This is a genomic window from Enterococcus sp. DIV1375a, from assembly GCF_051712205.1.
In the GTDB taxonomy this organism is placed as follows: Bacteria; Bacillota; Bacilli; order Lactobacillales; family Enterococcaceae; genus Enterococcus; species Enterococcus faecalis.
The window spans coordinates 440,687-498,357 of record NZ_JBIOOM010000001.1 but is presented as its reverse complement, the minus strand read 5'-3'; the positions used below and the strand labels follow the sequence as shown (position 1 = coordinate 498,357).

48 protein-coding genes and 3 pseudogenes (2 of these 51 running past the window's edge) are annotated in these 57,671 nt (G+C 37.3%); 9 read left to right on the top strand and 42 right to left on the bottom strand.

What is annotated here, in order from left to right:
* From rapZ to uvrB, 4 genes are all read right to left on the bottom strand, one after another.
* A protein-coding gene (rapZ, locus tag IGJ63_RS02465) for an RNase adapter RapZ (RefSeq protein WP_002355625.1) crosses the window boundary here: on the bottom strand, positions 1-809 show its 5' portion. 79 nt of this gene lie to the left of the window's left edge; 809 of the gene's 888 nt are visible here — the first part of the coding sequence; the start codon lies at positions 807-809; its stop codon lies beyond the left edge, outside the window.
* Between the two features lie 165 nt (positions 810-974).
* Positions 975-1,769 (bottom strand): YusW family protein, encoded by a 795-nt coding sequence (locus IGJ63_RS02460; protein ID WP_101731869.1) that lies wholly within the window; start codon positions 1,767-1,769, stop codon positions 975-977.
* A gap of 171 nt (positions 1,770-1,940) precedes the next feature.
* The gene (uvrA, locus tag IGJ63_RS02455) at positions 1,941-4,760 is read right to left on the bottom strand and encodes an excinuclease ABC subunit UvrA (RefSeq protein ID WP_002361280.1); all 2,820 of its coding nucleotides are present in this window, start codon (positions 4,758-4,760) and stop codon (positions 1,941-1,943) included.
* 117 nt (positions 4,761-4,877) lie between these two features.
* Entirely contained in the window at positions 4,878-6,875 is a 1,998-nt protein-coding gene (uvrB, locus tag IGJ63_RS02450) for an excinuclease ABC subunit UvrB (protein ID WP_002355618.1), read from the bottom strand.
* A 278-nt stretch (positions 6,876-7,153) separates the two neighbouring features.
* Between uvrB and IGJ63_RS02445 the strand changes: the two genes are divergently transcribed.
* Together IGJ63_RS02445 and IGJ63_RS02440 are read left to right on the top strand one after the other, a co-directional pair.
* A complete protein-coding gene (locus tag IGJ63_RS02445; protein ID WP_438745893.1) occupies positions 7,154-9,322 on the top strand; it encodes an amino acid ABC transporter substrate-binding protein/permease in 2,169 nt (722 codons plus the stop codon).
* 1 nt (position 9,323) lies between these two features.
* Positions 9,324-10,061, top strand: a complete 738-nt coding sequence (locus tag IGJ63_RS02440) for an amino acid ABC transporter ATP-binding protein (protein WP_002355616.1) — start codon at positions 9,324-9,326, stop codon at positions 10,059-10,061.
* 47 nt (positions 10,062-10,108) lie between these two features.
* On the opposite strand, the gene IGJ63_RS02435 is transcribed toward IGJ63_RS02440, so the two are convergent.
* From IGJ63_RS02435 to IGJ63_RS02350, 18 genes and pseudogenes are all read right to left on the bottom strand, one after another.
* Positions 10,109-10,828 carry an MgtC/SapB family protein gene (locus tag IGJ63_RS02435; RefSeq protein WP_002361276.1) on the bottom strand — a complete coding sequence of 240 codons (720 nt, stop codon included), beginning with the start codon at positions 10,826-10,828 and terminating at the stop codon, positions 10,109-10,111.
* Positions 10,829-10,863: 35 nt separating this feature from the next.
* Entirely contained in the window at positions 10,864-12,768 is a 1,905-nt protein-coding gene (locus IGJ63_RS02430; protein WP_438745891.1) for a heavy metal translocating P-type ATPase, read from the bottom strand.
* A 109-nt stretch (positions 12,769-12,877) separates the two neighbouring features.
* Complete coding sequence (locus IGJ63_RS02425; RefSeq protein WP_101731867.1) at positions 12,878-14,326, bottom strand: helix-turn-helix domain-containing protein; 1,449 nt, start codon at positions 14,324-14,326, stop codon at positions 12,878-12,880.
* A gap of 3 nt (positions 14,327-14,329) precedes the next feature.
* A complete protein-coding gene (locus IGJ63_RS02420; protein WP_002407355.1) occupies positions 14,330-14,779 on the bottom strand; it encodes a hypothetical protein in 450 nt (149 codons plus the stop codon).
* A 201-nt stretch (positions 14,780-14,980) separates the two neighbouring features.
* A pseudogene (locus tag IGJ63_RS02415) lies at positions 14,981-15,592 on the bottom strand (DUF3324 domain-containing protein); the annotation flags it as partial.
* A 96-nt stretch (positions 15,593-15,688) separates the two neighbouring features.
* Positions 15,689-16,444 carry an IS21-like element helper ATPase IstB gene (gene istB, locus IGJ63_RS02410; RefSeq protein ID WP_002351240.1) on the bottom strand — a complete coding sequence of 252 codons (756 nt, stop codon included), beginning with the start codon at positions 16,442-16,444 and terminating at the stop codon, positions 15,689-15,691.
* Between the two features lie 12 nt (positions 16,445-16,456).
* Positions 16,457-17,671 carry an IS21 family transposase gene (istA, locus tag IGJ63_RS02405; RefSeq protein ID WP_438745843.1) on the bottom strand — a complete coding sequence of 405 codons (1,215 nt, stop codon included), beginning with the start codon at positions 17,669-17,671 and terminating at the stop codon, positions 16,457-16,459.
* 108 nt (positions 17,672-17,779) lie between these two features.
* Positions 17,780-18,268: pseudogene (locus tag IGJ63_RS02400) on the bottom strand (DUF916 domain-containing protein); the annotation flags it as partial.
* A gap of 75 nt (positions 18,269-18,343) precedes the next feature.
* Positions 18,344-19,084 carry a WxL domain-containing protein gene (locus tag IGJ63_RS02395; RefSeq protein WP_101732326.1) on the bottom strand — a complete coding sequence of 247 codons (741 nt, stop codon included), beginning with the start codon at positions 19,082-19,084 and terminating at the stop codon, positions 18,344-18,346.
* A gap of 22 nt (positions 19,085-19,106) precedes the next feature.
* On the bottom strand, positions 19,107-21,203 hold the full coding sequence (locus IGJ63_RS02390; RefSeq protein WP_438745889.1) for a lectin-like domain-containing protein: 2,097 nt from the start codon (positions 21,201-21,203) through the stop codon (positions 19,107-19,109).
* Between the two features lie 19 nt (positions 21,204-21,222).
* On the bottom strand, positions 21,223-22,002 hold the full coding sequence (locus tag IGJ63_RS02385; RefSeq protein ID WP_002420004.1) for a WxL domain-containing protein: 780 nt from the start codon (positions 22,000-22,002) through the stop codon (positions 21,223-21,225).
* A 16-nt stretch (positions 22,003-22,018) separates the two neighbouring features.
* Complete coding sequence (locus IGJ63_RS02380; RefSeq protein ID WP_002383012.1) at positions 22,019-22,750, bottom strand: WxL domain-containing protein; 732 nt, start codon at positions 22,748-22,750, stop codon at positions 22,019-22,021.
* On the bottom strand, positions 22,750-23,133 hold the full coding sequence (locus IGJ63_RS02375; RefSeq protein WP_002420002.1) for an LPXTG cell wall anchor domain-containing protein: 384 nt from the start codon (positions 23,131-23,133) through the stop codon (positions 22,750-22,752). Before IGJ63_RS02375 ends, IGJ63_RS02380 begins: the two co-directional genes overlap by 1 nt.
* Positions 23,134-23,311: 178 nt before the next feature.
* Complete coding sequence (gene trhO / locus IGJ63_RS02370) at positions 23,312-24,262, bottom strand: oxygen-dependent tRNA uridine(34) hydroxylase TrhO (RefSeq protein ID WP_002355603.1); 951 nt, start codon at positions 24,260-24,262, stop codon at positions 23,312-23,314.
* Positions 24,263-24,608: 346 nt separating this feature from the next.
* Complete coding sequence (locus IGJ63_RS02365) at positions 24,609-25,319, bottom strand: DUF1003 domain-containing protein (RefSeq protein ID WP_101731851.1); 711 nt, start codon at positions 25,317-25,319, stop codon at positions 24,609-24,611.
* A gap of 98 nt (positions 25,320-25,417) precedes the next feature.
* Complete coding sequence (locus tag IGJ63_RS02360) at positions 25,418-26,584, bottom strand: serine hydrolase domain-containing protein (RefSeq protein ID WP_438745886.1); 1,167 nt, start codon at positions 26,582-26,584, stop codon at positions 25,418-25,420.
* Positions 26,585-26,737: 153 nt separating this feature from the next.
* The gene (locus tag IGJ63_RS02355; RefSeq protein ID WP_002363195.1) at positions 26,738-27,118 is read right to left on the bottom strand and encodes a VOC family protein; all 381 of its coding nucleotides are present in this window, start codon (positions 27,116-27,118) and stop codon (positions 26,738-26,740) included.
* A gap of 131 nt (positions 27,119-27,249) precedes the next feature.
* Positions 27,250-28,641, bottom strand: coding sequence for an L-cystine transporter (locus IGJ63_RS02350; RefSeq protein ID WP_002355598.1), 1,392 nt, complete (start codon positions 28,639-28,641; stop codon positions 27,250-27,252).
* A 297-nt stretch (positions 28,642-28,938) separates the two neighbouring features.
* On the opposite strand from IGJ63_RS02350, the gene IGJ63_RS02345 reads away from it, so the two are divergent.
* Entirely contained in the window at positions 28,939-29,274 is a 336-nt protein-coding gene (locus IGJ63_RS02345; protein ID WP_101731849.1) for a hypothetical protein, read from the top strand.
* Positions 29,275-29,320: 46 nt separating this feature from the next.
* On the opposite strand, the gene IGJ63_RS02340 is transcribed toward IGJ63_RS02345, so the two are convergent.
* The 9 genes and pseudogenes from IGJ63_RS02340 to ptcA all read right to left on the bottom strand — a co-directional run bounded on the left by IGJ63_RS02340 (position 29,321) and on the right by ptcA (position 38,791).
* On the bottom strand, positions 29,321-29,707 hold the full coding sequence (locus IGJ63_RS02340; protein ID WP_002358717.1) for a DUF1149 family protein: 387 nt from the start codon (positions 29,705-29,707) through the stop codon (positions 29,321-29,323).
* Positions 29,708-29,819: 112 nt separating this feature from the next.
* Complete coding sequence (locus tag IGJ63_RS02335; RefSeq protein ID WP_002355595.1) at positions 29,820-30,251, bottom strand: hypothetical protein; 432 nt, start codon at positions 30,249-30,251, stop codon at positions 29,820-29,822.
* Positions 30,252-30,600: 349 nt separating this feature from the next.
* On the bottom strand, positions 30,601-31,245 hold the full coding sequence (locus IGJ63_RS02330; RefSeq protein WP_101731848.1) for a deoxynucleoside kinase: 645 nt from the start codon (positions 31,243-31,245) through the stop codon (positions 30,601-30,603).
* Positions 31,246-31,253: 8 nt separating this feature from the next.
* The gene (gene pnuC, locus IGJ63_RS02325) at positions 31,254-31,952 is read right to left on the bottom strand and encodes a nicotinamide riboside transporter PnuC (protein ID WP_180758878.1); all 699 of its coding nucleotides are present in this window, start codon (positions 31,950-31,952) and stop codon (positions 31,254-31,256) included.
* 562 nt (positions 31,953-32,514) lie between these two features.
* Positions 32,515-34,101: an amidase family protein gene (locus IGJ63_RS02320; RefSeq protein ID WP_438745883.1), complete on the bottom strand. Its 1,587-nt coding sequence runs from the start codon at positions 34,099-34,101 to the stop codon at positions 32,515-32,517.
* 196 nt (positions 34,102-34,297) lie between these two features.
* A pseudogene (arcC, locus tag IGJ63_RS02315) lies at positions 34,298-35,227 on the bottom strand (carbamate kinase).
* 11 nt (positions 35,228-35,238) lie between these two features.
* A complete protein-coding gene (gene aguA / locus IGJ63_RS02310) occupies positions 35,239-36,336 on the bottom strand; it encodes an agmatine deiminase (protein WP_101731846.1) in 1,098 nt (365 codons plus the stop codon).
* Positions 36,329-37,705 (bottom strand): APC family permease, encoded by a 1,377-nt coding sequence (locus tag IGJ63_RS02305; protein WP_438745881.1) that lies wholly within the window; start codon positions 37,703-37,705, stop codon positions 36,329-36,331. Before IGJ63_RS02305 ends, aguA begins: the two co-directional genes overlap by 8 nt.
* Positions 37,706-37,771: 66 nt before the next feature.
* A complete protein-coding gene (ptcA, locus tag IGJ63_RS02300) occupies positions 37,772-38,791 on the bottom strand; it encodes a putrescine carbamoyltransferase (RefSeq protein ID WP_002355587.1) in 1,020 nt (339 codons plus the stop codon).
* 398 nt (positions 38,792-39,189) lie between these two features.
* Here ptcA and IGJ63_RS02295 point away from each other — a divergent pair, with 398 nt between their 5' ends.
* Entirely contained in the window at positions 39,190-40,035 is an 846-nt protein-coding gene (locus tag IGJ63_RS02295; RefSeq protein ID WP_002419993.1) for a helix-turn-helix domain-containing protein, read from the top strand.
* Positions 40,036-40,081: 46 nt separating this feature from the next.
* On the opposite strand, the gene IGJ63_RS02290 is transcribed toward IGJ63_RS02295, so the two are convergent.
* The 8 genes from IGJ63_RS02290 to IGJ63_RS02255 all read right to left on the bottom strand — a co-directional run bounded on the left by IGJ63_RS02290 (position 40,082) and on the right by IGJ63_RS02255 (position 46,913).
* The gene (locus tag IGJ63_RS02290; RefSeq protein ID WP_002383003.1) at positions 40,082-40,399 is read right to left on the bottom strand and encodes a thioredoxin family protein; all 318 of its coding nucleotides are present in this window, start codon (positions 40,397-40,399) and stop codon (positions 40,082-40,084) included.
* Positions 40,400-40,495: 96 nt separating this feature from the next.
* Positions 40,496-40,624 carry a hypothetical protein gene (locus tag IGJ63_RS02285; protein WP_002355577.1) on the bottom strand — a complete coding sequence of 43 codons (129 nt, stop codon included), beginning with the start codon at positions 40,622-40,624 and terminating at the stop codon, positions 40,496-40,498.
* Complete coding sequence (gene rlmD / locus IGJ63_RS02280; RefSeq protein WP_086281258.1) at positions 40,625-41,998, bottom strand: 23S rRNA (uracil(1939)-C(5))-methyltransferase RlmD; 1,374 nt, start codon at positions 41,996-41,998, stop codon at positions 40,625-40,627. It lies immediately after the preceding gene.
* A gap of 199 nt (positions 41,999-42,197) precedes the next feature.
* Positions 42,198-43,286 carry a diacylglycerol kinase gene (locus tag IGJ63_RS02275; protein WP_002383001.1) on the bottom strand — a complete coding sequence of 363 codons (1,089 nt, stop codon included), beginning with the start codon at positions 43,284-43,286 and terminating at the stop codon, positions 42,198-42,200.
* 18 nt (positions 43,287-43,304) lie between these two features.
* The gene (gene gatB, locus IGJ63_RS02270) at positions 43,305-44,735 is read right to left on the bottom strand and encodes an Asp-tRNA(Asn)/Glu-tRNA(Gln) amidotransferase subunit GatB (protein ID WP_438745878.1); all 1,431 of its coding nucleotides are present in this window, start codon (positions 44,733-44,735) and stop codon (positions 43,305-43,307) included.
* Positions 44,735-46,204 (bottom strand): Asp-tRNA(Asn)/Glu-tRNA(Gln) amidotransferase subunit GatA, encoded by a 1,470-nt coding sequence (gene gatA, locus IGJ63_RS02265; RefSeq protein ID WP_002419989.1) that lies wholly within the window; start codon positions 46,202-46,204, stop codon positions 44,735-44,737. Before gatA ends, gatB begins: the two co-directional genes overlap by 1 nt.
* Positions 46,204-46,509: an Asp-tRNA(Asn)/Glu-tRNA(Gln) amidotransferase subunit GatC gene (gatC, locus tag IGJ63_RS02260; protein WP_002355569.1), complete on the bottom strand. Its 306-nt coding sequence runs from the start codon at positions 46,507-46,509 to the stop codon at positions 46,204-46,206. Before gatC ends, gatA begins: the two co-directional genes overlap by 1 nt.
* A gap of 317 nt (positions 46,510-46,826) precedes the next feature.
* Positions 46,827-46,913, bottom strand: coding sequence for a hypothetical protein (locus IGJ63_RS02255; protein ID WP_306173767.1), 87 nt, complete (start codon positions 46,911-46,913; stop codon positions 46,827-46,829).
* On the opposite strand from IGJ63_RS02255, the gene IGJ63_RS02250 reads away from it, so the two are divergent.
* Positions 46,879-47,094, top strand: a complete 216-nt coding sequence (locus IGJ63_RS02250) for a hypothetical protein (RefSeq protein WP_002382998.1) — start codon at positions 46,879-46,881, stop codon at positions 47,092-47,094. The two genes, IGJ63_RS02255 and IGJ63_RS02250, sit on opposite strands and share 35 nt — an antisense overlap.
* On the opposite strand, the gene ligA is transcribed toward IGJ63_RS02250, so the two are convergent.
* Positions 47,091-49,121 carry an NAD-dependent DNA ligase LigA gene (gene ligA, locus IGJ63_RS02245; protein WP_002375948.1) on the bottom strand — a complete coding sequence of 677 codons (2,031 nt, stop codon included), beginning with the start codon at positions 49,119-49,121 and terminating at the stop codon, positions 47,091-47,093. The two genes, IGJ63_RS02250 and ligA, sit on opposite strands and share 4 nt — an antisense overlap.
* A 125-nt stretch (positions 49,122-49,246) precedes the next feature.
* Entirely contained in the window at positions 49,247-51,505 is a 2,259-nt protein-coding gene (gene pcrA / locus IGJ63_RS02240) for a DNA helicase PcrA (RefSeq protein ID WP_438745876.1), read from the bottom strand.
* 164 nt (positions 51,506-51,669) lie between these two features.
* Here pcrA and IGJ63_RS02235 point away from each other — a divergent pair, with 164 nt between their 5' ends.
* From IGJ63_RS02235 to IGJ63_RS02220, 4 genes are all read left to right on the top strand, one after another.
* Entirely contained in the window at positions 51,670-53,229 is a 1,560-nt protein-coding gene (locus IGJ63_RS02235; protein ID WP_101731842.1) for a ClC family H(+)/Cl(-) exchange transporter, read from the top strand.
* 138 nt (positions 53,230-53,367) lie between these two features.
* The gene (locus tag IGJ63_RS02230; protein ID WP_002381250.1) at positions 53,368-54,120 is read left to right on the top strand and encodes a DeoR/GlpR family DNA-binding transcription regulator; all 753 of its coding nucleotides are present in this window, start codon (positions 53,368-53,370) and stop codon (positions 54,118-54,120) included.
* Positions 54,117-55,034, top strand: coding sequence for a 1-phosphofructokinase (gene pfkB, locus IGJ63_RS02225; RefSeq protein WP_002355559.1), 918 nt, complete (start codon positions 54,117-54,119; stop codon positions 55,032-55,034). The genes IGJ63_RS02230 and pfkB overlap by 4 nt, the downstream gene beginning before the upstream one ends.
* Positions 55,035-55,057: 23 nt before the next feature.
* Positions 55,058-56,980 (top strand): PTS fructose transporter subunit IIABC, encoded by a 1,923-nt coding sequence (locus tag IGJ63_RS02220; RefSeq protein ID WP_101731840.1) that lies wholly within the window; start codon positions 55,058-55,060, stop codon positions 56,978-56,980.
* Between the two features lie 47 nt (positions 56,981-57,027).
* Here the strand turns inward: IGJ63_RS02220 and IGJ63_RS02215 are convergent, their stop codons facing one another.
* On the bottom strand, positions 57,028-57,671 hold the 3' portion of the coding sequence (locus IGJ63_RS02215) for a hypothetical protein (RefSeq protein WP_002366175.1). The gene runs 19 nt beyond the window's last position; the window shows 644 of its 663 coding nt (coding positions 20-663); the start codon falls outside the window, past its right edge; the stop codon is at positions 57,028-57,030.

Here is a 57,671-nt window from a genome sequence, read left to right as displayed (position 1 = left end):
TCAGCGCCAACACGTTCTGTCAATGCGACAGAGCGATGTTGTCCGCCAGTACAGCCAATTGCAATGGTGACGCTACTTTTACCTTCTTTTTTATATCCAGGTAAGACTGTTCGCAGTAAATCGATAAATTTGGTATAAAATTCATCTGTTTCTGGGAAGCCCATCACATAATCATAAACAGGTTGATCCATTCCAGTTAACGGTCGTAGTTCATCAATATAATGGGGGTTAGGTAAAAAGCGAACATCCATAACGATATCTGCATCAATCGGCAAGCCATATTTAAAGCCGAAGGACACCATTTCCACTCGAAATTCGTGTGTCTCTCTCGTTGCTAGTTCTTTATTCAAACGTTCCCGCAATTGACGAGGGGACAAGTCCGTAGTGTCAATAACCAACTGAGCATCCGCCTTGATTTCTTCCAGCATTGCACGTTCTTTACGAATGCCTTCTGTCACTAAACCATCCATCGCCATTGGATGCGCACGCCGTGTCTCTTTATAACGAGAAACCAACTCTTCATCGGTGGCATCTAAAAATAAAATCGTTGTATCAATAAAATTAGTATTTTCAAGTTCGACTAACATATCCTGAATTTCTCTAAAGAAGGTCCGTGAACGTAAATCAATCACTAACGCAATCTTGGTAACTTTTCCAGATTCTTTAATTAATTCCCAAAATTTTGGGATTAAGCTTGGTGGTAAATTGTCGATACAGAAATAGCCCATGTCTTCAAAGCTTTGAACAGCGACTGTTTTTCCAGCGCCACTCATTCCTGTAATAATAACCAGTTGTAAATTTTCTGGCATATTCAACACTCCCTTCACTTGCATCACTATATTATAACACCCCGGGCGTATCAAAGAAAGCTTTTCAATCATTCTTATAAAGATTTCTATTCTTTCATAGAAAAACAGCATTGACATTTTTGTCAATGCTGTTTTAATTGCTGAATTATACTATATAACTCTGTGTTATTTTAATACAAACTCAATTTCTGTTTTATCAGTAAAATTAGCTTCAAACTCAAATTGTTTTACTTGTTCATTCATGGCTAACTTTTTCGTAATGTGTTCTTTAATTTGTTCATTTGTAGCTGTTTTGATTGACAATCCATCTAAAAGAGTCATGATTTTGTCTTGTGCTGCCTTACCTTCTAATTCTAAATCAGCAGATTCATCTTCATACGTTGCTTCAATTGTTCCGTTCGATTTTATTTCATAGGTGAACTCAATTTCATTTTTGTCGTATTCGATTTCTACATCAATCTCTTGAAGACTGGCAACAGTCGGTGTCGGTGTGGTTAGTTCATTGTCTGCTGTTTCATGGTCCCCACCAACTTCAGGAGTTACAGTTTCCCACTTAAAGGTACCAATTTTAGCTGTTGCTAGATAGGGATTATTAATGGTAATGACTTTCAATTGAAGGTCTGAATGGTTGGCGATATCTGTTAAAATCCCCAGAGCCTGATATGTATTTTGTGTAAAACGTGTCGCAATATTTTGCGCATCAATTGTGGAATAGCCTAATGTTTCCCAGGTGATTTGTTGCTTTAATTCCTGATGAACGGCTTGTACTGTCGCCGGCTCCAATTGAATGCCCGTTGCTTCTTTTAAGTCTTTCTTGGTAAAACTCATTACTTTTTCATGGTCTGATTGTGAAATTAAGGTCGCTGCTTCCATTGTGTTACTATGTACAAAAGGTGTGATTCCGATAGCTAAGACCATTCCTGCTGTTAATAAACTTGTTGTTATTTTTTTGTTTTTCATTTAAGACTTCCCTTCGTATTCATTGTTATTTTGTTAACAAACATAGTATATCTTTTAATTACACATTAAGTCAACATTTATTTTTAATTTTTATTAAAAAATATTTGTTATTTTATAATAAAAGAACCTTGTTTCCCATAAAAACAAGGTTCTTTATCTAATCATTATTGTTTATTTCAGAACACGTTTTAAATAATATCCTGTGTAACTGTCTTTGACTTTAGCAACTTCTTCTGGTGTTCCTGTCGCCACGATCGTCCCACCACCGTCGCCACCTTCTGGCCCTAGATCAATCACATGATCCGCAGATTTGATGACATCCAAGTTATGTTCAATCACTAAAACGGTATTGCCCGCTTCCACTAAACGCTCTAATACTAGAAGCAACCGCGCAATATCATCGGTATGCAAGCCGGTTGTTGGTTCATCCAGAATATAAAAGTTTTTCCCATTAGAATTTTTATGAAGTTCACTCGCTAGCTTCATCCGCTGTGCTTCTCCACCAGATAAAGTAGTTGCTGGCTGCCCCAATGTCACATAGCCTAAGCCTACATCCACAATTGTTTGCAATTTACGATGAATTTTAGGGATATGTTTGAAAAATTCTACGGCATCTTCCACCGTCATATCTAAAATATCAGAAATGTTTTTGCCTTTATAATGAACTTCTAACGTCTCAGAATTATAACGTTTGCCATGACAAACTTCGCAAGGCACATAGACGTCAGGTAAAAAGTGCATTTCAATTTTGATGATACCATCCCCGCGACAAGCTTCACAACGGCCACCTTTGACGTTAAAACTAAAGCGACCTTTTTTATAGCCACGAACCTTGGCTTCATTTGTTTGGGCAAACAAATCGCGAATGTCATCAAAAACACTAGTATAAGTCGCTGGATTACTTCTTGGTGTTCGACCAATTGGACTTTGGTCAATGTCAACAATCTTTTCAATGGCTTCATAACCAGTGATGCTTTTGTGTTTCCCAGGTTTATTGGAATTACGATTTAATTTTTGGGCCAGCGCTTTTTTTAAAATTTGATTGACTAAAGTACTTTTCCCTGAACCTGAAACGCCTGTGACAGCAACAAATTCACCCAGCGGAAATTCAACACTGACATTTTTTAAATTATTTTCACTGGCACCAGTGACTTTGATCGCTTTGCCATTGCCTTTGCGACGTTCTTTTGGCACAGGAATCACTTTTTTCCCAGAAAGATATTGTCCAGTCAATGAATGCGGATTTTTAGCAACCTCTTCCGGCGTACCAGCGGCTACAATTTCACCGCCCAGATGTCCAGCGCCAGGTCCCACATCAATCAAGTAATCCGAAGCCATCATTGTATCTTCATCATGTTCCACCACAATTAATGTATTGCCTAAGTCCCGCATTTTTTTCAATGAGTCAATCAAGCGGTCGTTATCTCGTTGATGCAAACCAATTGATGGTTCATCTAAAATGTAAAGAACGCCTGATAAGTTTGATCCAATTTGTGTTGCTAAGCGAATTCTTTGTGCTTCTCCGCCAGAAAGTGTACCAGCAGCTCGACTTAAGGTTAAGTAATCTAACCCGACATTTTTTAAGAAGGTTAACCGATCTTCGACTTCTTTTAAAATTGGCCGAGCAATCGTAGTTTCTTGTTCAGATAAAGACACACCTTCAAAAAATTGGACCGCATTTTTTATTGCTAATTCACTGACTTCACCAATGTGCGTGCCATTGATTTTTACAGCTAAAGCTTGCGGATTCAAACGATACCCTTGACAGCTTCGACAAGTCAATTCTGTCATGTATAACCGCATTTGATCTCGTGTAAAATCGCTATTTGTTTCATGATAACGTCGTTTAATATTTTTTAAAATCCCTTCAAATGGCACTTCCACATCACGAACACCACCAAAGTCATTTTCATAATGAAAATGAAAGTTTTTCTCGCCAGAACCATTTAAAATAATTTCTTGTTGATCTGCAGGTAATTCTTCAAACGGCGTATCCATATCAATCCCAAAACTGGTGGCTGCTTGTTCCAACATTTGTGGATAATATTGGGAACTAATAGGGTTCCACGGAACAATGGCTCCTTCTCTCAAGGTTTTAGTGGGATCTGGAATCACTAAGTCTTTGTCCACTTCTAATTTAACACCTAAACCATCACAATCGGGACAAGCGCCAAATGGTGCATTAAATGAAAACAAGCGCGGTTCCAATTCACCGACTGTGAACCCACAATAAGGACAAGCATAATGTTCACTAAACAACATCTCTTCTTGACCAATCACATCAACAATTGCGTAACCTTCAGCTAAACGCAAAGCCGCTTCAAACGAATCAAACAAGCGAGAGCGAATGCCTTCTTTCACAACGATACGGTCAATCACAATCGCAATATCATGTTTTTTATTTTTTTCAAGTTCTGGTGCCTCACTAACATCATAGGTTTCACCATCCACCCGCATTCTGACATACCCTTCACGTTGGATCATTTCAAACACTTTTTTATGTTGGCCTTTTTTCTTGACCACAACAGGCGCCAAAATTTGAATTTTTGTTCGCTCTGGTAGCTCTAAGACTTTATCAACCATCTGTTCAACAGACTGACTGGTAATTTCAATATGATCGTTAGGACAAATTGGATGACCTACCCGAGCAAATAACAATCGTAAATAATCATTGATTTCCGTGACCGTCCCCACCGTTGAGCGCGGGTTTTTACTTGTCGTCTTTTGATCAATTGAAATAGCTGGACTTAAACCATCGATGCTGTCAACATCTGGTTTATCCATCTGTCCCAAAAATTGTCGCGCATAAGCAGAGAGACTCTCTACATAACGTCGTTGCCCTTCTGCGTAAAGCGTATCAAACGCTAATGAACTTTTGCCAGAACCAGATAGTCCAGTTACAACAACCATTTTGTCACGAGGAATCGTGACATCAATATTTTTTAAGTTATGGGCGCGTGCACCATGAATCACAATTTTATCATTTGCCATATATGTTCTCCTTTTACTAAATCTCTTACGTCAAATCATTTCAAGTCATTCTATAGAGAAAAGATTAGTAAAAGATACGATGGTTCATCGTATCTTTTACTTAATCCGTTGGTTGACTTATTTGGCAGCTTTCAATTCAAGAATGGTATCTCGTAATGTAGCTGCAGTTTCGAAGTCTAACGCTTTGGCCGCATCTTTCATTTCTCTTTCAAGTTTCATTAATAAATCAGCTTTTTCTTGTCTTGATAAATCTTCATATGATTTATCCAATTGAACCACTGTTTCATCTTTATCAGCTGTTTTGGAAATAGAAATCAAATCACGAATTTCTTTAATAATTGTTTTTGGTTCAATACCATGTTCTTCATTATATGCTTCTTGGATTGCCCGACGTCGTGCCGTTTCATCCATAGCTCGTTGCATCGAATCGGTGATTTTATCTGCATACATAATGACTTTTCCTTCAGCGTTCCGGGCAGCCCGTCCCATCGTTTGCACTAACGAGCGTTCACTACGTAAGAAGCCTTCTTTATCCGCATCTAGAATCGCAATTAAGGAAACTTCTGGCACATCGATTCCTTCACGTAATAAGTTAATACCTATTAGAATATCAAATTCGCCTAATCGTAAATCGCGAATAATCTCCGTTCTTTCCAGTGTTTTTATATCACTATGCAAATATTTAACTTTTAAGCCTAATTCTTTGAAATAGTCGGTTAAATCTTCGGCCATTTTCTTCGTTAAGGTTGTGACAAACACCCGCTGATCTTTTTCGATCCGTTCATGAATTTCGCCCACCAAGTCATCAATTTGACCCATAATTGGGCGGATTTCTACTTCTGGATCTAGTAAACCTGTTGGTCGAATGATTTGTTGAACAACCGTCTCTGTTTGTTCCATTTCATAAGGGCCTGGTGTTGCCGATACATAAACAATTTGGTTTACATGTTGTTCAAATTCTTCTAAACGAAGCGGTCGGTTATCAAGTGCACTTGGTAAACGGAAACCATAGTCCACTAACATTTGTTTCCGTGCTCGGTCGCCATTATACATTCCTCTAATTTGCGGCATTGTTACATGAGACTCATCGATTACAAGTAAGAAGTCATCTGGGAAAAAGTCCAACAGCGTATATGGCGGTTCCCCTTCTTGGCGACCATCCATATGTCGAGAGTAATTCTCAATCCCTGACGTATAGCCCATCTCTCTCATCATCTCAATATCATAGTTGGTTCGCTGTTCCAAACGTTGAGCTTCCAATAATTTATTTTCACTGCGAAGCACTTTCAAACGTGCCTCTAATTCTTCTTGGATCTGCGATATGGCGTGTTCCATATGTTCTTCGTTCGTCACGAAGTGTGTTGCCGGAAAAATAGCGACATGCTCTGTTTCGCCGACAATTTCACCAGTTAACGCATCTACTTCACGAATTCGATCAATTTCGTCTCCGAAAAATTCAACACGTAGCGCATGCTCATCCCGTGAAGCTGGGAATATCTCAACCACATCACCGCGGACACGAAAACGCCCCCGTTGAAAATCAATATCATTTCGTTCGAATTGAATATCGACTAAGCTTTTTAGTAACTCATTACGATCCATTTCCATTCCCACACGTAATGAAACAACTTGTTGGCTGTATTCCCGCGGATCCCCTAAACCAAAAATACAAGAAACTGATGCTACCACGATGACATCGTTTCGTTCCAATAAAGAACTTGTCGCTGAATGGCGTAGTTTATCAATTTCATCATTAATACTGGAATCTTTTTCAATATATGTATCACTTGAGGGTACATATGCTTCTGGTTGATAATAATCATAGTAACTGACAAAATACTCGACCGCATTATCTGGGAAAAATTCTTTAAATTCCCCGTATAATTGTCCAGCTAGTGTTTTATTATGTGCAATCACTAATGTTGGTTTGTTCACTTCTTGAATCACATTAGAGATTGTAAATGTTTTACCTGTTCCGGTCGCTCCAAGTAAAATTTGAGCTTTTTCTCCACCTTTGACACCGTCAACTAGTTCAGCAATAGCGGCTGGCTGATCTCCGGCAGGCTCATATTTAGAAGCCAAATGAAAGGTATTGGAAGTTTCTCTTTCGATCATTTATAACTCCCCCTCAAAGTGTCTAATTTCTCTTAAATTATCGGCCCATTCTGGCAGAATGTCCACTTATTAGTTTAACATACCGAACATATTTTCGCCACTTTTGCTGTTTCGGACTTCAACTGATCTTAATCTTTTGTTCTTAATTTCTATGTCACATTTTATAACATGCAATGTAAGGAAATTAGAGTTTTTTTCTCTTTTTAGCGTTCAAATACTTGTCAGCTTCCTATTTCTTACTATATAATTGTTCAATATGCAAAACTAGGAGGTATTTTATGAAAAGGAAACACTTTTTACTTACTTTCTTTGTGATGATGGTAACTCTGCTAACATTCATTAGTGGCACTTCAGCACATGCAGAAGGAAAGAAATATACAATTGGAACGGATTTAACATTCGCCCCTTTTGAATTCCAAGACTCAAAAGGAAAATACATTGGTATTGACGTTGATTTATTAGATGCGATTGCCAAAGATCAAGGTTTTGAAGTGGATTTAAAACCATTAGGCTTCGATAGTGCAGTCCAAGCGATTCAATCTAAACAAATTGATGGCATGATTGCTGGAATGAGTATTACGGATGAGCGAAAAAAATCCTTTGATTTTTCAGATCCATACTTCGATAGCGGTTTACAATTAGCGGTTAAAAAAGGAAACGACAAAATTAAATCATATGATGATTTAAAAGGCAAAACGGTTGCGGCTAAAGTTGGAACTGAAAGTGCCAACTTCCTTGAAAAAAATAAAGAGAAATATGACTACACCATCAAAAATTTTGACGATGCAACGGGTCTTTATAAAGCCTTAGAAAACGGTGAAGCGGATGCAATCGTTGATGATTATCCTGTATTGGGCTACGCAGTGAAAAATGGCCAAAAATTACAATTAGTTGGCGATAAAGAAACAGGCAGTTCTTATGGTTTCGCAGTGAAAAAAGGTCAAAACCCTGAATTAATCAAAAAGTTCAACGCTGGTTTGAAAAATCTTAAAGACAATGGTACTTATGATAAAATTTTAAACAACTACTTAGCGACAGGCGATGAAACAAACACACAAGACGCTGGCGAACAGATGAAAAAAATCACTCCTAAAAAAGAGAAATATGTGATTGCTAGTGATTCTACATTTGCTCCGTTTGAGTTTCAAAATGCCCAAGGCGATTATGTCGGAATTGATGTAGATTTAGTCAAACGTGCAGCTGAATTGCAAGGTTTTACTGTTGAATTTAAATTTATTGGTTTTAGTTCTGCTGTCCAAGCTGTTGAATCTGGTCAAGCAGATGGGATGGTTGCAGGCATGACGATTACGGATGATCGTAAAAAAGCCTTCGACTTCTCTGTTCCTTACTTTGATAGCGGTATTCAAATTGCGGTCAAAAAAGGCAATGACAAAATTAAATCGTATGATGATTTAAAAGGCAAAAAAGTCGGCGTAAAAATTGGTACTGAAAGTGCTGATTTCTTAGAAAAAAATAAAAAGAAATATGATTACTCAATTAAGTATTTAGACACAACTGATGCATTATACAGTGCATTAGAAATTGGCGAAGTTGATGCCATGATGGATGATTATCCTGTCATTGGCTACGGGGTTGCGCAAAATCAACCACTAGCGACACCAATTCCTCGTGAAAAAGGTGGTTCTTACGGTTTTGCTGTCAAAAAAGGGCAAAATCCTGAACTACTTGAAATGTTTAACGAAGGCTTAAAAGAAATGAAACGTACAGGTGAATACGATAAAATTATCGGCACTTACGTGAAAGATGGCAACGAAGCCAAAGAAGAAACAGCTGACGAATCTACGTTTGTTGGCTTCATGCAAAACAACTGGAAACAATTGTTACACGGTTTATGGATGACGATTCTATTAACGTTGATTTCCTTCGTACTTGCTTTAATTGTCGGCGTTATTTTTGGGCTATTCAGCGTTTCACCAATCAAAGCATTACGTGTACTTTCAACCATTTATGTTGATTTAATTCGTGGAATTCCTTTAATGGTCTTAGCGTTCTTCATCTATTTCGGATTACCTGGTGTGCTTGGCTTTAATATCCCGGTCTTCATTGCTGGGATTATCACATTAACTTTAAATGCCAGTGCCTATATTTCTGAAATTGTGCGCGGCGGAATCAAAGCTGTTCCAGTTGGCCAAATGGAAGCTTCAAGAAGTTTAGGTCTTTCCTATAATCGGACAATGCAAAAAATTATTTTACCACAAGCGATTCGCATTATGATTCCTTCATTCATTAACCAATTTGTTATTTCATTGAAAGATACAACTATCCTTTCAGCAATTGGCTTAATCGAACTACTACAAACAGGAAAAATTATTGTTGCTCGGACATTACAAAGTACAATGGTTTACTTCGTTATTGCGTTAATCTACTTAATTTTAATTACTAGCTTAACTAAATTAGCGAAAAACCTTGAAAAGAAGGTGAACTAATATGACTGAAAAAATCTTAGTTGAACATTTAGTAAAAAAATATGGTGACAACACGGTCTTAAACGACATTAATGTTTCTATTAACGAAGGCGACGTAGTCTGCGTCATCGGTCCTTCTGGTTCTGGTAAAAGTACTTTTTTACGTTGCTTGAATCAATTAGAAGAAGCTTCTAGCGGAGACATTATTATTGATGGTGCGAACTTGACAGATAAAAATACGGACATCAACCAAGTCCGTCAACATATCGGCATGGTTTTCCAACATTTCAATTTGTTTCCACATTTATCTATTTTAGAAAATATTGTTTTAGCACCAACCGATTTAGGTCGCTTATCAAAAGACGAAGCGGAGAAAAAAGCGTTAGAACTTTTAGAACGTGTTGGGTTGGCAGATAAAAAAGATGCCTATCCAGATTCTTTATCTGGTGGTCAAAAACAACGTGTCGCAATTGCACGTGCGTTAGCGATGAATCCTGATATTATGCTTTTCGATGAGCCAACATCAGCCCTTGATCCAGAAATGGTTGGCGATGTTCTTGGTGTAATGAAAGATTTAGCAAAACAAGGAATGACAATGGTCATCGTTACTCACGAAATGGGCTTTGCAAAAGAAGTGGCTAATCGAGTAATGTTCATTGATGGCGGTAACTTCCTAGAAGATGGTTCGCCAGAGCAAGTCTTTGAAAATCCTCAAAACCCTCGAACAAAAGATTTCTTAGATAAAGTATTAAATATTTAAACAAAAGCACTTGGCGCGCGCTAGCGCCCAAGTGCTTTATTTTATGGTTAAATTGTTTCCGTGACAGAGACAGATTGAACGTGCCCTTTTTCTTTTAAGAGATGGTGCAAGTTGGAATGCCAGAAATCTTCTTTGCCTACATAAGAAATCTTTGCTGTCACTGCCTCTTGTTCGGATTCCAAAGTCAATTCTACTAAGCGCTCCCCTTTTTCTAAAGAAGCTTGAAGTTGTTCATGCAGTCGGCTTTCTTTAATCATAGGTTCCTTCATTTTTACGATAAGCTGCAATCGTTTTAAAGGAGTCTTTCGTTTAAAATGGGCCAGAGCTAATACTAGCAAAGTTGCCACGAGATTGATAAACGCAATGGTTAAAAAGCCCATCCCAATGACTAAACCAATAATAGTAACATTCCACATCATTACTGCTGTCGTTAACCCAGAGACTTTCCTTTCTCTAAAAACGATAATCCCCGCACCGAGAAAGCCTACACCACTAATCACTTGGGCGCCATATCGTGTAATATCCATAGAAATAATGGATGCCAAGGCGCTATTTTGTTTCACCACATCGACTAAAATATCCACCGATTGAATCTGTAAAATGGAAATCGTACAAGAGGCCAAACATAAAATGGCATTACTACTGATACCGAAGCCTTTTCTTTTAATACTTCTTTCTAACCCAATCAAAGCTCCAAAAACCACGGCTAGAGCCATCCGAATGACAACGTCGGTGAGAGAAAGTTCAATCATTTTTAAAGAATTCATCGCTTTCTCTCCTTTCTTGCAAGTGACTATTTGACTTATTTTGTATTAACTAATAAACGCAAGCCATTAAAAATGACCACTAAGGTACTTCCTTCATGAATAAGTACGCTAAATGCGATATTCGCAATACCTAAAAAGTTCAAGATAATTAACGTTGCTACCACTAACATTGAAAAAATAATATTTTGCTGCACAATTTTATTCAAGCGTTTTGAGACACGGTGAGCATAGCCTAATTTAGAAAGATCATTTTTCATCACTACCACGTCTGCAACATCGATAGCAATGTCTGTACCATCCTCCATCGCCACTCCGATGTCAGCATTCACTAAAGCGGGCGCATCGTTAATGCCATCACCAACCATCCCTGTCATTCCTACTTCGCGTTTTAATTGATCAACAATCGCTGATTTTTCCTCAGGTAAAACATTAGCAAAAACTTGGTCCACGCCTACTAAGCGACCAACTGCTTCACCCGTAAGTTTTGCATCTCCTGTAATCATTGTTGTTTCAATATTTTGTGACTTGAAATAGTGAATGGCGTTCATTGCTTCTTCATTAGGAACATCCATCAATGCCACTAAACCAATCACTTGTTCATTTTCGGCAAAGTACACCACCGTTTTGCCTTCACTTGCTAATTTCGTTGTTTGTTTCTCAATGATTGTTGGCACTTGTTCGAAACTAGATGGTTTACCAATTCTAAAAGTTGTGTCTGCAATGGTCGTTACTAAACCCACCCCGACAATATTTTCTACTTCTAAATTTAAAGCCGTTGTTTCTGCTTCAAAGCGATTAACAATCGCCGTCGCCAATGGATGATTGGATTTTTTCTCCATATTTGTTAAAACAGCTACTAATTCGTCTTGGCGATCTTCTAAGCCATCAACAAAAAGATAATCTGTTACCTCAGGTTTGCCTTTTGTTAGCGTGCCTGTTTTATCAAAAGCGAGTGCTTTCACTTCAGCTAAATTTGATAAGAATGAGCCACCTTTAAACAAAACGCCTTGTTTCGCTAAATTGGAAATTCCTGATAAAGTTGCCGGAACGGCACTCGCTGCTAAAGCACAAGGGGAGGCAGCAATTAAGAAGACCAAGCCTCTGTAAAAACTTTCAGCCCAAGTCAATTGGAAAAGTAATGCGCCACCTAAAACAATTAGTGGAAAAACTGCTAAAACTAGTGTGACATATTTCGGTTCAAATCGTTTAATTTTGCTTGCAATTTCTGATTGATTTTCTTGTGATTGGTTCACTAGCTGTACGATTTTTGCAAAAACTGTTTCTGAACTATCTTTCGTTACTTCAACAACAATTGTGCCTGAACCGTTCATAGTACTACCAAAAACTGGGTCCCCACTATTTTTTTCTTTGGGAATACTTTCCCCATTAATAGATGATTCATCCACAGCGGTACTTCCTTCAATCACGACGCCATCTGTCGGGATTTGCGCACCATTGAGGACTTGCACGCGGTCACCAATCTTCAATTGTTCAACTGACACAGTTTGAATTGAGCCGTCATCTGTTATCAGGCGAGCTTCTGTTGGATTTAAATTTAATAGTTTTGTAATTTCACGTTGGCTTTTGCCTTGAGCATAATCTTCAAGGAAATGCGCCGCCGCAAAAATCAAAATCAACAATGCTGATTCTTCAAAACTTCCCATTAATGCTGAACCAACTGCAGCTAAGGTCATTAACAAATGAATATTAGGCGAAAACTTTCGATTGTTTTTCGTATCCCGATACGTATCTCCAAAGCCTTCCCCAATAATATGATAACCAGCTAAAATAGCAGCTAATGAGAAAAGAATATTTTTCACTAAGAGCATGTTCCCTAAAAATAAACCGATAAAGAAAAGAGCCAATCCTGTAAAAAAGAGAATAACTGGAACGTTTTTACCTTTTTCTTCATGTGTGTGTGCACCTGTTTGTTTTGACATTGTTATGCGCCTCCTCATTAATGTTTTTCTATTCATATGAATGTATATTCATATTATAAAACACTTGGGTGGTTTTGTAAAGACTTAAACACAAAGACAAGCGATGATTCTATTCGATAGGATCACCGCTTGTCTTTGTCGATTCTTTTTGATGTTGATATTTTTCTTCTTGAATAGTCAATAATGATTGCGTTAAATTGACCCAATCAATCGAACGAGGTGGATCCAGCCAAACCATAACTTTACTCTTTTCTTCTTGATACAAGTTATTTAAATTGGTAATCACCACATCTGGTAAGGTATCTGATAACGGGTCAATAATTTCTACATTTAAATTCACATAGACGGATAAATTTTTTTTGATGAATTGGTTATACTCTTTTCCATAAGAAAAATCAATTAGGACCTTGGCTGGCTCTGCAATTAAATGAACCGGAACATGATTAATTAGCAACAATAGATAGTTAAAAAACAAACAGTGATTGGCTTTCGCAATTTTTTTATGTTTTGCTGTTAACCAACGAATATATTCAATTAAATAAAAATAAAATTCCGGATATGTTTGCTTAAAAAACTGTAAATCCATTTCAAAATCGTCAAACATATTAATCGGAAAGTAAATAACATTGAAATGAATAATTGCTAACCCTTCTTCTAGAGTATTCCTTGTTGACTCCTCTAAACAATTAAATGCTTTTTCAAAACTTCCAATGAAAACACGAGTTAGGCTTTCAATCGTAGGATCTTCGTGAATAACATATTTTTTCTCTAGTTTGCCATGCAAATACAAGAAAAAAACAATCGTATACGTTAATGATTTTGAGGCCAATGCCCATGCCACTTGCGATTTTTTTATTAGTTCCTCTGAAAATGTATTCAGTGCACGCGTATCGATCCCTTCCACCGCACGTCCTTCGTTGTTAATCATAATAGCTAAATAATGGAAAAAATTGCGTCGCTCATAGGTGGTGAAAGTATAGTTTAACTCAACAAACTGTAATACACGTTTCGCTTCATTATAGACTTTTACCGAATATAATTCGGAAATCGGTTGATTGGAAAGCGTGAACAATTTATACAAAAAAAATGAAATTGCTTTTTGATTGCCGACAATTTCCCGCTTACTAAAATAGATCTGATACTCCTTTAAGGCTTTTTTTAGCCGCTGTAAGGTACTATACGCCACAGAGGTGCTGACATGATTACATTCAGCAAACTTTGTCAAACTATAATTTCCTCTAAAGTAAGACAACACTAATTTAAAAGAGAGCGATTCTGTTAAGTATTTCGTGAGCAAAAGTTTACTTGAATAGTTTCCATCAATTTCAAGTGTAACATCTACATCAGAAACGACTAAAGTTAAGCTGTCGCTTAACTTTAGATTGTCAATATCTGCTTTTAATTTTTCTAATGTTTTTTTGACTAAAAAATTCGACATTGATAATTCTTCGCGAAGTGCAATAAAAGTACCTGATAGCGTGGGACTTTCTTCTAAATGCCTTAGCAAGGAATAACTTCGTTGATCTTCTTTATTTAAAAAAATTTCATAATTCATCATTTATCAGTTCTTTCTCCCATAAATAGCCGTTCCTACTAATTCCCGTATGAAATTCAAGTAAAAAGTGTTTTGCCCCTCCGTTCCAGCACCGCCTGTGCTATTTGGTACAATGGTGATATGGCTAGCATCAAATAATTCATCCGTGAAAAATACTTGATGCTGACTTTTCTTGGAAGAAGGCCTTTCTTCATTTGTTTTTGGATTATTTGTTATCACTTCTTTTTTACTAACGTCTTCGCTACTTTCTTCCGCTTGCGTTTCGCTAGTAATAGTACTTTCATTTGTTTCTTCCATTTTTTCTGGTGTGCCAGTATTCTCAATCGGATAAATTTCTTCTGTTGGATTGGTCGGATTATAAATTGGATTCCGTTCTTCTGCTGCTTGCACAGTGGTTACTTGAAAAAACGAGAGTAACAATGTACTCCATAATAGTAAATGTTTGTATTTATCCATTTTTCTCACATATATTGCCAAATACTTTAGCTACATAACAAAACAAAAAATATAACTAGTAAAGTGGTATCAGACGATATTTAACAATACTCCTTCTTATTATTTCTTTTTTTGAGTTAGGTTTGTTGAATAAACTGCATGTTTGATAAGTAAAAACAAACAAAAACGTTGCCGATAATCAAATCAAAAATTAACTACTCTTTATATTTCTCTTTCGTTTTTTTCCTGTTTCTTTTTTCGCCAAATCAACCAGGCAATGATTAAAATCACTATCAATAATAGTAGTAAGCCAATCATCAAATATAAATTCGAATGATTTTCTTTTAAGGTGACATCTTTTTCATTTAATTCTTTGGCAACTTCACCATTAATTGTAAAGTCTTTTTCAAATTGCCATTGATTTCTAAAAGATATCGATTCATTGTTTATTGATTTTTTAAATGAGCCTGCAGCATCTTTATTCCCAACAACGGTCATAGACAAATGATAATCTCCTGGCTTAAGTGGTTGCCCTTTTAGCGCAATAGGAACAGAAAAATTGGTATTTGGCGCAATTTGCATGTTTGCTTTTTCCTCTTTATATAAAACTTCTTCATGTCCCTTTTTGGTAATCTCTGCCGAAAAGGCAACTTGGTTAATATATGTTTTTTGATCATTTTGTAGATTGACTAAAATCACATTTCTAGCATTAATCTGTCCTGGTGAGACTTTTTTCAAAAGTAAATTCGGCTCAACCTTTTTTTTGTTTTGTTGCATCAATAATGCAACGACATACGAATATTCATTTTTAATGGATAACCCCTGACTCTTATCTGTCAATGGCCATTCAAAAATGTAGGTTTTTGGCCATTTAGAAATGTCGTTTTTTGGCCACCGAAAATGTAGGTTTTTGGTCCATAAATAACAAGGTTACTTATACGACAACTTTTTTTCTTTATAATCTTTAATCCGATAAGACTTTCCAGTAATTTGAATAATCTTAGCGTGGTGCACTAATCGATCAATTAGTGCATTTGTTAATTTTTTATCTTGAAAAGTTTCAGCCCATTGAGACAAAGGAATATTCGTTGTAATAATGGTCGATTTTTTTTCATAACGAAGATTAATTAATTGAAAGAACAACTTTGCCCCATCAGGGGTAAAAGGTAAATAACCAATTTCATCAATAATTAATAAATCGTAAGAAGCATACTTTTTTAACAAACGGTCTAAATTTCCACGTTGATTTGCACGATTTAGTCGATTAACTAATTCATTGCTTAAAACAAAATGGCAAGAATAACCTTTGGTTATGGCTTCTAGTGTAATGGCAATAGCTAAGTGAGTTTTCCCCACTCCGCTATTTCCAATAAACAATATATTATTGTTTGTATCCATAAAGCGTAAGGTACACAAATCTAAAATCTCTGTTCGATTAATTTTGGGTTGGAAGCCGAAATCAAAGTCATTGATTGTTTTCTTAAACGGTAAATTTGCCTTTCTTAAGCGATTTTCTTTTTGTCTTTCATTTCGTGAGTTTATCTCTTCTGTCATTAAATGATTTAAAGCTTCTACAAAACTAAGGTTTTCTTGAACAATTGTATCGAGATATTCTGGTAAAATTTCTCTCGTATGTTTTAAATTCAAATCTTCTAATTTGTTTAGTAAATGATAGTAATTAGACATAATGATTCACCTCTATAATTCGTCATATGCTTGTAAATTTTCATCAACAAAGCGCTCTAATTCTTCGTCTTCTAAGTGTTTAAAAACGTCAGAACGTAGAATCTCTATATAGTCATTTCGATGATAATTAAATAATTGATGAGTAATTGTATGTGTACGAACAAGAGTAGAATCATCGTAAATATAAAGTTTATCTTCTTTTACACATAGTGTAAGAATTTTCCCAATGTAATTGATGGGTACAGAATATTTGTTTTGATTCCATTGAACCATCGCTTCGTTAGATACTTTTCGTTTGATTTGTTTTTCAACAGAAGAATAGATTTTAAGTTGATTCGCATCAAAAGAAGATAATTGTTCTTTCTCGTATGACCAACGGTCATTAGGACATTCATGAATAGCTTGAGAAATTTCTTCTGTATTTAATGAATCCATGATTGTTTGAACAATTTCAACTAATTCTTGAGTTGTTTCAAATTCATAATTAAATACACGAATTCGTTCGATTGTGCGCGCAAGAGCTTCAACCTTTCCTTTTGTTTGAGGTCGAAACGCACGACAAGCAATTGGAAGAAATCCCGCTTCTTTCGCATATTGTCGAAACCGCTCATTAAAAACAACTTTAGAAAATTGACTACGACTACGGTCAACAACAGTTTTCATATTATCGAACCATATTTCTGCAGGAACACCACCGGTGTATTGAAACGCATTAGTTAAGCAACGAAATAAAGTAGTTTGAGAACGATCGAAAGTCAGTTCTAAATATTTAATTCTTGAATAACCTAAAACGTAAAGGAAGATATTACAAGAAATAACTTCACCAAATTTATTAACTAATTTGAGGTCTTCTTTCCAATCAACTTGGGCAGATAAACCAGGAGTTGTTTCAACACGAATCGTTGCTTTTTGTATTTTATCTGCTTTAACATTTCGACAATATCTTCTTAGAGTCCGTGCACTTCCACGATAACCACGTTTAGAAATAAAATGATAAATAGCAGAAGAAGAACAGCCTAAAGCTAATTTGTCAGCGATAATATCTTCAAAGTCACTAACTAAAGTTTTTTTATTTTTATTTTTTTGAGCAAGCAAAGGTAATTTATTGCTTATCCCAGCTTCATAATAACGTTTTACCGTACGGTAATCGTTAGCTAAAGCAGCATAATTAGGTTTTGTATGAGTCATAATGAAAGGTAACACTCCTTCATAAATATCTTTTCTCAATACACTTTCCTCCTTGAATAAAATAACACAAGGAAAGCGTACCAAATGACGCATAAACCTACATTTTTATTTGGCCATTTTTCTACATTTTAACTTGGCCATTTACATCTTATCGTCTTGGCGTTTACCTTCATCCGACGTTTCTTCTTTAAAAGTGATACCACTAGCTAACACTCCATCAAAGGGTGTATTAGGCATTTTGACGTTAATAGAAACCGTTTGTTCACTTTTCGGTTTTAAACGAACTGAGCTAGGATATTGAACATAGTCTTTTATATCAAACGCTAAACTTTGATCTTTTTCCCCCTTATTTTCACCATACTCCACGATTACATTTGAATTGGTAATGGCACTATTGATGGAAATACCTACCTTTACTTCTTTATCTGTATCATTGCGTAAGTTCACTTTCAACTCAGTTTCTTCATTTGGTTCTAGTAATAAATCAAAGTAAGTTTTTTCTTTATCTACTTGTTTTTCTGATGGAATAGGCGTAACCGCAAAATTAAATTCACTGGCAAAACCATTGCTAGGTACTAACGCTAAAAGAATTAGTAGTATCGGAAAAAAAAGAAATCGTTGTTTTTTTCTGTTCAAATTATTTACTCCTTTTCTATATGTAGTGAATAGCAGGTAACCATGTTCCCCGCTATTCTTCTTTTTAAAATTCGTTTAATTTCCTGGAGCGTCTGTCAACGTCCATGTTAATTTTGTGGCGTATTTTTCAGCGTATTTGGTTGTAGAACCTGGAACAGTTAACTCAATACTTTTAGCGGCTGTAGTTGCATCGGTTCCCCAATCAAATAAATAAGTTCCTGCACCGTTTCCTTTCGCTGCACTCATTACATCTGATTGACTACCATCTGAGTTCAACGTGATTGTGGCTGGGCCTGTTGGTTTGCCTGAATCTGAAGCAGTCACTACATTTCCGTTTTTAAACGTGATAGCTGCCCCAGTCAATTCTTTACCAGAAGTTGATTTAAATTGTCCTTCTTGTTTCACTTTTAATGACCAGCCAGCTTCGGTTCCACGGTTATCTGTTATTTGGACATAGTTAGGCCCTTCTTTGACTTCATCGGTTGCGCCTACCGTCTTGTATTTTTGGGTAGCAGCAAAATAAGTCTGATCCTTCGACGTGATTTTTTGAACACCGAAGTCTAGACTTGACGCATAATCAATTGACAACGGACCGTTTGTTCCTGGATTAGGACCTTCAGGATCTGTTGGGTCAATAGGATCAACTGGATTAGTTGGATCCGTTGAGTCAACCGGATTAGTTGGATCTTCACTTGGTGTAAATTCTACGATACCATTAGATGTATAACTACCGCCATCTTCTGCAAAGGCTTGAGAAGTCATGCCTAAGCTCCCTAAAATAAATGTGGATAAACATACTGTTGTTACTTTTTTCATTTTCTTTTCTCCATTCTTTTCTTTAATTTCCTGGTACGTCTTCTAACGCCCAAGATAAACGAGCTTTAAATGTTCCAACTCTTTGATAAGCTACAGGAACATTGATTTGAATTCCTTGTTGTTTTGATTCATCAAGTAATGCTGTTAAATCTGTTTCACCTTTCTGATTACTTTCTAAAAGCGTAATTGCCTCATTTGTAATCTGAGAGCTTCCAGCAGTTGAAACGAAAGAAAAAACATCTGGCATTACAATTGAATCATTTGTTAACGGTTGCGTTTGCTTTAGTTGCAAGCGCCAATTATTTGCGTTACGTTCATCCACGACTTTGAGTCCTTCGGTGGGATGCCCAAGTTTAATTAGTGGTTGATTACGTATCTTTTCCGTACCAAAAGTAATCTGTTTTGGTGTCTCTTTAAAATATAGTTCCCCTAAACGATAGTAAAAATAAATATCTTTTGTTTCCTCTGTCATTGTTCCTTCCGCATTGCCCGAGTCTTTTGTAAAAACATAGCCAGAAATATCTAGGGGTTTTTCTTGATAGGGTGCACCAATTTTCCCTGTTACACTTTTAGGTGGAGCAATATCTTTACCTTCCGCGTCTTTATAAAAAACGGTTACTGTTTTTTCTGTTGGTTTAGGAATAGTAATCGTTACATTATTTGACTTTTGCAGTAAGGTTCCTTCTTCATAATAGTCAAAGTTCATAGTTAAAACTTTTTCGGGCGTATTATCTTGAAGGGTTGTTTTTAATTCAATCATCATGTCCTTCTTTAAAACTAGGTAGTCATTTAAAGCAATTGTTAAGTGATTCCCTGTTTGTGTCAGATCTTTGGCTGCTACCTTTTTACCATCAATCGTTAATGAATTTTCTTCATATGCTAATTCATCAGGTAAGTCAATGCTTACTTGCGGTTGACGATCTTCGATAAAGTCATTGTCAATATTCAACGTATTCCGTAGTATCACCTGATCATTTTTCACTGCTTCAACAGCTGAACTAAACTCCTGACCATTCACGCTAAGGGCTGCTTGTGACGTAACGTTGGTAGGAATTTGTGTCATTGCTAAAGCATTCTCTTGGTATTTGCCACCTGTGGATGATGTAAAGCCCCAATAAACTGTTGTTGCGCTAAATTGTGCATTTAAATCTGAAACTACATACGTATTCGTGCCCACACCTTCTAAATCATATGTTAATGCTTTGGCTGCGGCATTCCAATGAACAGTCAACATGCGCCAGGTTCCATTAGATAGATAGGTTGGCGCAACAGTGACGCCTGAATGCTCCCCTGTATAGTTGTTGTTATTAGCTTTCGGAGTGACAAAAGCTAAATGTCCATTTCCCTTATCTTGTGAAATTTCTCGGTCCATTCGGTTGGAACTACCAGTATTTTTATAGGTATCAAACTCAATCGATAAGGCATTTCTAACATAGGGTTGACCCGCTTTCGTGGAGTATGCGCCGATTCCCATCCCAGGTGAACCAATGACTTCTTGAGGCGTTGTGGACATTCTAGGATCATTCGTTAAGGTAAAGGTCATACCATCACCAGCATTTGCATACTCGTTTCCTAAATACAAATAACTTTTAAAGGTAAAATCCGACAATAAACTGATTGGTTTTTTTGACCAAATAGCTCCTTTTTGTGATTTAACAGCTGGGTTTAGTTGTAATAACTTCCCACCTTCTAAAATACTTGTTGCATTTCCAATTGGCTCTTGAAATACCTTGTCGATTGGAATGATATTAGGATCATCAGGCAATGAAGTAGCGTATGGCGCAGCCAACATGCGCGGCTGTGGTTCAACTATCGCCGATTCCGTTGCACTGTTATCGTCATCCTTTTGTTGTTTGCTAGGTTCTAAAGTAGCCGTTAATTGGTCTGTTTCTGCTGGATGATTATCGGTTGTTGTCGTTTCTAGGGAAGGTTCTTGCTCTAATGTTTCCGAGTGAGAAGGAGCGCTAGTTGCCTGATCATTGGCCGATTCCTCCACTATTTCCCGATTGACTTCGTTGATATTTGTCGAAGGATTACTAATCGCTTCGCTAGTAATAGGCGCAAGGAGTAGTAAGAATAAACTACTTGCCAAAAAGACTAGGCTTTGTTTGTTTCGCATCTCTCTTCACCTCTACTTTTTAAATTCCTGGTACATCCGTCAACGTCCACAATAATTTTGTTTGATATTTCACGGCATCTTTAGGGGTTGACCCTGGTACTGATAGCGCGACATCCTTTGTAACATTAACATTGTGTACCGTATTGGTTTCATCGCGTTCTGCAACCACTTCTACTTTTCCCCAATAAGTAGCCCAAGTTCCCGCACCAGTTCCTTGCTTCGCAGCTGCCACTAGCGATGCGGTCCCTGGAACAAGGGCAATCTTATTTGTTGCCTCTGGTTTCACAACATTTTGCGCATTACTATTAACAGTCGGGTTAGCTAAAGAAATTTGCGCACCTGTCAACTGACTATTTAAAGTCGCCTTTGTTGCTTTAAATTGCTCCTTTTGCGTAACCGTTAAAGACCAACCACTATTGGTTCCTCTATTATCAGAAATTTGCACAAAATTTGGTGTATCTTTTTGATTTTCTTGATATTGCTGTGCTCTTGCAAAATATACTTGGTCTTTATTCGAAATACGATTTTTCCCAAAGTCAAAACTTGAAGCATAATCAATAGACAGCGGTCCTTGGGTACCAGGATTGGGACCTTCTGGGTCTGTTGGATCAATTGGTTTGACTGGCTTTTCTGGATCGGGATTTTCTGGATCAACTGGCTCTGTCGGATCTACGTTCGGAATAAATTCTACTAAACCATTCGAACGATACTCTTTTGGCTCTTCTGCCTTCGCTTGTAAGGACCAACCAGCAACTGCAAATGTACTGCATAGAACGATTCCTGTGAATTGTTTTTTCATTGCTTTTCTCCTTTATTTAATTATTAGCGGGAGTATCTTCTAATGCCCAAACTAACTTCGTTGAATATTGTTGTGCAAGCTTTACAGATTTTCCGGGAACGAATAGTTGGACAGCTTCTTTATTTGTTGCTTCATTTGAACCAAAGCGATAAACCCAAGTCCCAACACCTGTTTCTTTTTTAGCGTTCATCGCTAGATTATTATTTACACCAGGTGTTAAGGAAATAGTACTACTGACTTCAGTAGGTTTATATTTTTCATCCACCATTGAGGCAGCTTCTGCCTTTGTAAACGTTAATTGAGCGCCGACTAGTTCCTCTCCAGTAGCTGTTTTAAATTGTTCAGGTTGGGAAAGCGTTAGTTTCCATCCTGCTAACGTTCCTCTTTTATCAGTTACTTGTACATAGGTTGGTTTTTTTGAACCATCTTTCATTTCATCTGGCGCAGCATAATACGTTTGATCTGCCGTAGAAATCTTTTGTGTGCCAAATTTAAATTTTGAACCATAATCAATTGATAAGGCACCACCCGTTCCTGGCCCTGGAGGATCAATTGGGTCTACTGGATCAGTAGGATCGGGATTTTCTGGATCAACAGGCGGTGTGATTTCGTTATCGCCTGCTTCAAAAGTAATTGTGCCTTCCGTATTGTATTCTTTCGGAAAAGTTTCTGCTGCTGATGCGTTTATTGCTTGAAACCCTACGCCTAAAAGTATGGTTGCCGATGTAAGTAAAATAGTTTTTTTCATTAAATAAGCTCCTTCTCTCGTTTCATTTTATTAATTAAATAAATGACTACCCCCAACAAACTAACTCCTATCAAGGAATACAGCGGATTTTCAGACTCGCCTGTTTTAGGTAAAACTGCTTGTCCAGAAGCAGCTAAATTGTTTCTTCCCTGTTCTTCTGATTGTTGGGTATACGCTACGTCATTTGACTCTTTTTCATTCTCATAAACGTAGGTGCCATAGAAGCTCGCTTGACCATTTGATTCATAATTATTTTCTTCAGCCATAACGCTTTTTGTTTGCAACCCAATGATCAATAGCCCTAAACATACCAAACTAAACCCTCTTATGATTTTCATCTGAATTCCTCCTTCCCCATTTTCAACATTGACTGGCCCAGCCAATAAACATTATATAAAAGAAATATTTATTAGATTTTTTTATTTTTTTCAAACGCTTTCAAAAAATAAAATGGTTTTAGCTAAGAAAGCTTTAAAATCAACACTTTTAAAGACAAAAAAATAAACAAAAAAACTTCAAAAAATAATTTTCGAAGTTTTTTTGTTTATTTTTTTATTATTTTTATACTTCAACCGCTTCTAACAAAGCCAAACGTTCAGCAACTTCTGCTTCTGTTAAATTATGTTTTTTTACATAACGGTTGGCAGGATGCTGGCTACACTCTAATGAGCAGCCACCTAAATGCTTATGTTCATTTTCTTCTGAAGTTAAGATTTGACGATTACATTCTGGGTTTGCACAGTTAATGTAGCGTTCGCAAGGTGTTCCATCAAACCAATCTTTCCCAATAACTTTTTTATCAACGTGATTAATTTCGACACTGATTCGGTCATCAAAGACATACATTTTGCCGTCCCAAAGTTCGCCACGTGTTTCTGGATTTTTTCCATAGTTGGCGATACCGCCATGCAATTGAGCAACATCTTCAAATCCTTCTTTTAATAACCAGCCAGAAAATTTTTCACAGCGAATCCCGCCAGTACAATAGGTAACAATTTTTTTATCCATAAATTGTTCTTTGTTCTCGCGAATCCATTGTGGTAATTCACGGAAGCTACGGATATCTGGGCGCACGGCACCACGGAAATGGCCTAAATCATATTCATAATCGTTACGAGCATCGATTACAACAGTGTCTTCGTCTAATAAGGCTTCTTTAAATTCTGCAGGTTCCAAATATTTCCCCGTCGTTTCCAATGGATCAACGTCTTCTTCTAAGTTCAACGCCACTAATTCAGAACGTGGGCGAACAAACATTTTGCGGAACGCCATTTCTTCTGCTGGATCAATTTTAAAGAATGTATCCTTAAAGCGCTCATCTGCTTGCATTGCTTCCATGTACTTTTCTGTTTCTTCGACAGTACCAGATAACGTTCCGTTAATCCCTTCTGTCGCTACTAAAATACGGCCTTTTAAATTTAATGATTTGCAAAAAGCTAGATGCTCTTTCGCAAAAGCTTCTGGATCTTCAATTGTTGTATATTTGTAATAAAGTAATACTTGGTATTTCATCTTGTTTTCCCCTTTTGTATAAAGTCATTCTATCCCATTATACGGTGAATAAAAAAGGGAAAGCGATTATTTTGCTTGTGTATTTACACACAATAAAAAAAGCCTGATAAACGGCGGGAACAGAACCAACACTACGCGTTGCTCCGATCTCAACAACTTCTAAGAGCTAAAGCTCTAAGAGTTGAAGGTCCTTCGGAAATAAGCCGAAATTGTTGAGAATCACGAAGAACGTAGTGATTCGATGATGAACAATACCTACTTGGTCTCCAAAAATTAAAGAGCAATTTTCGGAAATTTCTTCTTATTTCTCGGAGCTAAACGGTTCTGTCCCGACCTCTTCTATATACTACTCCTTTTCAGAAGTCGCAGCGAGTTGTTCTTGCAATTCACCTAAAAGTTCAATTTGAATATTTTGGATTTTTACCAAATTTTCTAGTTGATTATTGATAATATAATCCATTTTCTCATGTAATAAATTAATTTCTACTTCTGCTTTTAAGTTAATTTTATAATCATTATTCGCTTGTTCTCTATCACGGGCTTCTTGTCTGTTTTGACTCATCATAATAATCGGTGCTTGGATAGCTGCTAAACAAGATAAGGCGAGATTTAGCAAAATATAAGGATATTTGTCAAATGGTTGTCCCAATAAAGTAGTAGAGTTAATCACGATCCAAGCAATCAACACGAAACAAAAGAAGCCAATAAACACCCAGCTACCGCCAAATTTAGTAATGGTATCCGCTGCTCGTTGGCCAAAGGTTAATTTCTTTTCCATCTTTTCATTCATATTATTGGAAATCAGCTTATCTTCTTTGATATGTTGAACCACCAACTCATTCAGTTGTTGGATTTTTTCAGAATCATTTGCGACTAATTGTTTCATGTAATCCAAACGATAATTAAGTAACTCCGCCAATGTAATCATCGATTCAGCTGTCAATTGTGGATTGTTTTGGAGAATAAAAGCTTGCGTTTCCTGTTCTATATCTTGAAGATAAATGTTTTTTTTCGTTGATTCACCAATAACAACTTGTTTATTTTTTGATTGCTTCATCTTCGTCACTCCCTTTGATTGTTCTTCCCTTTATTTTAATATAAAGTCTCTCAGAAGAAACCTAAAAAGGCTTTGGAGTGATCGTCGTTGCTTCTGCTTTAAAATTTCACAGTTAAATTGGTTACATCATGGAACAACGAACCAATTAATTCTTTGTATTTCGCTGGATTCACACAATTAGTTAGCAATATGACCCCGGTTTTCATATCTTTTGAAAATAAAGCTAGGGCTTGTTGACCTGCTTCAACGCCGTGTAAGCGTAAATAATTATCATGAACATAGATGCCCCCATGATAAGAACTTTGCTGAGAAGACGTCCATAATTTTTGCAAAAGTGCGGTGGAAACTAAATGTCCACTCGTTAATTGATGTAAGTACCAATACAAATCACCTGTCGTCATATCCACATTACCAGTCCCAAATTCATGGGCAAAACTAGCTGCGGGAATTGAGAGCACTTGATTATACGAATTGTCTTCTGTCCATTTATAGCTTGTTGAATTATTGGGTTGTTCCAATAAGGTTTCAAAGAAGCCAAAATTCTTTAAACCAGCTGTTTTATGATAAAAATTATTAAATAATTCTTGATAGGTACGTTGATACATTTTCTCTAACATTCCTGCTAAAAGGACAAAATTTACTGGGGAATAATTGTATTTTCCTTTATTGACTTGAATGGTATTTTGTTTAACAAATTGAATAATTTCTTCATCCGTAACGATATTATTAGGTATTGCTGATAACTTCAAACCGCTTGTCATATTCAACATATCGCTAATCGTAATATCTCCAGCACCTTGAACTTGCGGATAAAACGTAGCGAGTTTTGTATCTAATGTAAGTTTACCTTCTTCAATCGCTTTTAAGATCAAAGTTGTGGTAAAAGATTTTTGAATTGAGCCAATCTGAAACCTTGTGTTTGACGTGTTGGCTTGTTGCTTTTCAAAATTGGCAAAGCCATATCCTTTATTTACTAAAACCTGATCATCTTTAATGATCAAAGCCGAACCAATATAATTTGTTTCTTGAATTTTTTGATCAAGTTCGCCACTATCTGGTGCAACTATTTCTTTCGTTAAATTCGCATAATTATCACTTCGGCGATCTTCTTCCAAGACCACTTTCGATTCTTGACTAACTTGTGAATCTCTAGTGAAAAAGAACGTTTTTATTAAATAACCACTACCACCAATCACCACCAACAAACATACTATAAAAAGCCAATTCACTCCTCCATGTCTTTTCTTTGCATGTCGTTTACGCATACCGCTTACCTCCGCCTATTCTATTAACAGCATTATCATACGCTATATTTTCATGAAAATTACAGATTTTAGTAAAATTTATAAAACTTTCAACTTTTATAAAAAACAGCTTGGCACCAGAATCAATCTAGATTCCGGTGCCAAGCTGTTTTTTTATTTACTTTCTTGCCCCATCACAGCAAAGTAATTATCATCATTATCTGCAAAATTAAAAACTAAGCCTGTTGGCAATTGAACCATTTCACCGACAGTAACGCCAGCCTCTTGCATTTTTTTATAGAGACCAATGATATCATCGCTAGCAAACATTAGAGAAGGGGTATTCCCCGCCACTTCTGGTGAATGTTTTTGAATAAAGGCCAAATCATATAAAACAATAATCGTCTCTGCTGATTCACTTGGCGCAATCTCTACCACCAATGTGCCGTCAACTTCCTCTCTTTCCTTTTCAACAAAGCCAAACGTTTGCCAAAATTGACTAGATTCCTCAACATTATTCACATATAACATAATCTTTACTTGGTTTGAAAACATTCCTTCACGTCCTTTTGAATTTAGTTAACAACTTATTATATACGTTCTTTTAAATAATTACTGCACTTTCGCTTAAAATCAAAAAAAGTGTTTGAGCAAGACATTGCTCAAACACTTTTCGTTTTATTGATTTAGATATTTGCATCTAAGACAACGTCGCGATCATTTAAGACATCACGATCTAATTCATGAATACGAGCACTTGTTAACACACCTGCAACCATACTATCGTTAACGTTAACAGCTGTCCGCGCCATGTCAATAAGTGGTTCAACCGAAATTACTAAACCAACAATTGCAACTGGCAAGTTCATTGCGCCTAAAACGATTAGAGAAGCAAAGGTTGCTCCGCCGCCGACACCGGCTACGCCAAATGAACTGATTGTGACAACTGCTACTAACATTAAAATAAATTGTAAACTAAAGACATCAATTCCAACAGTTGGTGCAACGATGGTTGCTAACATAGCTGGATAAACGCCGGCACAACCATTTTGTCCAATAGATAAACCGAAACTACCAGCAAAGTTTGCTGTAGCATCATCGACACCTAATGCTTTGGTTTGTGTTTCAATATTTAATGGTAAAGCTCCTGCACTTGAACGAGAAGTAAAAGCAAAGCTCAAGACTGGAAAAACTTTCTTTAGATACGTAACTGGATTGACTTTTAAAGTAATTAAAATCAGCATGTGAATGGCAAAAACAATGATTAAGGCCACATACGATGCCAACACAAATTTACCTAAGTTAATAATCGCAACAAAATCACTTGTTGCTACAACATTAATCATTAACGCTAACACGCCATAAGGGGTCAAGCGTAAAACTAAGGTAACAATTCGCATGGTAATTTTATATAAACTATCAATTAAATTTGCAAAAAATTCAGCTTCTTTTGGCGCTTTACGACGAACGCCTAAATAAGCGACACCAACAAACGCAGCAAAGATTACCACCCCAATGGTACTCATTGGTCGTGTTCCCGCAAAGTCAGCAAAGACATTTTTAGGAATGAATGAAACAATTTGTTGGGGAATCGTCAAATCTTGAATCGCATCTTGACGCGTCGCTAACTCGGCAATTCTTGACGTTTCTGCAGCACCTTGCGTGAATTTTGCCCCTTGAAGACCAAACGCTAAGGTTGTTCCAATCCCCACCAAGGCAGCTACTGCTGTTGTTCCTAGTAAGGTGGCTAACACATTAAAGCTAATTTTTCCTAATTTATTGGATTCTTTCATTTTTGTAAATGCACCTACGATAGATACAAATACTAACGGAATTACGAGCATTTGTAGAAACGCTACATAACCATTACCTACAATCCCGATCCATTCCATTGATTGCGTAGTAATTTTACTGTCTGTACCAAAAGCAAATTGAATAATTGCACCTAAAACAATCCCCACGCCCAATGCTGAAAAGACACGTGTTGAGAATTTTAAATGTTTCTTTTGCATTTGGTAGAAACCGAATAACACAGCAATAAATGCAAGGATCACTAATACAGTGATGAATGTTGTCATTTTAGTTCCTCCCTATGTTTTTAATGACAAGTACATCAAAGGAAGTAAAGGTTCCCGGTACTCACTCTCCAGTAAATACCCTGAAAACAGCAAACTGTTTCCAGTGATAGTTCTATTGTACCTTATTTTATAGCAAATAGTGGGATAATTTGCTTACTTTTTGATAGAAAATAACCGTTGTGATAGTTTAAAACTATCACCAAGCGTTGTTTTACTAGTCACTGTAAAAATAATTTGTTTTTTGTCCTCTTTCTTTTAAGCTGACGTGGTATACTTAGTTCTAGGAGGTGTAAGCGTATGCAAAAAATTTGTTGGATCCTTTCTGTCAACCGTGATGGAGCAATGTTGTATGTTGGGAGCCCTGCAAATGGAGGTCCTTGGCTCTTTTCAAATAAAGAGCAGCAAAACATCAAAGCCTTTTTTCAACCAACCTATGAAATTGACTTTATCAGTTATGATGTTCTTTCAGAGAAAGTACCAGAAGCTGCGTTCATTTTGTACAATGAAATGCTCGCTCCCTATCTTCCCGAAAAAATCACCAAAGTTGGTCAGCCGATTGCTTATGTGGATATCGCTACAAAAAATTATGAAAAGTTTAAAAAAGCTTTAGTTGCTAAATCTACACAAGAATAAAAACAGCGTTTGTAACGGATTCCGTTACAAACGCTGTTTTTAAAGGTTAAGCTTCTTCTGATTGTTGAAAATTCAATTGAACACCTGGACGATCCAGAGCAATTTCAGTTACTTCATAAGATAAACGTTCGACGATGCTAAATAAAGGACGCACAAGTTCATCGACTTCTTCTTGCGAAATATCTTCTTGTTTTTCAATTTTACGATCAATAATGTGATTAATTTGACTAATCGCCCCTGATAAAACAAATTCGTCAAAGACAATTCGAAATTCTAAGCGAGCAACAAGTGCTGAGCTATTTTCTGGATAATTTTCTTCTTCTACTTCAATTGGTGAAAAACTGACACGTAAATCTGTCTCTACTTCTGAATCAGGTACTCGCATATCATAGTGATACGCTTCAACAATTTCTTGTTGGCGTTTAATTTCCATTGTTTTTTCTCTCCTTTTTTAACAAGATATTCCCCTTTTAGAATATCCAATGGTTTCTTTTCTCAAGTATACCACAAGTCCGAAAGTTGCCTAGACCAAAAAACACAGAAGGTCAGACTTTTTTGATAAATTGATTTTGGCAGTTTGAACAAGTGACTTTGATTGTTCCTCGTCCTTTCGGCGCACGTAATGACTGCTGACATTTTGGACATTTAAAATAACGATACTCTTTCTGAGTCATGTGTCGCTTGCGAAAAGCATGAACCTTTTGCATTAGGCGTTGTTTTCGAAGAATAAACCGTTGATTTTCATTCAATCGCGGGTGAATATGTTTTGAAAAAAAGCGATAATACACGTAGGCGACTGTGATTAAAATCAATAATCGAACCCAAAGATAGCCAGTAAAAATATTGATGAGCGCCAGCACAACACTTGTTAGCAACAGCGTTCGATTCAATTCATCAAACCGGGCATAACGTCCTTGTAAAAATCGTTGCGCTTTTTTGCGCCAACGTAGAATGCGTTCAAACCAAATTTGGCCCATTTATCTTCCTTCTTTCGAGCATTATTTTTTGAATAAATGATTGATTTACAGAAACTTTCAATCAAAATTTACACTTACTAAGTCCAAATTTTGAACAACTGTTGGTTATTTTCGATGGTATACTTCTAGAGAAGTCAGGTCAACCGATGAATGACTTCGTTGATAATAGCTACCGCTATTTTATACAAACTTAAACTGTCGATAGATAGATTATCCGATTTTAACTTAGGGGAAGGTTAAAATCCGATTCTATAATTTAGCACTATACTCCTTTATTTAGTAGCAACTTTAGCCTATCTATCCACATTTTAAGTCAAAAAGAAGCAAGTCCGGACTTGCTTCTTTTTATTTATCTTTCTAATTCTTCAATTTTCTTCTCAATTAACTCCAAGACATATTGACACGCTTCAGGATCTTCGACAAAATCATATTTATCGCCATCAATTTGAATTTTAGGACTTTCATCATAGTCTTCGTACCATTGATCATAACGCTCGTTCAACATTTGATAGTAATCATACAACGTTGAATCTGTCTCAATTTGTTCATAAGGACGGCCACGTTTTTTGATGCGTTCTAACATTTTGGGAAATGAAATACGAATGTGAACTAACAAATCAGGTCTTTTTTTATGCGCAGCATAAGGCAATTCTTGGAGCATGTTTTGTAATAAGTCATCGTACACTTTGACCTCTGTTTCGTTGGCACGACCTAAATCTGCATTTAAATGAAAAAGTAATGAATCTTCATAAATCGAGCGATCCAATACATTATTTTCATGCGTTAATGCTTGTTTAATACTATCAAAACGTTTATTTAAAAAATAAATTTGTAATAAAAATGCGTACTTTTCCGGTTCCGCATAAAATAAAGGTAATACCTCATTATCATCAACTGATTCGTAAAAGGCTTCTGAACCTAAACGGTTTGCAATTAAAGCTGTTAAACTAGATTTACCAGCGCCAATCGTACCTGCTAAAACAATCACTGCCATCGAACTCCCTACCTATTTTTTTCCATTTTATTTTTTATCTTCAACCAATTAAACATACCAAAAATTGAGTTAAAAGTATACATACAATACATAACAAATATCGCATAATCACCACCAGCGTGCGTCCCTGCTCGGAACCATAACAAAATTGAAAAAATATTTCCTAGTAGCCAAAACACGAATTGCGATTGATAACGTTTAATCATCAATAACATCCCTGTCGCTGAAACACTGAACGTGATTGCATCTAATGTTTGTTGCGCATCATTTACAAAGCCTAACAAAATATATGCAGCTACGCCAATGAGCAGCCACGTGAAAAAGGCATACAACCACTGAATACCTTTTAAAACTTTTACTTCGGTTACTTGACCCGAGCCATCTTCGCTAGCCCGAAGCCAAGAATAAAGCCCTGTAATGTCCATAATAATATAGAAGCTTTGTAAAAGAACTTCCGCATATACCCGTGTTACTAACCCAAAATAGCCAATAATCACTGCACTGATTAAGCCAAAAATGTAATTGCTGACTTTTCCTTGGGCAATTAAATTCACACAAATGATGCCGGCTAAACCACCTACTAACGTAATCCAATTCGATGGATTGATAGCAAATGCAATCAACTGTACCCCCGCCATCAAAGCTAAAAACAAGTAACTTCTCGTTTCCCAACCTTTAAAATCATTCACCAAAAAATTCTTATTCACGACAAATTTCCGACCTTCCTAAAACCAAACTTTTCTCTGTTGACGTCTCAATAAGAGTACTCCGTTTTAAAAAACAAGTCAATCAGATTTCGGAATAAAAAGAAGATTTTAATACTATATATTGATTAAAAAAATAAAAAGACACTACATATAGTTATTTCGTAAGCTTTCTGATATCCTTTATTGCCACAATATTTTCTTCATCTTGTTTTAATCTTCTATGTAGTCATGGATTTGTTTCCATCTAATAATTCCTGCTGCAGAACCCTTTACGACGGTAGCGCTCCAAATTAATGTTGCGAAAGCGGAAGCAACCGCACATATTTATGCTTCAAACACAGCCATCGTTCACTCTTTTTATTGAAATGCTTAAAAATTGACGGCCTTATTTCTCGAATCTGGCCACTTATTAACTTATTACATGAAAACATTCGCCTAAAAAAGCAAAAAAAAAAAAAAACGACTCACCTAAATAATCGACCTACAAATAATTTTCTTTCATTTGTAGGTCGATTATCTTTATTAGGTTTGATACGGATGTTTCGCCATTCCTAGTTTCCCTTTACTGCTCATCTCTACTTATTTTTTTACTGTTTGCCAATAGCTCGTTGTCTGAAAGCACTATCCGTCCTTTGGTACTTTGTTCAAAGCTGTAAGCTTGCTCAAATAACGTTTGCTCTTTATTGGCAGTTTGTGTAAAAGTCAGCCCATAAGGTTGTCCTTCACTGTTTTTCGCCAAAGGAACAGTCAATTCAGGATATCCTGCCACGGCACTTAAACCCGTACCTTCAGAATCAATAAAAGCATATCCGTCTAATTGTTGTTTTTTTAGCAACGCATCAAACGTTTGCTGTGCTTTTTTAATGGTTGCTTGAAGGACTTCTTTATCTGGTTGTTTCTTTTTAACATCTGCTTCTAATAAATCTTGCCCATACTTGGCACGAACCTTTTTATCTTGTTGATTATACGCAATTAGTTCCTCTAGTTTTTTAAATGGTAAATCATAACGTTTCGCAAATTCTTCCAATGCAAACTTAAATTCATTGGAAATAACTTTCCCGCCATCAATCCCTTCCATATCTGGTGTTACCGGAATCACTTCTGCTCCTGCTTTTTGGAGGGCCTTTTTAGCAGTCGCAAATTCTTCTTCAGCACTTGGCATTTCTAGCAACCCAATGCGTTGACCTTGTAAGTTATTTTTAGTAAATTTCGTTGAATCAATGCTCGGAACCGTGTCTTTCTTAAACGCATTATAGCCTTGCGCAGCATCAACGACACTTCGGGCAATCGGGCCAACTGTATCTAATGACGGTGCCAATGGCAAAACACCTTCGCCACTTACTGAACTGTGGGTCGGTTTAAAACCAACCACTGATTGATGAGAAGCGGGGGAAACAATCGATCCCATCGTCTCAGTGCCTAAAGAGAAGGCGCCGATATTCATCGTCACACTAGCCGCACTCCCAGAACTTGAACCTGAAGGTGTTATTTTGAGTGGCCCATAAGGATTAAGTGTTTGTCCATGTTTGGAACTATAGCCACTTGGTGCTTTCATTGACATATAATTCGCTAGTTCAGATAAGTTTACTTTTCCTAAAATCAAAGCTTGCGCCTCTGTTAACTTCTTAACTACTTCCGCATCTTCCTTAGGCTTGAACGTGCGTAAGGCATAAGCTCCTGCACTCGAAATCATGTTGGTCGTATTTATATTTTCTTTCAAAGTCACAGGAATACCATACAAAGGCTTCTTCGGTGTTTGAGAGGCTTGCTGGTCAAATGCCTTTGCTTCCTTAATTGCTTGCGGATTGATTTCAGAGATGCTGTTCATGCCATTATCTATTTGATCGAACTGTAAAATACGGTCCAAATAAAACGCCGTAAGTTCTTCATAGGTCAATGCTCCGTTGGCAATCGCTTGCTGTAATTCAGTGATATTTTTTTCAATAATCAACGGTGCTTTGGTACGAGCTTTTTGTACATCTGTTTCTTTTAATTGGTCTTCAATCGTTTTAACGATTCTCTCTTGATTGTACATTGCTGGGGTTTCTGCCTCAGGAGTGAACTTTTTGAGTATAAACCAATACGCTGCAGCGCCTATTATGACTAACAAAACAGCAATTATTCCGATTACTTTAAAAAATTTAGACATTTTTATCCTCCTATACCATTTAAAGATTATCTTACTATGTTTATTTTTGCATGACAACTAACAGTTTTGTTCGTTAAAAAGACAAAATAAAGAGTAGGACATCCGTCAAAACGACCGATGTCCTACTCTCTAACGATTAAGTTAGTCCGCTAAATGCGTATGTTTTAGTCTTTTGTGAAAGTTAAATACTGAGAATTTATTGTGTAATTCGTGTACCACTTTCTCCTTTGATTGCTTCCGAAGCTAATTCTAAAAGCCCGATAATCGCCTGGCGGTTTGGTTTACTTTCTGCAAAACTGATGGCCGCTTCCACCTTAGGTAACATACTACCTGGCGCAAATTGATCTTCTTCTATATATTGTTGCATTGCCGTAACCGTAACATCGGTCAAAGCTTGTTAATTTGCTTGACCAAAGTTAACAAAAACATGTTCTACTGCAGTTAATACCACAAAAACATCTGCTTCAATGAGTTCAGCCATTTTAGCTGCCGCAAAGTCTTTATCAATGACTGCATCTACACCATGATAGACTGGACCATCATAGGCAATAGGAACCCCGCCACCACCACAAGCAATTACGATCTGTCCTGCATCAACAAGTGTTCGCAAGCTAACCTTTTCGTAAATATCAACTGGTTTTGGCGAAGGAACTACCCGTCGCCAGCCTCGACCCGCATCTTCTTGATAGACGTTCCCAGTTTCCGCCATCAATTGTTTGGCTGTTTCTTCGTCATAATAACCACCAATTGGTTTTGTTGGTTTTGTAAACGCTGGGTCTTTTGGATCCACCACGACTTGTGTAATTAACGTAACAACTGGTTGTTCCCCTAAATTTCTGGCTACTAGTTCTTCATCAATTGCTTGTTGTAAATGATAGCCAATATAGCCTTGGCTCATTGCTGTGCATTCAGGAAACGGCACGACATCTTCTGGAGATTGACTCGTTTCCTCAAAAGCTAAGCGAATTTTGCCAACTTGTGGCCCGTTGCCATGAGCAATCACCACTTGATGGCCTTGTTCAATTAAATCAACAATGGATTTTGCAGCGGTTTGTGCTTTTGCCAATTGTTCTTTCGAAGAATTTCCTAACGCATTTCCACCTAATGCAATCACTATTTTTGACATCTGTTTCCCTCCTAGCGCTTTGGTTCTTGTTGTGTGATACAGTGAATATTGCCGCCCCCATAAACAACTTCTACCGTATTAACGCCGACAATTTTTTTATCTGGGAACATCGTTTGAACTTGCTCTAAAGCCAAATGATCATTTTCATCACCATACTGTGGCACAATCACGCCATCATTTGTAATTAAAAAGTTCATATAGGATGCGATACAAATATCGCCATCTTCTCGTGGCATGGTTCCTTCCACGAAATCAATTTTGAAGGAGCCTTGAATGGTTACATTTTTGACAGGACAGCATAATTTGTGGACTTTTAATTGGCGTCCTTTAGCATCAGTCATTTTAAGCAAACGTTGATACGCATCTTGTGCCGCTTCATAAAATGGGCTATTTTGATCTTCGGTGTAAATACAAGCCACTTCACCAGGTGCAATAAAACAAGCTACATCATCCACGTGACCATTAGTTTCTTCTGGGTCAATTCCATCACCTAGCCAAAGAACTTTTTCAACATTTAAATAGTCGCATAATTTTTGTTCGATTGCTTCTTTTGAAAGTTGTGGATTTCGACCTTCACTTAATAAGCACATTTCTGTAGTCAAGACTGTTCCTTGTCCATCTACGTGAAATGAACCGCCTTCTAAAACAAAATCATCTGTACGATAAGAATCTACATGCTCAATTTCACAAATTTTTTGTGCAACCAAATCGTCTTGGTCCCAAGGGAAATATAAACCATCTACTAATCCCCCCCAAGCATTGAATGTCCAATCCACACCACGGATTTCTCCATGGTCGTTAATGACAAATGATGGTCCACAATCACGGACCCAGGCATCATTGTTTGACATTTCGTAAACCGTAATTTCTGGCGGCAATTGGCGACGGCAATTTTGAAATTGTTGTTGAGAAACCACCACATTCATCGGTGTAAACTGACTAATTGCTTTGGCCACATTAGTAAACGCTTCTTGGACAGGTTTACCACCATCACGCCAATTATCCGGTCTTTCTGGCCAAATCATCCAAACTTTCTCTTGTGGTTCAAATTCTCCTGGCATTCTAAAGCCATCTTGTTTAGGGGTACTTTCTACAATTCGTTTAGCCATTTTCTTTCGTTCCCTTCTTAATTTTTTTCACGTAAATAATTACTTCACCAAACAGAATAAAAATGATTGCCCCAATTGTGATTGGTAATTTTTCATTTAATGCTGCGGGACTAAAATCTAAAGGTACTGCTGTGAAAATCAGTGAAATAATAATCATAATCATTGGTAAAACCACTAAAACTTTTAAAAATCCTGGTTTTCCGTTAACTTTAAACGGACGTGGTGTATCGGGATCAATTTTTCTAAGCTTATAAAAAGCTGGGAAAACTGGGATATACGATAACAAGAATAGGACGACATTCAAGGAGAAAAAGGCCCAGAATAAATCTTGATTAGGTAAAATTGGTGTTAATACAATGACCACCGATGCCACAATGCCATTCATCAAAGCAGCCCCAATTGGCATGTCATTTTTCTTACTACGTTTTTCAAAAAATTTAGGCATGTCACCATTTTCAGCAGCATAACAAGCTGTATTATTGACTCCTAATGACCAAGAAATCATGTTGCCAAACAACGTAAGAAGGAATAGGAAAGCCATCAACATAATGAACCAACCTTCTGTCGAGCCTGTCAATAGTTTAAAGCTATCCATCATACCACTGCCGGTACTAATTTGATCGGTGGGAATCGCTACCCCAATTCCAAAGGCTGAAAAAATATAAATGGCCGCAATGACTAACCCCGCTGCTACAATAGCTTGTGGAATTTGCTTCTTAGGATTTTCCATATCATCTGCAAACGTACAGATGACTTCAAACCCTAACAAATTAAAAATGATTACAGAAATAAAAGATAAACTCCTTAAGTCAAACGTTGGCAGCATTGATTTCAAGGTAAATTCATTGGCAACACCTTTCGTCAAGGCTACATACAATCCTAGCCCACCAATTAAGACTGCTAAAACCATCTTGATTACGGCAGCTCCATTTAGAATCCAGATACTGTCGCTTACAGGATAAAAACTAATCCAAACCACAATCCAAGTAAAAATTAATTCAACAATAATCATCATCGGTGTTGAAAACTTAATACCTGTAATTGTCGTTAATAGTTCTGGCGTCATAACGGCTAATGAAGCTAGCCACAATGGATAATTAATCCAATAATACCAAGAAACTCTGGCACCCCAACGATGACCATATGCTTTGGTCACCCAGTCATAGATACCCCCTTCACCAATATAAGTTGTTCCTAATTCTGATGAAATTAACCCATATGGCAATAGGAATGCAATTAATAAGAAAATCCACCAAAAAAACTGAGAATTACCAATTGCAGCAACAGGCGCCGCTGCTTCAGCAACGAAAACCACACAGATCACTGATAAAATGGCACTCGTTAAACTAAATTTCTTTTTCCCCTCCATGAAGACTCTTCCTCTCTTTATAAACTGTCCACTGATTCATTTTTTCAATCAGTGGACAGTTGGCCGTTAAATGCTTTGAGTGTCTAAGAAAACTTCTAGTTCTTTTTTTGCTTCTGCTTGTTTGATTAAATCATAAGGATTTTTTGCTTCATAATCATTCATAAGATATACTAATAAGCCACGAATAGATGTTAAACGGTTTTCTGCTTCATCGAAACAAATAGAATTTTTACCGTCAATTACTTCATCAGTTACTTCTTCCCCACGTGTTGCTGGTAAACAGTGCATGAATTTACAATTGGCCCCTGCCCGATCCATCATTTCTTGATTCACTTGATATTTTGGATAGAAAACCTTCATACGTTCTTCTTCAGATAATTCCGCTTCGTACAAGCCATACCAAACATCCGTGTACAAGAAATCAGCGCCTTCAACAGAACTTGCATCATCTGTGACCAAAAAGCTACCGCCTGAAACTTCACAATTTTTTGCTAATTTCGCTTGATGCTCTTCATTTAATTGGAAGCCTTCTGGACCGAAGTGAACAAAATTCATGCCCATTTTTGTTGTGATTAATCCTAAAGAAAAACAAACTTGTGTCGCATCTCCGACAAAGACAACTTTACAATCTTCTAATTTTTTGCCTTCTGGTAAATGCTCAACCATGGTACACAAATCACCTAATTCTTGGGTTGGATGATTGTAATCAGACATACCGTTAATGACTGGGATAGTAGCACAATTAGCTAAATCAACAATACTATGGTGACGTTCCACACGAGCCATCAAAATATCTACTAAACGTGACAATACGCGGCTGGTATCTTCAATCGTTTCATGTCCCCCTAATTGAATTTGACCAGGTGCTAAATATTCGCCATGTCCACCTAATTGTTCCATTGCAGTTTCAAAAGATACTCGTGTTCGAGTTGAAGATTGTTGGAAAATCATTCCTAAAGATTTGTTTTTTAACAGTTGCGGATAATACCCATTTTTAATCGCTTCTTTAATTTTTAATGATAAATCGACTAAGTAGTGCATTTCCTCTTTCGTATATGTTTCTGTTGTAACGTAATCTCTTTTCATGATGTGTTCCTCCTAAAAGTTGTTTTTGTTTACACATTGACTTTACCAAGTTTAGCGAAGAGTTTACTATCCGCCAAAAGTTAGAAAACGCTTTCTTTTTTGGCGTGATTTTTCATTAAAAAAAGTTTATTTATGGTTATAAACCGTTGGTACACCAGGGGTTTATAAAAGTTTAGGCGGATTTCTCTCTAATTTCTGACCAATCATAGATTTGAAAATGGTATAATTATTTTGAAAAATCATTCACTTAAAATAAAAGATGAAAGGGGTTTCCAATCGTGACATTTGTTTTTATTTATAACATCTTGTTGATTATTTTATATTCGTTTACTTCAACCTTCACCTTAAATCTTTACTTGAAAAATAAACAACCGATTTTTTTATTGCTTCTCTTTTTAATGGTTATTTTTATTTGTGACAATGTGATTGTTTATATGACTGAGTTCATTAATTCGTTTGCAACCGAATATAATCAGACCTTTATGACCGCACCTTTTTTAAAGACCATCATTTTTATTTGTTGTAATTTTGCCTATCTGGCTATTATCAATACTATTAGTGGGCGTCCTTTTAAAAATTATCAATTTGTCTGGTTATTTTTAATTGGTTTATGGATGCTAGCTATTCCATTTTCACAAAATTCCGCCTTAAAAGTTTGGTTGTACTATTTACCCAATCAGTTATTTTTAATTTACCTTGGTTTCTATGCGCTCTATCAATTACGAATAGATCCTTTATCAGCCCTTGCGAAAAAATATCTTCGTTTTATTGGTTGGCTAAGCATTGGTTTCGGTGTGGCAATTCTTTTGGAAGATACCTTCGTTATTTTTAACATTGACCAATATTCTGATATTGTCTTTAAAATTAACAACCGAAACGTTTCTGAAGATATTTATACAATCATTCTCTCCATCGCCATTATCTACTTCTGTAATCGTGATTTTCCTCTGTCGGTTCTTGAAAAAGACGCTGCTAAATTGGAAGAAAATCAATCAGATGAACCCGTACTTTTGGCGCCTTTTTGTGATGCCTATCAATTAACGCAGCGAGAAAGAGAAGTGCTTTCGTTACTTTTAGAGTGCAAAACAAATCAAGATATAGCCAACGAACTATTCCTATCAATCGGGACAGTAAAAACACATATCCACAATATTTTCGTTAAATTAGAAGTAAACAAAAGAGCAGAAGTTTTTGTCAGTTATCAACTTTTTTCTCAACAACAAACTGAACATTTAGCGAGATAATCAAAAAGGAAGCCTCTCCGTGATCGGTGGGTGGCTTCCTTTTTGATTAACTATTTTCTTGTACTTGTCGTACTCTCTTTTCAATTTCTTGAAAGTTAATAATTTTAGCTTGGCGATGAATTTCTTTTCCTTCATAGTATAAGATAATGGTCGGTGCAGAAAAAGCATTTAATTGTCCAATTATTTCTGGACTTTTATCAGCTTCTGCAATGTATGTAGGAAATTCATATTTTGTTGAAATTTTTTCGACAATCGGTTTATCAACTGTACAAACACTACAATTTTTTGCTGTCAAAAAGACGGCTTGTAGACGATTGTCTGTAATTTTTTCTTCTAATTCTTCTAATGTTGTTACATATTCCACTGAATAGCCCTCCTTGTCTTTTGTCTAAAATAACAGATTTACTAGCAAAAGAACAACTTATTTGTTTGGCTAGGAATACTTTTTACTGATAACCGCTTATTTATTAAAAATTTTAGGCCCTTTGCGCATGTTTTTACGATCATTTTTGGGAGTTTCCATTTTTTTAGAACGGCCACCGCCTTGTTTCTTTTTAATTAATTCTAACATTTTTTCTTTTTCATTCATTTAATCCACCGCCTTTGTTAATAACGTGACAGATTCAATATGGGTCGTTTGTGGGAAATTATCCACTGGTTGAATTTCTTTTGCTTCATAGCCACCTTCTGTTAATAATGCAATGTCGCGAGCGAGTGTGGCTGGATTACAGCTGACATAAACAATTCGTTCAGGTTGCGTTTCAACTAATGTGTTTACTAATTGACCATCTAACCCTTTCCGTGGTGGATCCACCACCACAACATCTGGTTGCAAGCCATTTTCAACTAATTTTGGCAATAATTCTTCCGCTAAACCAGCCGTGAAAGTGGCATTCTCAATGTTGTTTAATTTAGCATTATTTTCTGCATCTTTGACCGCTTCTTCAATTACTTCAATACCGTAAACTTGCTTTGCATCTTGGGCTAAAGTTAAGCCAATCGTCCCAATCCCGCAATAGGCATCCACCACAATTTCATTGCCTGTTAAAGCCGCATACTCTTTAACTTTTTGATACATCACTTCTGTTTGTTGTGGATTTACTTGATAAAATGAACGCGCGGAAATTTCAAATTTCAAATCAAAAATAGTATCTGTAATTTTTTCAGACCCATGTAATAAGATGGTTTCGTCGCCAAAAATGACATTGGTTCGTTTTGGATTTACATTTTGTACAATGCTGACTACTTCCGGAATAGCTTCCAAAATATCTGGCACAATTTTACTAATTGGGAATAATTTCGGTGTTCTCGTAATTAGAACAACCATCATCTCCCCAGTATGGTAGCCACGACGAACGACAATATGGCGTAAGTTCCCTGTATTATCAGATTCATTATAAGGTTTTACGCTATATTTACGCATAATGTCACGGATTTTAACAATTGCTGCATCAATTTCTGGGTCTTGAATATAGAAATGTTCCATCGGAATTAAATCATGGCTATTTTTCCGGAAAAAACCTGTTTGTAGTTGGTTGTCAATTTTACGCACGGGAATTTGTGCTTTGTTCCGGTAATGCCACGGATCGTTCATCCCAATTGTTGGTAAAACAGGAACTTCTGGCAATTTAGCGACACGTTGCATAACATTTTCGACTTGTTGCGTTTTAAATGATAGTTGGGCGCCGTACGCTAAATGTTGCAACGGACTGATCCCGACTTTTGTAAAGTTTTCATCTTTCACGGGCACCCGCTGTTCACTGCTTTTTAGGACAGTCAATACTTTCCCATAACCAAAACTTTTGCCTGTTTTTAAGACTTTGATTTCAAGTTTTTCACCTGGTAAGGCATTTTCAATAAACAATGGATAATGGTCCACTTTTGCCACGCCTAAACCTTCATGCGTCAAGTCAACGATTTCTACTTCAATGACGTCATTTTTCTTTACTGGATAATTTTTCATAAGTCGCTCCTTCTTTTTATACACTTCACTCATTCTAATGAAAATACCTAAGAAAAGCAACAACGAATTTTCATGGCGATTTAGCAATTCCGTTTGAGCTTTTTGGGTAAATAAAAGAATGAGACCCTTTCCCTTAGTCAAAAAATAGCCAATGAAAGATCTTATCAACTAAATCTTTCATTAGCTATTCACGGACTACTTAGTGCTTTTCTTTTTCGGCAATCTTTCCATCGCCATCAATATCTTCGTCTGTTAGTCGTTCAACTTCTTTGACAAATTCTTTGCTAGCTTCGTTATATGCTTCTTCCTCTTCGTCTTCTGATTCTACGACAATTTCATCGCTGCCAGTTAAGACAGAACCCATAATCGCATTGGACGGCAGTGCATCACCATTTGCAAAAATTTCAATGTGTTGATGCATATTTTTAAAAGTCATTGGAGCATCGCCTCCATATTCACCATCTAAATTAATCATCATTTTATTGTTCTTTTCTAACGTTTCTGCATGTAAATAGCTGGTCTTTGTATAGATTAGTCGATGATCTTCAACATGCTTTCCACCATTTAACATTAACGCAACTAAATGAAGAATCTCAAAAATATTGGCTGTTTTTACAATGATTAATGAAAACTTACCATCATCTAATTTAGCATCTGGTACGATTTGCTCGAAACCACCCACCGAGTTAGTCAGCCCTAGGAAAAACATTGATGCGTTGCCTTCGTACACACCTTCATCATATGTCATGCGCATTTTAATCGGCTTCACTCGCGGCAACATTTCGGCTCCTTTGGCTAAGTACGCTAAGTAGCCAAAAATACTTTTCAACTCTGACGGAACTTCATAAGTCAGTTCCGTTAAATGACCACCCGCCGCAATATTGATAAAGTAATTTTTGCCGGCTTGACCAATATCCATTTTGACAGTTTGATTTTTTTTAATCACTTCTGCTGCCTTAACGATATTATCACGAGGAATCTTCAAGGCTCGTGCATAATCATTCGTCGTTCCAGCAGGAATAATGGCCATTTTAGGGCGCCGCTTCAACGGAGCAATCCCATTCACGACTTCATTAATGGTCCCATCTCCACCTGCTGCTACTAGTAAATCAAATCCTGCACGCGCAGCACGATGTGCTTCATTGCGTGCTGAATTTTCTTCTGGTGTGGTCGCAAATGCACTGGCTTCATAACCACATTCTTCTAAAATAGATAAAATATCGGCTAAGTTCTTTTTAACTAACTCTTTTCCTGACGTTGGATTATAAATCACTCTAGCTTTTTTCATGGTTTGCCTGCTACTTTCTTATCGTTTTGAAAGCTCTTCTTGCAATAACTTGTTAACCACACCTGGGTTTGCTTGTCCACGAGTTGCTTTCATAATTTGTCCAACAAGGAAACCAACTGCACGGTCTTTGCCGTTTTTAAAGTCATCAATTGATTGTTGGTTGTTGTCTAAAACTTCGTTAATCATTGGTAATAATTGCGCTGGATCAGATAATTGAACAAGGCCTTTTGCTTCGACAACTTCTTTAGCGTCTCCACCGTTTTCAATTAACTCTTTGAACACTTTCTTCGCAATTTTCGAGCTGATTGTGCCATCGTTAATCAAAGTAATCATACCCGCTAGATTTTCTGGTGTTAGTTTAGTATCGGCTAATTCAACTTTTTCACTGTTTAAGTAAGCAGAAACTTCGCCCATTAACCAGTTTGATGCTTGTTTCGCATCTGCACCGTTTGCTAAAGTTGCTTCAAAGAAATCTGACATTTCTTTCGTTAAAGTCAAGACCATTGCGTCGTATTCAGGTAACCCTAATTCACTGATATAACGGGCACGACGTGAGGCTGGCATTTCTGGCAAACTAGCGCGAACTTTTTCAATCCATTCATCATCAATTGAAAAACGAGGAACATCTGGCTCTGGGAAGTAACGGTAGTCACTTGAGCCTTCTTTAACACGCATAAGCAACGTTGTACTAGTTGCTTCATCAAAGCGGCGTGTTTCTTGTTGAATTTCGCCACCAGATAATAGGACTTTGGCTTGGCGTTTTTCTTCATAAGCTAAACCTTTTTTTACAAAGTTCATAGAGTTCAAGTTCTTTAATTCCGCTTTAGTACCAAATTCTTCTTGACCATACGGACGTAAAGAAATATTGGCATCACAACGCATAGAACCTTCTTCCATTTTCACATCAGAAACTTCTGTAAATTGGATAATTGAACGCAATGCTTCTAAATACGCATAGGCTTCTTCTGGTGAACGCATATCCGCTTCTGAAACAATCTCAATTAAAGGCGTTCCTTGACGGTTCAAGTCCACATAAGAGTACCCATCTGTGCCATGAATGTTTTTGCCGGCATCTTCTTCTAAATGCACCCGTTCAATGCGAATTTTTTTCTTTTTGCCTTCGACTTCAATTTCAATCCAACCATCATGTCCGATTGGTTGATCAAATTGAGAAATTTGATACGCTTTAGGATTATCTGGGTAGAAATAGTTTTTACGATCAAAATGTGTTTCTTTTGAAATTTCACAGTTCAAGGCAAGTGCTGCTTTCATGCCAAATTCTAAGGCACCTTTATTCATGACAGGTAAAACACCTGGGTAACTCCAGTCAACCGCATTTGTGTTGCTGTTTGGTTCTGCTCCGAAATGCGCTGGCGCAGAGGAGAAAATTTTAGAGTTGGTTTTCAATTCTACGTGGACTTCTAATCCAATGACAGTTTCAAAGTTCATTAATCGTTCCCCCCTAAAATGACTGGTTTTTTCGTATGGAAATCTGTCGCTTGTTCAAAGGCGTACGCTGCTTTGTACATTGTATGTTCGTCAAAATGTTTTCCAATAATTTGTAAACCAACTGGCAAGCCTTCTGAGAAGCCTGCTGGAATGGACATGCCTGGTAGTCCTGCTAAGTTGACAGGAATGGTTAAAATATCATTCATATACATTGTGATTGGATCATTGATGTTTTCCCCTAGACCAAAGGCAACTGTTGGTGTGGATGGGCCAATGATTAAGTCATAATCCGCAAAGACATTCTCAAAATCTTGTTTGATTAGTGTACGGACTTGACCAGCCTTTTTAAAGTGCGCATCATAATAACCAGCACTTAAAGAGAAGGTTCCTAACATAATCCGACGTTTAACTTCTGTTCCGAAACCTTCAGAGCGTGAATTAACATAGACATCTTCTAGATTTTGGACATTTTCGGAACGGTACCCGTAACGAATGCCATCAAAGCGTTGTAAGTTTGAACTTGCTTCTGAAGAGGCAATAATATAATAGACCGCTACGCCGTATTTAGAATGTGGCAAACTAACTTCTTCCACCGTTGCTCCTAAAGATTTAAATGTTTCTGCTGCTTTTAATACCGCTTCACGAACATCCGATTGTACCCCTTCACCTAAGTATTCTTTTGGTAAAGCAATTTTCATGCCTTTGATGTCGCCAGTTAAATCTGCCGTAAAATCAGGAACAGAAACACCTGCAGAAGTGCCGTCTTTTTCGTCATAACCACTAATTGCATTTAAAGCTAAGGCATTGTCTTTAACATTTCGTGTCAATGGACCAATTTGGTCTAAACTTGAAGCAAAAGCAATCAAACCAAAACGAGACACACGTCCATAAGTTGGTTTTAGGCCCACAATACCGTTGAATGCGGCTGGTTGGCGGATACTACCACCTGTATCGCTCCCTAAAGAAACTGGGACTTGTCCGGCTGCGACAGCAGAAGCTGAACCACCAGAAGAACCGCCAGGAACTTTGGTTTGATCCCAAGCATTTTTTGTTTTCTTGAAGTAAGACGTTTCCGTACTTCCGCCCATGGCAAATTCATCCATGTTCAATTTTCCGACTGGAATCATATCTGCTTGATAGACTTTATCCATCACGGTCGCATCATAAATTGGGTCAAAATTGTGTAACATTTTTGATCCAGCTGTTGTCAAAATGTCTTTTGTGACAATATTATCTTTAATCCCAATTGGAATTCCTGCTAAAGGATTACTTTCAGTGATGCCTTTTAAGTCAATCGCTTTGGCTAATGCCATTGCTTTTTCTTCACTAACTGTGATAAAAGAACCTAGTTGTTCTTCTGTATCTTGAATACGATTTAATGTTTCTTCGGTTAAATCAACTGCAGTGATTTCTTTTGAGACCAATAAATCATGTAACTCTGTTAACGATTTGTCGTATAATTTTTCCATTAGGCTCCTGCCTCCCCGTTATCCATAATTGCAGGCACTTTAATGTAACCATTCTCTGATTCCGGAACATTCCGCATTAATTCTTTACGGTCCATTCCTGGTGTCGCTACGTCTTCACGCATGACATTGATTGATTCATTCACATTTGAAGTAAAAGGAACCCCTGTTGTATCTACTTCTTCTAGTAATTCCACCATATCAATAATTTTATCTAGTTGATTGGTAAAGTCCGCTAATTCTTCTTCGGAGAAAGATAATTTTGATAATTTAGCGACATGTTTGACTTGTTCTTCTGTAATTGCCATAGATACCCTTCTTTCTATCATTTACTGAAATTTTCATTTTCAGATTAATCAATTGGATTGTATTTCTTTAAACAGCTTAGCACAGCTGTTCACTCTGTTCCCATTCTACCATAAAATGGTCGGATATTTTAGATGAAACCTTGAATTTCATTGATAATTTGTCGCTCGCAAAAATGACGGAAATATGTTATTATGAAAATGAAAAGAGAGATATGCAGGAACATACCTCTCTAATAGCCACTACCAGTTATAAGAACTGGTGGCTTACTGAGTTATTGGTTTTATTTCAAACGCTTAACCGTTCAGCTCCTCAAAGCTTATGAACGGTTATTTTTGTTGTCTAAGACAAGCGCTAAGATACCGAAGATAATGGTCACAACAAGCGTTGCAAAACCAATCATCAGTCCTAGCGCTGCTTCAACGGACAAAAACATTGCTCCTTTCGTTAAAGTAAGAAGAATTGCGCATAAGCATCAACCTCCTTTCTCAACTCAGAAAGTCCTCGTTCATATAACTTTTATGACTAAAATAAGTATACCATCAAATTACTACATAAAATCTGACAACGTTAATTTTTCTTCTTAAAAATGACTTGCATCTAACGCATCGACCATTTCTTGTTCATTCCAAACGGTCACGCCTAAGCTTTCAGCTTTGGTTAATTTACTGCCAGCATCTTCGCCAGCAACCACAATGTCAGTTTTTTTCGAAACGCTCCCTGTAACTTTTCCACCAAGATTTTCAATTTTTTCTTTAGCTTCTTCGCGAGTGTACTGCGTTAATTTCCCTGTTAAAACAACTGTTTTGTCTTTGAAAGGTGACTCCACTTCTGCTAATTGTTCTGTCCGGAGACCTTTATATGTCAAGTTCACTTGGGCTTTTTCCAGTTCAGCCATTAATTCATGAACTTCCTCATTTTCAAAATACGTCACAACGCTGTCGGCGATTGTTTCACCAATTGAATCCAAAGCCACAATTTCTTCCGCAGTTGCTCGACTTAAGGTTGATAAATCACCAAAATGCTCCGCTAAAATTTTCGCCGCTTTCGCACCCACATGGCGAATCCCTAAGCCAAAAATCAAACGTTCGACAGAGTTTTCTTTACTCCCTTGAATGGCAGTATAAATGTTGTTTGCTGATTTTTCTTTGATTTTATCCAAAGTCATTAACTGTTCTTCTGTTAAGAAATACAGATCCGCTACGTCTTTCACTAATCCTTTGTCATACATTTGTGCTAACACTCTTGGCCCCAAGCCATCAATGTTCATTGCGTTTCGTGAGACAAAGTGATTCAGCCCTTCTTTAATTTGCGCAGGGCATTTTGGATTAATACAACGTAACGCCACTTCCTCATCTAAATGCACCAACTCACTATGACAAATTGGACAATGTGTCGGCATTTCATAAGGCTGACTATCGGCTGCACGTTTTTCAACTAGGACTTGCGCTACTTCTGGGATAATATCGCCGGCTTTGTAAATAATAACATGATCATTTAAACGGATATCTTTCATTTGAATAAAATCTGCATTATGCAAACTTGCCCGACTAACCGTGGTTCCCGCGACTCGTACAGGAGCCATGACCGCAGTAGGAGTGACCACCCCCGTGCGCCCAATTGTCCATTCAATATCTTCCACTACTGTTTCTGCTTCTTCTGGTGGAAATTTGTAGGCAATCGCCCAGCGAGGTGCTTTGACAGTGAAACCTAATTCATCTTGTAACGCAAATTCGTTCACTTTAATCACAATTCCATCAATTTCGTATGGCAAAGTGCTCCGCTTTTCATGGTATTCTTCAATGTAGGCCCAAACTTCATCGATTGACTGACATAATTGCCGTTCGGGATTGGTTCTAAAACCAATTGCAGAAAGCTCTTCTAATGCCTCAAACTGCGTCTTCGCTTTCATTGGTCCAAAGTCAGCAACTGTGTATAAAAACGTATTTAAGTTCCGTTTCGCCACAATTTTTGTATCTAATTGGCGCAAGCTGCCCGCCGCTGCATTCCGAGGATTGGCAAAAATATCTTGGCCATTTTCTTCACGTTCTTCATTCAATGCGACAAAGGATTGTTTAGGCATGTAGCACTCGCCACGAACTTCCACTGAAATGGGCTCCGTTAAGCGCATTGGTACAGAGCGAACCGTTCGTAAGTTCTCTGTAATGTTTTCACCAACCGTTCCATCGCCTCGTGTTGCTCCGCGTACAAACACCCCGTTTTCATAACGTAATGAAATTGCTAACCCATCAATTTTTAACTCGCAACAGTAAGCAACAGGTTTACCAATCGCCTTACGTACACGTTCATCAAAAGCAAAAATGTCTTCCTTGCTAAACCCATCATTTAAACTATACATTGGAATGTCATGCGGAGCTTTTTCAAAACCAGATAAAACTTTGCCACCTACACGTTGTGTCGGCGAATCTGGCGTGATTAAATCAGGAAACTCCGTTTCAATATCGACTAACTCTTTATACAAACGATCGTAAACATAATCTTCTACGGATGGTTGATCTTTGACATAATATTCATGGGAATATTGATTGAGTTGTTTTCTTAATTCTTGCGCACGAGTTGTCGCCGCCGTTAATGTTAATGGTTGTTGTTCCATCGTAGAACTCCTCCTCATAAGTGTAATGCTCCTATCGTCTTTTTAACACATTTACACTAAGATAGAAAATAAAAAGAATTTATCTAATGATGATTTCTCATTAAATCGCTGACCTATTTTGCATGTTAAATTTTTTCAATTGGTGCAAATGCCGCTAACAACCGTTTTATGCCTTTTTCTGGGAAAGCAATGTCCAACTCTAAGTCTTTGGCCGAACCGCCTACACGAACGACTGTACCAACGCCCCATGCTTTATGTTGGACCTTATCACCTGCTTGCCAAGAAACTTTTTCGCCACCACTTGCCACTTTGTTGCTAACTGATTTTGTAGCTGGCTGTGTATAAGCTGGTTTACTTGCGCTGGGCTTAAATACTTTAGGATCAAAGGTGCGCGCTGGAGCTTTCTGTAAATTGGCCACCGCCCCTTGTTTCATTAAACGCTCCGCCTCAATTTCTTCTAAAAAGCGACTTGGTCGATTATATTGCGTGCGACCATATAATGTTCTCGAATAAGCATTCGTTAAGAACAGGGCTTCTTCCGCTCGTGTGATACCAACATAAGCCAAGCGCCGTTCTTCTTCCAGTTCACTTTCTTCTAGCATGGCACGTGATAATGGGAAAACCCCTTCTTCTAAGCCCATTAAAAAGACCACTGGAAATTCCAGCCCTTTGGCCGCATGCAACGTCATTAAGGTTACTTGTGAAGAGCTCTCCTCTAAATTATCTAAATCAGAAACCAAGGCTAAATCTGTTAAGAAATCTGCCAATTTTGTTTCTTCGCCATTTGGATCGTCGTTATTTTGCGCTTCAAAACGTTTATCAAATTCTTGTGTCACAGATAAAAATTCGCCCAAGTTTTCTAAGCGAGCTTGAGACTCTAAATTATTTTGCGCCATCAAAGCTTCTCGATAACCACTACGTTGTAAAGTTTCTTTCACCAATTCTGTAATCGTTAAATAGGGCACTGTTTTCGTTAAGTCTTGAATCATCATGCCAAAATTACCAAGCTCTTTACCCGCTTTTCCTGAAATATTTGCCAAATCAACATTTTGGGCAGCTTCCAGCAAAGCCCAACCATGCGTATCCGCAAATAGCCGTAATTTTTCAATTGAACTTTTACCGATTCCTCGTTTTGGTTCATTGACAATTCGTTCAAAACTAATCGAATCATCTGGATTGGCAATCAAACTTAAATAAGCCAAAATATCTTTAATTTCTTTACGGTCGTAGAATTTATGTCCGCCCACCATGGTATACGGAATATTAGATTTCAAGAGCATTTCTTCCACTACACGGGATTGAGCATTGGTCCGATATAATACCGCAAAATCACCATAAATTCGGTCATTTTCCCGCATTTCTTTTTGGATTTGGCTCACAATAAATTGTGTTTCATCCCGTTCTGTGTCTCCACGATAATAGACAATCTTTTCACCGTCTATATTTTCTGTCCACAGTTCTTTCTCGCGGCGGTTACGGTTATTTTTGATGACATCATTCGCAGCCGCCAAAATGTTTTTGGTGGACCGATAATTTTGTTCTAGCAAAATTACACTGGCATCTGGATAATCTTTTTCAAAATCCAAGATATTTTGCATATCCGCCCCGCGCCAACCATAGATACTTTGGTCGGCATCACCTACGACACACAGATTTTTGAAACGTGCAGCCAATAAATTGACTAAGGTATATTGTGCATGATTGGTATCTTGGTATTCATCCACATGAATATAGTGAAATTTATTTTGGTAGAAAGCTAACGTATCTGGTTGTTCATTGAATAAACGAATCGTATTCATAATCAAATCATCAAAATCCATACATTGGTTTTTGCGTAATTCTTTTTGATAGGCTTCATAGCATTTTGCGACAATTTCTTCATATAAGGAACCTTGCATTTCAGCAACTTTTTCAGGCGTTTGTAATTCATTTTTGGCATTGCTAATCGTACCTAAAATTGAGCGAGGATCATATTTTTTTGAATCAATATTTAAGTCGTTTAAGATGCGTTTCATTAATGTTTTTTGTTCCGATGGGTCAATAATTGTAAAATTACGGTTGTAACCAATCTGATCCACATCACGACGTAAAATTCTTACACACATGGAGTGAAAAGTGGAGACCCATACATCTTCGCCACCCGTTTCCAGTAATTTATTTACACGCTCTTTCATTTCTTTAGCAGCTTTATTGGTAAACGTAATCGCCAAAATATTCCATGGATTTACTTCTTTTTCCTCAATTAGATAGGCAATTCGGTGTGTTAAAACCCGCGTTTTTCCACTACCAGCACCAGCCATGACTAACAGTGGTCCTTCTGTATGCAAAACGGCTTCTTCTTGTCGAGGATTCATTCCCTGAACCAAGGCATGTTTTTGTGTCATATTAAACGTCCTCTCTCTTTTTTCAATCTTATACAGTATACCAAAAATCCCTTTGAAGTTCTTTAGAAAAGAACAAAAAATCTTTTTCTTTTTATATGAAATTTTCTTGTAAATCAAGTCAAACCGCAGTACATTAGTAAGTAGTGATGGAGGCTAAAAATGAAATGAATAATGATGTACATGAAATTAAACAATTAGATGGTACCCGAATCGGCTTTATCCTTAAAGGCATCGTCGTCGGAATCCTGGTCGGCTTTGTTGTCAGCTTATTTCGCTTAGGCATTGAAAAAATTGGCGAACAAGTCGTTCATCTGTATCAAACGTTTCACGAAAAACCCTTTTGGATGATTCCTTGGTTCTTATTTTCTCTCGTACTTGCTTATTTATTAGGACGACTGATTAAGAGCGAACCAGCAATTAAAGGCAGTGGCATCCCCCAAGTGGAAGGACAACTTCAAGGTCAATTAGAAATTCACTGGTTTCCAGTGCTTTGGAAAAAATTTACCGGTGGGATCTTAGCGATTAGTCCTGGGCTATTTTTGGGACGTGAAGGTCCTTCAATTCAACTAGGTGCAGTGGTTGGACAAGGCTATAGTCAATGGCGGCAAAGCACCAAGTCTGAAGAAAAAATTTTAATCAGTAGTGGTGCCAGTGCTGGTTTAGCCGCCGCTTTTAACGCACCAATCGCAGGACTTTTATTTGTTCTAGAAGAGGTTCACCATTCCTTTTCACCTTTAGTTTGGTTAACCTCTTTTTCTGCGGCCATTTCCGCTAACTTTGTTTCTTTGCATTTCTTCGGATTGCAGCCAGTTCTTTATATTGGTCCGGTTAAATCTTTGCCTTTAGAGTACTATTGGACATTAGTCCTGCTGGGCGTTTTGCTAGGATTATTAGGTTGGATATATCAAAAAACATTGTTGTCCTTACCAAAAGTATATGGAAAAATCAAAGGCCTTTCTTCTAATTATTATGGTTTTATTCCTTTTATTTTGATTTTACCGATTGGTTATTTCTTTCCACATTTACTTGGCGGTGGGAATCAAATTGTTTTAGCTTTAGGCAATCAACCGGCCACGATTTGGGCTTTAGTCGGCTTACTGGTTTTACGTTTTGTTTTTTCAATGGTTTCTTACGGTTCGAATCTCCCTGGTGGTATTTTCTTGCCTATTCTAACTTTAGGTGCCATTATCGGAACATTGTATGGCAGTCTACTTGTCCAATACGTAGGGATGGATCCAATTTTTGTGAAAAACTTTTTAATTTTTGCCATGGCTGGTTATTTTACTGCGATTGGTAAAGCACCGTTAACAGCGATTATTTTAGTAACAGAAATGGTCGGCAATTTTTCTCATTTAATGTCTTTAGGGGTTGTCGCTTTAGTTAGTTATATTACCATCGATAGTCTTGGCGGCAAGCCAATTTATGAAAGCTTATTAGAACGTTTGGTTCCTTCTAAAGTAAGTAATATTCGTGGCCACAAAACGATTATTGAATTACCTATCACTGCAGAAAGTTCCTTAGATGATACGATGGTACGTGATTTTGTCTGGCCTAAACAAATGTTGCTCACTTCCATTCGCCGTGGCGAATCGGAAATTTTAACACATGGTGATACTGTTATGCATGTTGGCGATGTGCTCATTATTTTGACCGATGAAAAACTCGCTTACCAAGTCAAAAAAGAGATTTGTCAAAAAACTTTACCGAATGATTTAGTGAATTAAAGAAAGCTGCTGAACCTGAGTTCAGCAGCTTTCTTTTTTTCTTATGACTGTTTTTTAATTTTTTTGAATGTTTTTGACCGTTTTAGATTGATTAGCGTTTTCATTTGTGCTATTATATCCATGAAATGAGGGATGAAAATGCTTACGGAAGAACGACATCAAAAAATTTTACAATTGTTAGATCAAAAATCAGTCGTCAAATCGCAAGAACTTGCTAGCTTGTTCAATGCTTCAGAATCCACAATCCGCCGCGATTTACAAGAATTAGAAGACGCCAATTTGTTAGAACGCATTCACGGCGGCGCTAAGCGTATTCTTAATTTAGGCTTTGAACAAAACATGACGGAAAAATCAATCAAAAACACGCACGAAAAGCAAAAGATTGCTTCTTTAGCCGCTAGTTGTGTACAAGATGGCGATATGATCTATTTAGATGCTGGTTCAACCACGTTAGAAATGATCCCTTTTTTAGTTGGGAAACAAATCCATGTAGTGACGAATTCCGTACATCATGCTGCAAAACTTAGCGACATGGAAATTCCCACTATTATGCTTGGTGGTACTTTGAAGCTCTCCACTAAAGCAATCATTGGTGCCACTAGTATGGAACAGCTACAACATTTTCGTTTTAACAAAGCTTTTTTAGGAACTAACGGCGCACATTTAGAGTTTGGTTTAACAACGCCTGATCCCGAAGAAGCAGCGCTAAAAGCCTTGGCTATTCATCAAGCAGAAACAGCCTATGTTTTACTGGATCATACAAAATTTAATGAAGTAACGTTTACCAAAGTGGAAGAATTAGAGTCAGTTACTTTACTAACTGACTACTGCCCTGCTGAATCGCTTCAAGGATTCCAGCAAAAAACTATTTTAATGGAGGCAAACAAATGATTTACACAGTGACTTTAAACCCTTCTATCGACTTTATCGTTCATGTCGATCATCTACAAATTGGTGATTTGAATCGGATGACGAATGATTTTAAATTACCTGGCGGCAAAGGAATCAACGTTTCACGTATTTTAAAACGTATGGAGACAGAATCCACTGCCTTAGGTTTTTTAGGTGGTTTTACAGGCTCATTCATTGCCGATTGGTTGAAAAAAGAAGAAATCCAAACGAATTTCACTCCCGTGTCTGCTGATACACGAATCAACATTAAATTGAAATCAGATACTGAAACAGAAATTAACGGCTTAGGACCTGCCCTAACAAACGAAGAAATTCAAGAACTAAAACAAGCAGTTAGTCGTGTTCAGGCTGGTGATATTGTTGTTCTTTCAGGAAGTACACCTGCTTCTCTACGCAAAGGATTTTACGAAGAATTAATCCAAATTGTGAAGGAAAAAGGCGCAGAATTTGTTATTGATACGACAGGTGAAGATTTAATGAACGCTTTGTCACAAAAGCCTTTATTGGTCAAGCCAAATAATCATGAGTTGGCAGAATTATATCATACAACCTTTACAAGTGTTGAAGATATTTTACCTTATGGACATCGGTTACTAGAAGAAGGAGCGCAACACGTAATTATCTCAATGGCTGGTGATGGTGCATTACTTTTCACAACAGAAGGTGTTTATCGTTCCAACGTTTTAGAACGTCCACTGAAAAATTCTGTCGGCGCTGGCGACTCAATGATTGCTGGTTTTATTGGCAACTTTTCAAAAACACAAGATCCTTTAGAGGCTTTCAAATGGGGTGTCGCTTGCGGTAGCGCGACCGCATTTTCTGATGATTTAGCCTCAGAAGATTTTATCCAAGAACTTATTCACGAAGTAACAATTGAAAAAATTTCAGAATAAATCCACTAAGGGAGGAAAATAGAGTGAACATTAATGATTTATTAATAAAAGATGTCATGATTATGGATTTACAAGCTACTGATAAAAAAGGCGCGATTGATGAAATGGTCCAAAAATTATACGATGGTGGCCGCATCTCTGACATTGACACTTACAAAGAAGGAATTTTAAAACGCGAATCACAAACATCGACTGGTTTAGGCGACGGCATCGCTATGCCTCACGCAAAAAACAGTGCCGTAAAAGAACCGACAGTTCTTTTCGCTAAAAGTAAAAAAGGGGTTGATTATGAAGCACTAGATGGACAACCTACTTATCTATTCTTCATGATTGCTGCTCCAGAAGGCGCTAATGATACACATCTCCAAGCGCTTGCGGCCCTTTCTCGATTACTTATCGATCCAGACTTTGTTGGCAAATTGAAAGAAGCGGAAACTCCAGAAGCAGTCCAAGCTCTTTTCCAAGCAGCAGAAGATCAAAAAGAAGCGGAAGAAAAAGCAGAACAAGAACAAACAACGCCAGCACCAGAAAGCAATCGTAAATATATTATTGCTGTGACTGCTTGTCCTACAGGAATTGCTCACACTTACATGGCTGAAGATGCACTGAAGAAAAAAGCAAAAGAAATGGGCGTAGACATTAAAGTAGAAACAAACGGTTCAGAAGGAATTAAAAATCGTTTGACTGCTGAAGATATTGCTCGTGCTGATGGCGTAATTGTCGCAGCCGATAAAAAAGTAGAAATGAATCGTTTTGATGGTAAAAAATTAGTCAATCGTCCCGTCAGTGATGGAATTCGTAAAACCGAAGAACTAATTAACTTAGCCATTAGTGGTGAAGCTCCTACTTTCCATGGCAGTGACTCGGCTGCAAGCGACCAAGAGGATTCAGCGGAAGGTTCAATCGGTTCTCGTATCTATAAAGATTTAATGAATGGTGTTTCTCATATGTTACCTTTCGTTATTGGTGGCGGAATTGCCATTGCTCTTTCCTTTATGATTGATCAATTTATCGGAGTTCCTCAAGATCAATTAGCCAACTTAGGTAATTACAATGACGTAGCTAGCTGGTTTAACCAAATTGGTGGCGCAGCATTTGGCTTTATGTTACCTGTCTTAGCTGGTTTTATTGCTTCTAGTATTGGGGATCGTCCAGGCTTAGTTGCTGGTTTCGCCGCTGGTGCGTTAGCAAACGCTGGAGGCGCTGGGTTCCTTGGGGCCCTAATCGGTGGTTTCTTAGCTGGTTATGTAGTGGTTCTTTTACGTAAAGTCTTCAAAGGCTTGCCAAAATCATTAGATGGAATTAAAACCATTTTATTCTATCCAGTTTTTGGTTTGATTATTACGGGCTTATTAATGTTAGTCATTAACATCCCAATGAAAGCAATTAATGATGCGTTAAATCATTTCCTACTTGGCTTAGATGGCACAAATGCAGCTTTACTTGGTGCTTTATTAGCTGGTATGATGGCCATCGACTTAGGTGGACCAGTTAACAAAGCTGCTTATGTTTTCGGTACAGCTACGCTAGCAAGTACTGTTGCAGAAGGTGGCAGCGTGGTCATGGCTTCTGTAATGGCTGGCGGAATGGTTCCTCCATTAGCAATTTTCGTAGCAACTCGTTTATTTAAAAATAAATTTACAAAAGATCAACAAGATGCCGGCTTAACCAATATTGTAATGGGCCTTTCTTTTGTCACTGAAGGGGCAATTCCTTTTGCAGCAGCTGACCCATTACGTGTGATTCCAAGTTTCGTGGTAGGTTCTGCCTTTACTGGTGCGTTGGTTGGTGCGTTTGGTATCAAATTATTGGCACCACATGGAGGAATCTTTGTCGTATTCCTATTAAGTAATCCATTACTATATCTATTGTTCATCTTAATTGGGGCGATTATTTCAGGAATTGTCTACGGACTTTTGAAAAAACCTGTCGAAATACCTGCTTAAAAAAAACAGCAAAAAAGCGATTCAACCATGGTTGAATCGCTTTTTTATTATTTTCTCTTTATCGCATAATTTTCTAAATACTCAGGATTTCCTTTGCTTCTGATATACGTATACACGCCCATCACAAAGGCCCCAAGGGTATTGGTAAATAAATCCCCCATCGTATCCATTAAAGCAGCACGCCCAATAAACGGTTGGCCGTTGGACATATTATAGCGTTGTAAATTCATGTTCCCTAGTGAATCGCAGATAAATTCCCAGAATTCCCAGAAAACGCCACAAAGCCCTGCAAATGCAAACCCAAATAATAAAAATAACCACGGGGAAACATCGGCGTACTTCGTTTTCTTCAATAGGAAACCAGCAATACCATAACCAACAGCAGTTAACAGCATCGGACTAACAAAGTGTAAAATTTTATCCCAGAACGAAATGATTGAAATCATATGCAACGAGGTTCCTAGGAATACTGAAATAAATAAGAAAAACCAGTAAAAATAAACGATGGTCGGTGGCATAATAATTTTTAAAAATTTATTGACAAGATCCGGTAAAAAGATCAGCCCAATTCCAAGTAAACATTCGATAACAAACGTCACACCTTGTTTTGTTGAATACTTGGCCGTAAAAAATTCCCAGAGATTGTACGTCAAGCATAAGATGCCAAACACCACTAATCCATATTTAATTT

What these genes read in the sequence shown, in the direction of transcription:
- IGJ63_RS02460 (WP_101731869.1), bottom strand. Translation starts at nt 1,769, where the DNA reads ATGAAAAACAAAAAAATAACAACAAGTTTATTAACAGCAGGAATGGTC.
- uvrA (WP_002361280.1), bottom strand. Translation starts at nt 4,760, where the DNA reads ATGGCAAATGATAAAATTGTGATTCATGGTGCACGCGCCCATAACTTA.
- uvrB (WP_002355618.1), bottom strand. Translation starts at nt 6,875, where the DNA reads ATGATCGAAAGAGAAACTTCCAATACCTTTCATTTGGCTTCTAAATAT.
- IGJ63_RS02445 (WP_438745893.1), top strand. Translation starts at nt 7,154, where the DNA reads ATGAAAAGGAAACACTTTTTACTTACTTTCTTTGTGATGATGGTAACT.
- IGJ63_RS02440 (WP_002355616.1), top strand. Translation starts at nt 9,324, where the DNA reads ATGACTGAAAAAATCTTAGTTGAACATTTAGTAAAAAAATATGGTGAC.
- IGJ63_RS02435 (WP_002361276.1), bottom strand. Translation starts at nt 10,828, where the DNA reads ATGAATTCTTTAAAAATGATTGAACTTTCTCTCACCGACGTTGTCATT.
- IGJ63_RS02430 (WP_438745891.1), bottom strand. Translation starts at nt 12,768, where the DNA reads ATGTCAAAACAAACAGGTGCACACACACATGAAGAAAAAGGTAAAAAC.
- IGJ63_RS02425 (WP_101731867.1), bottom strand. Translation starts at nt 14,326, where the DNA reads ATGATGAATTATGAAATTTTTTTAAATAAAGAAGATCAACGAAGTTAT.
- IGJ63_RS02420 (WP_002407355.1), bottom strand. Translation starts at nt 14,779, where the DNA reads ATGGATAAATACAAACATTTACTATTATGGAGTACATTGTTACTCTCG.
- istB (WP_002351240.1), bottom strand. Translation starts at nt 16,444, where the DNA reads ATGTCTAATTACTATCATTTACTAAACAAATTAGAAGATTTGAATTTA.
- IGJ63_RS02395 (WP_101732326.1), bottom strand. Translation starts at nt 19,084, where the DNA reads ATGAAAAAAGTAACAACAGTATGTTTATCCACATTTATTTTAGGGAGC.
- IGJ63_RS02390 (WP_438745889.1), bottom strand. Translation starts at nt 21,203, where the DNA reads ATGCGAAACAAACAAAGCCTAGTCTTTTTGGCAAGTAGTTTATTCTTA.
- IGJ63_RS02385 (WP_002420004.1), bottom strand. Translation starts at nt 22,002, where the DNA reads ATGAAAAAACAATTCACAGGAATCGTTCTATGCAGTACATTTGCAGTT.
- IGJ63_RS02380 (WP_002383012.1), bottom strand. Translation starts at nt 22,750, where the DNA reads ATGAAAAAAACTATTTTACTTACATCGGCAACCATACTTTTAGGCGTA.
- trhO (WP_002355603.1), bottom strand. Translation starts at nt 24,262, where the DNA reads ATGAAATACCAAGTATTACTTTATTACAAATATACAACAATTGAAGAT.
- IGJ63_RS02365 (WP_101731851.1), bottom strand. Translation starts at nt 25,319, where the DNA reads ATGAAGCAATCAAAAAATAAACAAGTTGTTATTGGTGAATCAACGAAA.
- IGJ63_RS02360 (WP_438745886.1), bottom strand. Translation starts at nt 26,584, where the DNA reads ATGCGTAAACGACATGCAAAGAAAAGACATGGAGGAGTGAATTGGCTT.
- IGJ63_RS02355 (WP_002363195.1), bottom strand. Translation starts at nt 27,118, where the DNA reads ATGTTTTCAAACCAAGTAAAGATTATGTTATATGTGAATAATGTTGAG.
- IGJ63_RS02350 (WP_002355598.1), bottom strand. Translation starts at nt 28,641, where the DNA reads ATGACAACATTCATCACTGTATTAGTGATCCTTGCATTTATTGCTGTG.
- IGJ63_RS02345 (WP_101731849.1), top strand. Translation starts at nt 28,939, where the DNA reads ATGCAAAAAATTTGTTGGATCCTTTCTGTCAACCGTGATGGAGCAATG.
- IGJ63_RS02340 (WP_002358717.1), bottom strand. Translation starts at nt 29,707, where the DNA reads ATGGAAATTAAACGCCAACAAGAAATTGTTGAAGCGTATCACTATGAT.
- IGJ63_RS02335 (WP_002355595.1), bottom strand. Translation starts at nt 30,251, where the DNA reads ATGGGCCAAATTTGGTTTGAACGCATTCTACGTTGGCGCAAAAAAGCG.
- IGJ63_RS02330 (WP_101731848.1), bottom strand. Translation starts at nt 31,245, where the DNA reads ATGGCAGTGATTGTTTTAGCAGGTACGATTGGCGCTGGTAAATCTAGT.
- IGJ63_RS02320 (WP_438745883.1), bottom strand. Translation starts at nt 34,101, where the DNA reads ATGTCTAAATTTTTTAAAGTAATCGGAATAATTGCTGTTTTGTTAGTC.
- aguA (WP_101731846.1), bottom strand. Translation starts at nt 36,336, where the DNA reads ATGGCTAAACGAATTGTAGAAAGTACCCCTAAACAAGATGGCTTTAGA.
- IGJ63_RS02305 (WP_438745881.1), bottom strand. Translation starts at nt 37,705, where the DNA reads ATGGAGGGGAAAAAGAAATTTAGTTTAACGAGTGCCATTTTATCAGTG.
- ptcA (WP_002355587.1), bottom strand. Translation starts at nt 38,791, where the DNA reads ATGAAAAGAGATTACGTTACAACAGAAACATATACGAAAGAGGAAATG.
- IGJ63_RS02295 (WP_002419993.1), top strand. Translation starts at nt 39,190, where the DNA reads ATGGTTATTTTTATTTGTGACAATGTGATTGTTTATATGACTGAGTTC.
- IGJ63_RS02285 (WP_002355577.1), bottom strand. Translation starts at nt 40,624, where the DNA reads ATGAATGAAAAAGAAAAAATGTTAGAATTAATTAAAAAGAAACAAGGC.
- rlmD (WP_086281258.1), bottom strand. Translation starts at nt 41,998, where the DNA reads ATGAAAAATTATCCAGTAAAGAAAAATGACGTCATTGAAGTAGAAATC.
- IGJ63_RS02275 (WP_002383001.1), bottom strand. Translation starts at nt 43,286, where the DNA reads ATGAAAAAAGCTAGAGTGATTTATAATCCAACGTCAGGAAAAGAGTTA.
- gatB (WP_438745878.1), bottom strand. Translation starts at nt 44,735, where the DNA reads ATGAACTTTGAAACTGTCATTGGATTAGAAGTCCACGTAGAATTGAAA.
- gatA (WP_002419989.1), bottom strand. Translation starts at nt 46,204, where the DNA reads ATGGAAAAATTATACGACAAATCGTTAACAGAGTTACATGATTTATTG.
- gatC (WP_002355569.1), bottom strand. Translation starts at nt 46,509, where the DNA reads ATGGCAATTACAGAAGAACAAGTCAAACATGTCGCTAAATTATCAAAA.
- IGJ63_RS02250 (WP_002382998.1), top strand. Translation starts at nt 46,879, where the DNA reads ATGGTCACAACAAGCGTTGCAAAACCAATCATCAGTCCTAGCGCTGCT.
- ligA (WP_002375948.1), bottom strand. Translation starts at nt 49,121, where the DNA reads ATGGAACAACAACCATTAACATTAACGGCGGCGACAACTCGTGCGCAA.
- pcrA (WP_438745876.1), bottom strand. Translation starts at nt 51,505, where the DNA reads ATGACACAAAAACATGCCTTGGTTCAGGGAATGAATCCTCGACAAGAA.
- IGJ63_RS02235 (WP_101731842.1), top strand. Translation starts at nt 51,670, where the DNA reads ATGAATAATGATGTACATGAAATTAAACAATTAGATGGTACCCGAATC.
- IGJ63_RS02230 (WP_002381250.1), top strand. Translation starts at nt 53,368, where the DNA reads ATGCTTACGGAAGAACGACATCAAAAAATTTTACAATTGTTAGATCAA.
- pfkB (WP_002355559.1), top strand. Translation starts at nt 54,117, where the DNA reads ATGATTTACACAGTGACTTTAAACCCTTCTATCGACTTTATCGTTCAT.